At 72.7% G+C, this 55196-nt stretch carries 54 protein-coding genes; 26 read left to right on the top strand and 28 right to left on the bottom strand.

What is annotated here, in order from left to right; all coding sequences use genetic code 11:
- Positions 1–628 precede the first annotated feature (628 nt).
- Positions 629–1630, top strand: a complete 1002-nt coding sequence (gene trpS, locus ACIPK4_RS06725) for a tryptophan--tRNA ligase (protein WP_402309747.1) — start codon at positions 629–631, stop codon at positions 1628–1630.
- A gap of 81 nt (positions 1631–1711) precedes the next feature.
- Here trpS and proC read toward each other — a convergent pair whose 3' ends face one another.
- The 5 genes from proC to ACIPK4_RS06750 form a co-directional block, all read right to left on the bottom strand.
- Positions 1712–2521 (bottom strand): pyrroline-5-carboxylate reductase, encoded by an 810-nt coding sequence (gene proC, locus ACIPK4_RS06730; protein ID WP_054224207.1) that lies wholly within the window; start codon positions 2519–2521, stop codon positions 1712–1714.
- Positions 2522–2623: 102 nt separating this feature from the next.
- On the bottom strand, positions 2624–3379 hold the full coding sequence (locus ACIPK4_RS06735) for an ABC transporter permease (protein WP_054224208.1): 756 nt from the start codon (positions 3377–3379) through the stop codon (positions 2624–2626).
- Positions 3376–4266 carry an ABC transporter ATP-binding protein gene (locus tag ACIPK4_RS06740; protein WP_402309748.1) on the bottom strand — a complete coding sequence of 297 codons (891 nt, stop codon included), beginning with the start codon at positions 4264–4266 and terminating at the stop codon, positions 3376–3378. Before ACIPK4_RS06740 ends, ACIPK4_RS06735 begins: the two co-directional genes overlap by 4 nt.
- 56 nt (positions 4267–4322) lie before the next feature.
- A complete protein-coding gene (locus ACIPK4_RS06745; protein ID WP_402309749.1) occupies positions 4323–4856 on the bottom strand; it encodes a hypothetical protein in 534 nt (177 codons plus the stop codon).
- A 97-nt stretch (positions 4857–4953) separates the two neighbouring features.
- Positions 4954–5256 (bottom strand): peptidase, encoded by a 303-nt coding sequence (locus tag ACIPK4_RS06750; protein ID WP_402309750.1) that lies wholly within the window; start codon positions 5254–5256, stop codon positions 4954–4956.
- A 107-nt stretch (positions 5257–5363) separates the two neighbouring features.
- Here ACIPK4_RS06750 and ACIPK4_RS06755 point away from each other — a divergent pair, with 107 nt between their 5' ends.
- Positions 5364–7583, top strand: coding sequence for a serine/threonine-protein kinase (locus tag ACIPK4_RS06755; RefSeq protein WP_402309751.1), 2220 nt, complete (start codon positions 5364–5366; stop codon positions 7581–7583).
- 193 nt (positions 7584–7776) lie between these two features.
- Here the strand turns inward: ACIPK4_RS06755 and ilvD are convergent, their stop codons facing one another.
- The 4 genes from ilvD to ACIPK4_RS06775 form a co-directional block, all read right to left on the bottom strand.
- The gene (ilvD, locus tag ACIPK4_RS06760) at positions 7777–9624 is read right to left on the bottom strand and encodes a dihydroxy-acid dehydratase (RefSeq protein ID WP_054224213.1); all 1848 of its coding nucleotides are present in this window, start codon (positions 9622–9624) and stop codon (positions 7777–7779) included.
- 133 nt (positions 9625–9757) lie between these two features.
- Positions 9758–10375 carry a TetR family transcriptional regulator gene (locus tag ACIPK4_RS06765; RefSeq protein WP_054224214.1) on the bottom strand — a complete coding sequence of 206 codons (618 nt, stop codon included), beginning with the start codon at positions 10373–10375 and terminating at the stop codon, positions 9758–9760.
- Complete coding sequence (locus tag ACIPK4_RS06770) at positions 10372–11211, bottom strand: sugar phosphate isomerase/epimerase (RefSeq protein ID WP_054224215.1); 840 nt, start codon at positions 11209–11211, stop codon at positions 10372–10374. The genes ACIPK4_RS06765 and ACIPK4_RS06770 overlap by 4 nt, the downstream gene beginning before the upstream one ends.
- Before the next feature lie 149 nt (positions 11212–11360).
- The gene (locus ACIPK4_RS06775; protein ID WP_402309753.1) at positions 11361–12290 is read right to left on the bottom strand and encodes a Ppx/GppA family phosphatase; all 930 of its coding nucleotides are present in this window, start codon (positions 12288–12290) and stop codon (positions 11361–11363) included.
- A gap of 63 nt (positions 12291–12353) precedes the next feature.
- Here ACIPK4_RS06775 and ACIPK4_RS06780 point away from each other — a divergent pair, with 63 nt between their 5' ends.
- A complete protein-coding gene (locus tag ACIPK4_RS06780; protein ID WP_376203538.1) occupies positions 12354–13232 on the top strand; it encodes a hypothetical protein in 879 nt (292 codons plus the stop codon).
- A 22-nt stretch (positions 13233–13254) separates the two neighbouring features.
- On the opposite strand, the gene ACIPK4_RS06785 is transcribed toward ACIPK4_RS06780, so the two are convergent.
- Complete coding sequence (locus tag ACIPK4_RS06785; protein WP_402309754.1) at positions 13255–15090, bottom strand: hypothetical protein; 1836 nt, start codon at positions 15088–15090, stop codon at positions 13255–13257.
- A 474-nt stretch (positions 15091–15564) separates the two neighbouring features.
- Here ACIPK4_RS06785 and radA point away from each other — a divergent pair, with 474 nt between their 5' ends.
- Together radA and disA are read left to right on the top strand one after the other, a co-directional pair.
- On the top strand, positions 15565–16968 hold the full coding sequence (radA, locus tag ACIPK4_RS06790; RefSeq protein ID WP_054224219.1) for a DNA repair protein RadA: 1404 nt from the start codon (positions 15565–15567) through the stop codon (positions 16966–16968).
- A gap of 189 nt (positions 16969–17157) precedes the next feature.
- Positions 17158–18282 (top strand): DNA integrity scanning diadenylate cyclase DisA, encoded by a 1125-nt coding sequence (gene disA, locus ACIPK4_RS06795; RefSeq protein WP_054224220.1) that lies wholly within the window; start codon positions 17158–17160, stop codon positions 18280–18282.
- 47 nt (positions 18283–18329) lie between these two features.
- On the opposite strand, the gene ACIPK4_RS06800 is transcribed toward disA, so the two are convergent.
- The gene (locus ACIPK4_RS06800) at positions 18330–19139 is read right to left on the bottom strand and encodes a hypothetical protein (RefSeq protein ID WP_402310606.1); all 810 of its coding nucleotides are present in this window, start codon (positions 19137–19139) and stop codon (positions 18330–18332) included.
- 169 nt (positions 19140–19308) lie between these two features.
- Here ACIPK4_RS06800 and ACIPK4_RS06805 point away from each other — a divergent pair, with 169 nt between their 5' ends.
- From ACIPK4_RS06805 to ACIPK4_RS06835, 7 genes are all read left to right on the top strand, one after another.
- Entirely contained in the window at positions 19309–19923 is a 615-nt protein-coding gene (locus ACIPK4_RS06805) for a phosphatase PAP2 family protein (RefSeq protein WP_402309757.1), read from the top strand.
- A gap of 23 nt (positions 19924–19946) precedes the next feature.
- Positions 19947–20888: an A/G-specific adenine glycosylase gene (locus tag ACIPK4_RS06810; protein ID WP_402309758.1), complete on the top strand. Its 942-nt coding sequence runs from the start codon at positions 19947–19949 to the stop codon at positions 20886–20888.
- Between the two features lie 173 nt (positions 20889–21061).
- Positions 21062–21634: a SigE family RNA polymerase sigma factor gene (locus tag ACIPK4_RS06815; protein ID WP_376203822.1), complete on the top strand. Its 573-nt coding sequence runs from the start codon at positions 21062–21064 to the stop codon at positions 21632–21634.
- 38 nt (positions 21635–21672) lie between these two features.
- Positions 21673–22311, top strand: coding sequence for a hypothetical protein (locus ACIPK4_RS06820; RefSeq protein WP_402309760.1), 639 nt, complete (start codon positions 21673–21675; stop codon positions 22309–22311).
- Between the two features lie 38 nt (positions 22312–22349).
- Positions 22350–23063: a two-component system response regulator CseB gene (gene cseB, locus ACIPK4_RS06825; protein ID WP_385190944.1), complete on the top strand. Its 714-nt coding sequence runs from the start codon at positions 22350–22352 to the stop codon at positions 23061–23063.
- Entirely contained in the window at positions 23060–24373 is a 1314-nt protein-coding gene (gene cseC / locus ACIPK4_RS06830) for a two-component system sensor histidine kinase CseC (protein ID WP_402309761.1), read from the top strand. Before cseB ends, cseC begins: the two co-directional genes overlap by 4 nt.
- Before the next feature lie 106 nt (positions 24374–24479).
- Positions 24480–25745, top strand: a complete 1266-nt coding sequence (locus tag ACIPK4_RS06835; RefSeq protein WP_402309763.1) for a LamG domain-containing protein — start codon at positions 24480–24482, stop codon at positions 25743–25745.
- Between the two features lie 38 nt (positions 25746–25783).
- Here ACIPK4_RS06835 and ACIPK4_RS06840 read toward each other — a convergent pair whose 3' ends face one another.
- Together ACIPK4_RS06840 and ACIPK4_RS06845 are read right to left on the bottom strand one after the other, a co-directional pair.
- Positions 25784–26404 carry a M23 family metallopeptidase gene (locus ACIPK4_RS06840; RefSeq protein ID WP_402309765.1) on the bottom strand — a complete coding sequence of 207 codons (621 nt, stop codon included), beginning with the start codon at positions 26402–26404 and terminating at the stop codon, positions 25784–25786.
- 345 nt (positions 26405–26749) lie between these two features.
- A complete protein-coding gene (locus ACIPK4_RS06845; protein WP_030158472.1) occupies positions 26750–29275 on the bottom strand; it encodes an ATP-dependent Clp protease ATP-binding subunit in 2526 nt (841 codons plus the stop codon).
- Between the two features lie 450 nt (positions 29276–29725).
- Here ACIPK4_RS06845 and ACIPK4_RS06850 point away from each other — a divergent pair, with 450 nt between their 5' ends.
- The gene (locus ACIPK4_RS06850; protein ID WP_402309767.1) at positions 29726–30337 is read left to right on the top strand and encodes an SCO3374 family protein; all 612 of its coding nucleotides are present in this window, start codon (positions 29726–29728) and stop codon (positions 30335–30337) included.
- Here ACIPK4_RS06850 and ACIPK4_RS06855 read toward each other — a convergent pair.
- The 7 genes from ACIPK4_RS06855 to ACIPK4_RS06885 form a co-directional block, all read right to left on the bottom strand.
- A complete protein-coding gene (locus ACIPK4_RS06855; RefSeq protein ID WP_030867899.1) occupies positions 30316–30654 on the bottom strand; it encodes an Lsr2 family protein in 339 nt (112 codons plus the stop codon). The two genes, ACIPK4_RS06850 and ACIPK4_RS06855, sit on opposite strands and share 22 nt — an antisense overlap.
- Positions 30655–30818: 164 nt before the next feature.
- Complete coding sequence (locus ACIPK4_RS06860) at positions 30819–31349, bottom strand: amino-acid N-acetyltransferase (protein ID WP_054224232.1); 531 nt, start codon at positions 31347–31349, stop codon at positions 30819–30821.
- A gap of 9 nt (positions 31350–31358) precedes the next feature.
- Positions 31359–31862, bottom strand: a complete 504-nt coding sequence (locus tag ACIPK4_RS06865) for a BlaI/MecI/CopY family transcriptional regulator (protein WP_402309770.1) — start codon at positions 31860–31862, stop codon at positions 31359–31361.
- A gap of 161 nt (positions 31863–32023) precedes the next feature.
- Entirely contained in the window at positions 32024–32197 is a 174-nt protein-coding gene (locus tag ACIPK4_RS06870) for a hypothetical protein (protein ID WP_376202813.1), read from the bottom strand.
- A 13-nt stretch (positions 32198–32210) separates the two neighbouring features.
- Entirely contained in the window at positions 32211–32912 is a 702-nt protein-coding gene (locus tag ACIPK4_RS06875; RefSeq protein ID WP_402309771.1) for a hypothetical protein, read from the bottom strand.
- 88 nt (positions 32913–33000) lie between these two features.
- Positions 33001–33186 carry a DUF397 domain-containing protein gene (locus ACIPK4_RS06880; protein ID WP_376202808.1) on the bottom strand — a complete coding sequence of 62 codons (186 nt, stop codon included), beginning with the start codon at positions 33184–33186 and terminating at the stop codon, positions 33001–33003.
- A gap of 244 nt (positions 33187–33430) precedes the next feature.
- Positions 33431–34546 carry a threonine aldolase family protein gene (locus ACIPK4_RS06885; RefSeq protein ID WP_402309773.1) on the bottom strand — a complete coding sequence of 372 codons (1116 nt, stop codon included), beginning with the start codon at positions 34544–34546 and terminating at the stop codon, positions 33431–33433.
- A 98-nt stretch (positions 34547–34644) separates the two neighbouring features.
- Between ACIPK4_RS06885 and ACIPK4_RS06890 the strand changes: the two genes are divergently transcribed.
- The 6 genes from ACIPK4_RS06890 to ACIPK4_RS06915 all read left to right on the top strand — a co-directional run bounded on the left by ACIPK4_RS06890 (position 34645) and on the right by ACIPK4_RS06915 (position 40977).
- Positions 34645–35574, top strand: a complete 930-nt coding sequence (locus ACIPK4_RS06890; RefSeq protein WP_402309775.1) for a Rossmann-like and DUF2520 domain-containing protein — start codon at positions 34645–34647, stop codon at positions 35572–35574.
- Positions 35571–36575, top strand: coding sequence for a pantoate--beta-alanine ligase (gene panC, locus ACIPK4_RS06895; protein ID WP_402309777.1), 1005 nt, complete (start codon positions 35571–35573; stop codon positions 36573–36575). The genes ACIPK4_RS06890 and panC overlap by 4 nt, the downstream gene beginning before the upstream one ends.
- A complete protein-coding gene (locus tag ACIPK4_RS06900) occupies positions 36572–38305 on the top strand; it encodes an L-aspartate oxidase (RefSeq protein WP_054224238.1) in 1734 nt (577 codons plus the stop codon). Before panC ends, ACIPK4_RS06900 begins: the two co-directional genes overlap by 4 nt.
- 41 nt (positions 38306–38346) lie before the next feature.
- On the top strand, positions 38347–39300 hold the full coding sequence (gene nadC, locus ACIPK4_RS06905; protein ID WP_402310608.1) for a carboxylating nicotinate-nucleotide diphosphorylase: 954 nt from the start codon (positions 38347–38349) through the stop codon (positions 39298–39300).
- Positions 39300–40109 carry a type III pantothenate kinase gene (locus tag ACIPK4_RS06910; protein WP_402309779.1) on the top strand — a complete coding sequence of 270 codons (810 nt, stop codon included), beginning with the start codon at positions 39300–39302 and terminating at the stop codon, positions 40107–40109. The genes nadC and ACIPK4_RS06910 overlap by 1 nt, the downstream gene beginning before the upstream one ends.
- Before the next feature lie 130 nt (positions 40110–40239).
- A complete protein-coding gene (locus ACIPK4_RS06915) occupies positions 40240–40977 on the top strand; it encodes a GntR family transcriptional regulator (protein ID WP_402309780.1) in 738 nt (245 codons plus the stop codon).
- Positions 40978–40987: 10 nt separating this feature from the next.
- Here the strand turns inward: ACIPK4_RS06915 and ACIPK4_RS06920 are convergent, their stop codons facing one another.
- A complete protein-coding gene (locus ACIPK4_RS06920; protein WP_402309782.1) occupies positions 40988–41212 on the bottom strand; it encodes a hypothetical protein in 225 nt (74 codons plus the stop codon).
- Between the two features lie 108 nt (positions 41213–41320).
- Here ACIPK4_RS06920 and ACIPK4_RS06925 point away from each other — a divergent pair, with 108 nt between their 5' ends.
- Positions 41321–42442, top strand: coding sequence for a DUF5937 family protein (locus ACIPK4_RS06925; protein ID WP_402309784.1), 1122 nt, complete (start codon positions 41321–41323; stop codon positions 42440–42442).
- Between the two features lie 160 nt (positions 42443–42602).
- Positions 42603–44156, top strand: a complete 1554-nt coding sequence (locus ACIPK4_RS06930; protein ID WP_402309786.1) for a M28 family metallopeptidase — start codon at positions 42603–42605, stop codon at positions 44154–44156.
- A gap of 47 nt (positions 44157–44203) precedes the next feature.
- Here the strand turns inward: ACIPK4_RS06930 and ACIPK4_RS06935 are convergent, their stop codons facing one another.
- Positions 44204–45187, bottom strand: a complete 984-nt coding sequence (locus ACIPK4_RS06935) for an SAM-dependent methyltransferase (RefSeq protein ID WP_402309788.1) — start codon at positions 45185–45187, stop codon at positions 44204–44206.
- Positions 45188–45294: 107 nt separating this feature from the next.
- Between ACIPK4_RS06935 and ACIPK4_RS06940 the strand changes: the two genes are divergently transcribed.
- Both ACIPK4_RS06940 and ACIPK4_RS06945 read left to right on the top strand, forming a co-directional pair.
- On the top strand, positions 45295–46497 hold the full coding sequence (locus ACIPK4_RS06940) for a sensor histidine kinase (RefSeq protein ID WP_402309790.1): 1203 nt from the start codon (positions 45295–45297) through the stop codon (positions 46495–46497).
- Between the two features lie 20 nt (positions 46498–46517).
- Positions 46518–47186: a response regulator gene (locus ACIPK4_RS06945; RefSeq protein WP_376203152.1), complete on the top strand. Its 669-nt coding sequence runs from the start codon at positions 46518–46520 to the stop codon at positions 47184–47186.
- A gap of 33 nt (positions 47187–47219) precedes the next feature.
- Here the strand turns inward: ACIPK4_RS06945 and ACIPK4_RS06950 are convergent, their stop codons facing one another.
- Positions 47220–48608, bottom strand: coding sequence for a PH domain-containing protein (locus ACIPK4_RS06950; RefSeq protein WP_402309791.1), 1389 nt, complete (start codon positions 48606–48608; stop codon positions 47220–47222).
- Positions 48605–49096 (bottom strand): PH domain-containing protein, encoded by a 492-nt coding sequence (locus ACIPK4_RS06955; protein WP_054224248.1) that lies wholly within the window; start codon positions 49094–49096, stop codon positions 48605–48607. The genes ACIPK4_RS06950 and ACIPK4_RS06955 overlap by 4 nt, the downstream gene beginning before the upstream one ends.
- Positions 49097–49127: 31 nt before the next feature.
- On the opposite strand from ACIPK4_RS06955, the gene ACIPK4_RS06960 reads away from it, so the two are divergent.
- The 3 genes from ACIPK4_RS06960 (at position 49128) to ACIPK4_RS06970 (ending at position 51510) form a co-directional block, all read left to right on the top strand.
- Complete coding sequence (locus ACIPK4_RS06960; protein WP_402309792.1) at positions 49128–50270, top strand: NADH-quinone oxidoreductase subunit D; 1143 nt, start codon at positions 49128–49130, stop codon at positions 50268–50270.
- A 54-nt stretch (positions 50271–50324) separates the two neighbouring features.
- Positions 50325–51194 (top strand): arylamine N-acetyltransferase, encoded by an 870-nt coding sequence (locus ACIPK4_RS06965; protein ID WP_402309793.1) that lies wholly within the window; start codon positions 50325–50327, stop codon positions 51192–51194.
- A gap of 100 nt (positions 51195–51294) precedes the next feature.
- Positions 51295–51510, top strand: a complete 216-nt coding sequence (locus ACIPK4_RS06970) for a hypothetical protein (RefSeq protein ID WP_053787275.1) — start codon at positions 51295–51297, stop codon at positions 51508–51510.
- A 40-nt stretch (positions 51511–51550) separates the two neighbouring features.
- On the opposite strand, the gene ACIPK4_RS06975 is transcribed toward ACIPK4_RS06970, so the two are convergent.
- The 4 genes from ACIPK4_RS06975 to ACIPK4_RS06990 form a co-directional block, all read right to left on the bottom strand.
- Positions 51551–52603 carry a hypothetical protein gene (locus ACIPK4_RS06975; RefSeq protein WP_402309794.1) on the bottom strand — a complete coding sequence of 351 codons (1053 nt, stop codon included), beginning with the start codon at positions 52601–52603 and terminating at the stop codon, positions 51551–51553.
- Positions 52604–52716: 113 nt separating this feature from the next.
- On the bottom strand, positions 52717–53709 hold the full coding sequence (locus ACIPK4_RS06980) for an ABC transporter substrate-binding protein (RefSeq protein WP_402309795.1): 993 nt from the start codon (positions 53707–53709) through the stop codon (positions 52717–52719).
- A 70-nt stretch (positions 53710–53779) separates the two neighbouring features.
- Positions 53780–54445: an ABC transporter permease gene (locus ACIPK4_RS06985; RefSeq protein ID WP_402309797.1), complete on the bottom strand. Its 666-nt coding sequence runs from the start codon at positions 54443–54445 to the stop codon at positions 53780–53782.
- A gap of 4 nt (positions 54446–54449) precedes the next feature.
- Positions 54450–55184, bottom strand: a complete 735-nt coding sequence (locus tag ACIPK4_RS06990; protein ID WP_402310610.1) for an ABC transporter permease — start codon at positions 55182–55184, stop codon at positions 54450–54452.
- Positions 55185–55196 lie beyond the last annotated feature (12 nt).

The following is a 55196-nucleotide window of genomic DNA, read 5'->3' on the forward strand; positions in this document are numbered from 1 at the left end:
TTCTTCTTTCTTGCGTTTCCGACTCTATCAGACTCTTTCGTGTCCGATTCCCGGTCGAAGCGGGTTTCGCTTTCCAGGTCCTCGCTTTCGCGTTTCCCTTTCCGGCGATTCCGACTCTATCAGATCCTTTCGGGCCTGACTCCCAGTCAGCGGGTTCCGCCGCTTGGGTTGTTGGCCCTTGCGGCGAGTGAGACAGTAGCGGATTCCTCGCCCCCGAACCTAATCGGCGGCTGCGTCCTCGGACACGGATTCCTCATTCGCAAATACGCATGAAAACGAGCCGACAGAGTAAGTCGTTCGTTCGAATGTGTAGGTGCGGGATGGCTGTCCGGGGACCGACCGGAGTCGGCGCTCACGTCGGACAACTCGAAGAACCTTACGGATCCCGCACTCGTGTGTCAACTCCAGGACAGGGGTCACCGGAAGAGCTAGCCTGTGGCCCATGACTACGCATGCGCTCACGCTCAGCCTTTGCTGGTGGGCCGCCTGACGGCGGCCGACCTTCCACGCGAGCACGCATGCGCTCACGGCCGCCGCTACGGCGGCCGTTTCTGTTTCTCCCTCCCGGGAGTGGCTCGGTCGCCCGCCGCGGCGGTCCCCACACCAGCCACGAACAGAGAGACATGACATGACGACGAGGATCTTCAGCGGCATCAAGCCGACCGGGCACCTGACCCTGGGGAACTACCTGGGGGCCATCCGGCAGTGGGTCGCCGCCGACCAGGAGCCGGACGAGGCGCTGTTCTGCGTCGTCGACCTGCACGCACTGACCGTCGAGCACGATCCGGCCCGAGTGCGCCGGCTGAGCAGGCAAGTCGCCACCCTGTTCCTCGCTTCCGGGCTGGACCCGGAGAAGTGCACCCTGTTCATGCAGAGCCACGTCGACGAGCACACCCGGCTGTCGTACGTACTGGAGTGCACCGCCGCCGACGGGGAACTGCGGCGGATGGTCCAGTACAAGGAGAAGTCGGCCCGGGCACAGAGGACCGGGGAGAGCGTGCGGCTGTCGCTGCTGACGTATCCGGTGCTCATGGCCGCCGACATCCTGGCGTACGGGACGGAGGAGGTCCCCGTGGGTGAGGACCAGCGGCAGCACGTGGAGCTGGCCCGGGATCTGGCGGTGCGGTTCAACCAGCGGTACGGGCACACGTTCACGGTGCCCAAGGTGACGCTGCCGAAGGTGGCGGCGCGGGTCATGGACCTCCAGGACCCGACGTCGAAGATGGGGAAGTCCGGCGGGGCGGGGCCCGGGGTGGTGTTCATGCTGGACGAGCCGGAGGTGATCCGGAAGAAGGTCATGCGTGCCGTGACCGACAGCGGGGACGGCGGGGTCGTCTACGACCGGGAGGCGCGACCGGGGGTGGCGAACCTGCTGGACGTGCTGGCGGCCTGCACCGGCGGGGAGCCGGCCGTACTCGCGGACGGGTACGGCGGGTACGGGGCCCTCAAGCGGGACGTCGCCGACGCGGTGGTGGAGGTGCTGCGGCCGGTGCGGGAGCGGCATGCCGAGCTGGCGGCCGATCCGGCGGCGGTGGAGAAGGTGCTGCGGGAGGGGGCCGGGCGGGCGCGGGCACTGGCGCGGCCGTATGTGGACCGGGCCTATCGGGCGATCGGGCTGCTGGCGCCCTGAAGCGTGACCGGCCCGCGGCCCGGCCCGGCCACGTCCCGCACCTGCGTTCGGGCCGCGGCCGTGGCTATGGCCGTGGCCGGGTCAGCTGTTGCCGGAGGCGAGTTCGCGGCTGCGGTCACGGGCCGCTTCGAGGGCTGCGATCAGGGCGGCCCGTACGCCGTGGCGTTCGAGTTCGACGATCGCGTTGATGGTGGTGCCGGCCGGGGAGGTGACGGCCTCGCGGAGTTTGACCGGGTGTTCACCGCTGTCGCGGAGCATCACCGCGGCGCCGATCGCAGCCTGCACGATCAGGTCGTGGGCCTGGGCGCGGGGCAGGCCGAGGAGGATGCCGGCGTCGGTCATCGCCTCGACGAGGAAGTAGAAGTAGGCGGGTCCGGAGCCCGAGAGGGCGGTGGCCGCGTCCTGCTGGGACTCGGGCACGCGCAGGGTCTTGCCGACGCCGCCGAAGATCTCCTCGGTGTGGGCGAGGTGCCCCGCGGTGGCGTGGCTGCCGGCCGAGATGACGGACATGGCCTCGTCGACGAGGGCGGGGGTGTTCGTCATGACGCGGACGACGGGGGTGCCGTGGGCGAGCCGCTCCTCGAAGAAGGAGGTGGGGATGCCGGCGGCGCCGCTGATGACCAGGCGGTCGGCGGGCACGTGCGGGGCGAGCTCCTCCAGGAGCTTGCCCATGTCCTGCGGCTTGACCGTGAGGATGAGGGTGTCCGCGCGCTTGGCGGCCTCCGCGTTGCTGACGGCCTCGACGCCGTATCGGGAGCGGAGCTCCTCGGCGCGCTCGGGACGGCGGGCGGTGACGAGGAGTTTGGAGGCGGGCCAGCCGCCCCGGATCATCCCGCTGAGCAGCGCCTCGCCGATCTTGCCGGTACCGAGGACTGCGACTGTCTGGGTCATGCCCGATTCACCTCGCCGAACGAACCTTCAGGACGTACGTCCTCATCCTTGCACCCGGGGGCGCCGTGACGAGGGGGTGTCCGCTCCGTGGTCGCTCCGCGGTCAGGGGGTGCGGCGCCGGAGGGTGGCCGCGCCGAGGGCGAGGACGAGCAGGGCGCAGGCGGCGACGATCACCGCGTCGCGGACGAAGTCGGCGGTCATGTCGGTGTGGGTGAGGACCTGGGTCATTCCGTCGACGGCGTAGGACATGGGCAGCGCGTTCGAGATGCCTTCGAGTACGGGCTGCATGGTGTCGCGGGCGGCGAAGAGCCCGCAGAGCAGGAGCTGGGGGAAGATCACGGCCGGCATGAACTGGACGGCCTGGAACTCGCTGGCGGCGAAGGCGGAGACGAACAGGCCGAGGGCGGTGCCGAGCAGCGCGTCGAGGAGCGCGACGAGCAGGAGCAGCCAGGGCGAGCCGACGATGTCGAGGCCGAGGAGCCACAGGGCCAGGCCGGTGGCGAGGAGGGACTGGACGACGGCGACGGCGCCGAAGGCGAGGGCGTAGCCGCCGATCAGGTCGCCCTTGCCCAGGGGCATGGCGAGGAGGCGTTCGAGGGTGCCGGAGGTGCGCTCGCGCAGGGTGGCGATCGAGGTCACCAGGAACATGGTGATGAGGGGGAAGATCCCGAGGAGGGACGCCCCGATGCTGTCGAAGGTGCGCGGGCTCCCGTCGAAGACGAAGCGCAGCAGCGTCAGCATCAGTACGGGGACCAGCAGCATCAGTGCGATGGAGCGCGGGTCGTGGCGCAGCTGGCGCAGGACGCGGGCGGCGGTGGCGGCGGTGCGGGCGCCGCTGAGGGCGGTGGTGGCGGTCATCGGTTCTGCTCCTGGACTGCGGCGGGGGCTGTGGGGGCGTTGATGTGGACGCCGGCGTCGGCGTTGGCGTCGGCGCGGGCGTTGGCGTTGGCCTCGTCGACGAGACGGAGGAAGCCCTCTTCGACGGTGGCGGACCGGGTACGGGTGCGCAGTGCGTCGGGGGTGTCCTGGGCGAGGATGCGGCCCTCGCGCATGAGGAGCAGGTCGTGGCAGCGCTCGGCCTCGTCCATGACGTGTGAGGAGACAAGGATCGTGGTGCCGCGGGTGGCGGCGATGTCGTGGAACAGGTTCCACAGGTCGCGGCGCAGGACGGGGTCGAGGCCGACGGTCGGTTCGTCGAGGACGAGGAGCTCCGGGGTGCCGAGGAGTGCGACGGCGAGGGAGACCCGGTTGCGCTGGCCGCCGGAGAGGTTGCCGGCGAGTGCGCCGGCGTGGGTGGTGAGGTCGACGTCGGCGATGGCGCGGGTGACGGTGTCGCGGCGGCGGTCGGCGGCGGCGCGGCGCAGGGTCTTCCCAGCGAAGCGAGGGGAAGGGTCGAGGACGGCGGCGAAGTAGTCGAGGTTCTGCCGAACGGTGAGGTCGTCGTAGACGGAGGGTGCCTGGGTGACGTAGCCGATGCGGGAGCGGAGCTCGGGGTGGCCGGCCGGGCGGCCGAGGACTTCGAGGGTGCCGGTGACGTGGGCCTGGGTGCCGACGACGGAGCGCATGAGGGTGGACTTGCCGCAGCCGGAGGGGCCGAGGAGGCCGGTGATGCGGCCGCGGGGGACGTCGAAGGCGATGCCGTCGATGACGGTGCGGGGGGTGCGGCCGGTGCCGCGGCGGACGGTGAGGCCGCGGGCGTGCACGGCGGTGGTGGCCGCCGTCTCTCGCTCTCGATTATTCATCATGTGATGAATAATGCTCCTGGCGGTGCCAGGGCGTCAATCACCGGGAGGGACGAGGACTACTTCTTCCGCTTGGGGCGGCGCGCGGCCGGGTTGCCCGTACGGGTGCTGCGGCGGCGGGCGAATTCGGCGGTGGCGCGCTCGTACTCGGCGCGGCGGAGCTGTTCGCCCGGAGCCTCGGCGAAACAGCGCAGGAAGTACGCGATGAGGGAGCCGATGAAACCGATCGTCTTCAGGCCCTTGAGGGCGGCCTCGTCGGACGACGGGGCGGGACGCCGCTTGAAGGAGTCCCAGGTCTTGGCGAAGGCGATGGAGCTGGCGATCGCGAAGAGGACGACGACGGAGATGCTGAGGAACGGGCCGACGTTGCCGATCTCCAGGCCCTCGTAGGAGAGGCGGAGCAGCATGGCCGCGGCCACGGCGGTGACGAGCGATGCGGCGGCCATGCCGACGCGGCGCAGGGCGTACGTGCCGTCGTGGTTCACCCAGGTGGTGCCGAAGAACTTGATCGGCTCGGGCTGGGGCCCGGCGGCCGCAGCGGGCCGTGCGGCGGGCTCGGCGGGGGTCTGGTCTCGCTGGTCGTCGTCGCTCACACCGGCGATTATCCCCCGCCGGGGCCGCCGCGCCCGGGTCGTCTCATGGGTCAGACGGGTCGGTGCGCCCGGCCGGGCACGGCCGCCGCGGGCGGTGTCAGCCGCAGCGAGAGGCGACGTAACCGTCGCTGCCGGTCTTCACGTACGCGTCGGAGACGAACTCGCCGTTGCCGATGCAGTCCCAGATGTCGGTCGTGCCGTACGGGCCCGAGACGTTGGTGCCCTCGCACTGGCAGCGGATGCCGACGGACGCGCCGTACGGCAGGACGCTCACGATCGAGTAGTTGGTGCCGGGGCCGCTGCGGACGTTCACCCGGTAGCCCGGCGCGACCGGAAACGTCGGGAATCCGGAGCCCGAGGCGACGCTCTGGACTTGGCTGGAATCGTTCTCCACCGACATGCGAAATCTCCCCCCGTGGGTGTTGCCGTGCGCAACTCGCGCAGGGTAGCAGGACCCTTGGAGATTCGTACGGCACATCGACTAGGCTCCGGCGGGGGTGGTGAGCGGTGCATTCGCTGCGCGCGGACTACGTGGGCTTTCCGGAGTACGCCGGGCAGTACCGACTCGAATCGGTGCTCGGTTCCGGAGGCATGGGCGTGGTCCATCTGGCCACCTCCGGATCGGGGCTGAAACTCGCCGTCAAGATCGTGCATGCCGAGCATGCGGTCGACCCGGAGTTCCGGGCCCGCTTCCGGCAGGAGGTCACCGCCGCCCGGCGCGTGAGCGGGGCGTTCACCGCGCCCGTCGTGGACGCCGATCCGGATGCCGAACGGCCGTGGATGGCCACCCTGTTCATCGACGCCCCGACGCTGTCCGAGCGCGTACGGGAGCGGGTGCTGGACCCGCCGGAACTGGCCCGGCTCGCCGCCGGACTGGCGGAGGCCCTGCGGGACATCCACCGGGCGGGCGTCGTCCACCGGGACCTCAAGCCCAGCAACGTGCTGATGGCCCCGGACGGGGTGCGGGTCATCGACTTCGGCATCTCGCGGCCGGCGGACAGCGATCTGCGGACCGAGACCGGAAAGCTGATCGGGACGCCGCCGTACATGGCGCCGGAGCAGTTCCAGCGGCCGCGGGAGGTCGGGACGGCCGCGGACGTCTTCGCCCTGGGGGCCGTGCTCGTCCATGCGGCGACGGGGCACGGACCGTTCGACTCCGACAGCCACTACCTCGTGGCGTACCAGGTGGTGCACAGCGAGCCCGACCTGACCGGGCTGCCGGATCAGCTCGTCCCGCTCGTCGCGCGGTGCCTGGCGAAGGAACCGGCGGACCGGCCCACCGCGGAGCAGCTGATCGCGGAGATGCGGGCGGTGGCGTACCCGACCTCCGAGGACACGCAGAGCTTCATCCCGCAGCCGCGGACACCGCTCGGGGCGAGGCCGGCGGTCCGGACCGAGGAGCCCACCCACCGGCGGGACCGGGTCGCGCCCGGCGGCGCGGGCCGGGGCACGGGCCGGGGCGCGGGCCGGGACACGGGGCGGCGCAGGCCGGTGTTCGCGGCGGCGGGGCTCGGACTGCTGCTGGCCGTCGCCGCGACCGGCGGATACCTGGCGTTCGGGTCGGACGGCGGCGGTGACGCGGGACGGCTCGCCGCGGAGCGGTCCGGCCACGTCGCGCCGTCAGCGGAGCCGTTCGTGCCGTGGGCGGTCCCGCTGGGCGGCGGTCACGGGCAAGGCCAGGGGCAGGGGCAGGGGCAGGGGCAGGGGCAGTCGACCGTTGCCTGCTCCTGGCAGGGCGCGGCCCTGTACTGCTCGGGTGCGGGACTGGCCGCGGCCCGGCTCAGCCCGGCCGACGGGTCGGTGATGTGGTCCGTCCCGGCGAACACCCCCGCGGGCACCCGGACCGCGAAGGACGCCCCGCTGTACGCGGGCGGGCTCGTCCTCGCGGTGGCGCAGGGCAGCGAACTGCTCCAGGCCCGGGACCCGGCCACGGGTGGGGAGCGCTGGCGGCGCAGCCTGCCCGGCGGCGCGCACGTCGTCCCCGCCGGGGCGCTGGTGCTGGCCGTCGCGGCGAACGGGGACGTCACCGCGCTGGACGCGGCGACCGGAGCCCCGCGCTGGACGAAGCAGATCGGCGGCGTCGGCTCCGTCTGGTGGAGCGGCCCGGAGGAGACCGGCGGGCAGGTCCCGGCGGTGTACGTGTCGACGCCGGACGGCGACGGCAGGGCGACGCAGCTCACGGCGGTGGACCCGGCGAACGGCGCGGCCCGCTGGCAGCTGCGGACCGCCGGACTGCTCAAGCCGGTCGGCGTGGCGCAGGGCGGGATCTACCTGCTGGACAGCGACGTGCAGATGAAGACGGACGCGGTCGTGCGGGTGGATCTGGGCACGCGTGCCGTGAAGAGGGTGCAGCTGGCGACGCCGCTCTACCAGGCTCAGGCGTCGGTGGGCCCGGACGGGGTGGTGTACGCGTTCGGCGCCTCGGGCGGGCTGGCGGCGATCGGCGCGGCCCGGGAGGAGTGGCGGCTGGAGACGGGCCTGGCGGTCGCGTCCCGGCCGGTGTTCGCCGACGGGCGGGTCTACCTGACGGCCCCGGACGGCCGGCTCCTGGCGGTCGACGCGGGATCCGGCCGCCCGGCCGGCCAGACCAGACCGCGGATGGCCTCCGCCCCGAACACGTTCACGGCGTCCCTCCCGTCACCGGTGGCCGCCGCCGGCCGCATCTACGCCTCGGCCCCGGACGGCTCGGTCTTCGCCGCGGACGCCACGAACCCGTCGGCCTGGTAGTCCGCGGGGCGGCGTACGGGTCCCCGCGGCGCGGTGGCGACCGTACGGCCCGGCAGCGAGCCGGATGCGCCGAAGCTGCGGGCGACGCTGCGGCCGAACGCGGCGAACCCCCGCCCGGAGACCCGGCGGGGGTTCGCGGTGGTGCGCGCCGCCGGCGCCCGGACGGGGTCCGGCGCGCCCGCGGACCGGGGTGTCAGAGACGGCTGACGTCGCGGACCGCGCCCTTGTCGGCGCTCGTGGCCATCGCCGCGTAGGCCCGCAGGGCCGCCGAGACCTTGCGCTCGCGGTTCTTCGGGGCGTAGACGCCGCCCAGCGCCTCGTGGCGGGCGGCCAGCGTGGCCTCGTCCACCAGGAGCTCGATCGAGCGGTTCGGGATGTCGATCCGGATCCGGTCGCCGTCCTCCACGACGGCGATGGTGCCGCCCGAGGCGGCCTCCGGAGAGGCGTGGCCGATGGACAGGCCCGAGGTGCCGCCGGAGAAACGGCCGTCCGTCACCAGGGCGCAGACCTTGCCGAGGCCGCGGCCCTTCAGGAAGGACGTCGGGTAGAGCATCTCCTGCATGCCGGGGCCGCCGCGCGGGCCCTCGTAGCGGATGACGACGACGTCGCCCGGCTGGATCTCCTTGCGGAGGATCTTGTCGACGGCCTCGTCCTGCGATTCGCAGACGACGGCCGGGCCCTCGAAGGTCCAGATCGACTCGTCGACGCCGGCGGTCTTCACGACGCAGCCGTCGGCGGCGATGTTGCCGCGCAGGACGGCGAGGCCGCCGTCCTTGGAGTACGCGTGCTGCACCGAGCGGATGCAGCCGCCCTCGGCGTCGAGGTCGAGGGTCTCCCAGCGTTCGGACTGGGAGAAGGCGGTGGCGGAGCGCTTGCAGCCGGGGGCCGCGTGCCACAGCTCCATGGCCTCCTCCGACGCCGTTCCGGAGCGGGCGTCCCACTTCGCGAGCCAGTCCTCCAGGCCCTTGGAGTGGACGGTGGTGACGTCCTTGTTGAGGAGGCCGCCGCGGTGCAGCTCGCCGAGGATGGCGGGGATGCCGCCGGCCCGGTGGACGTCCTCCATGTAGTACGTGCCGCCCGGCGCCACGTTCGGCGCGACCTTGGCCAGGCACGGCACGCGGCGCGAGACCTCGTCGATGTCGGTGAGGTCGTAGTCCAGGCCCGCCTCCTGCGCGGCGGCCAGCAGGTGCAGGATCGTGTTCGTGGAGCCGCCCATGGCGATGTCGAGGGCCATGGCGTTCTCGAAGGCCTGGCGGGTGGCGATGTTGCGCGGCAGGAGGGACTCGTCCCCGTCCTCGTAGTACCGCTTGGTGATCTCCACGACCGTCCGGCCGGCGTTCTCGTACAGGGCGCGGCGGGCGGTGTGCGTGGCGAGGACCGAGCCGTTGCCGGGGAGGGCCAGGCCGATGGCCTCGGCGAGACAGTTCATCGAGTTGGCGGTGAACATGCCACTACAGGAACCGCAGGTCGGGCAGGCGTTCTCCTCGATGCGCAGGATGTCCGCGTCCGAGACGTTCTCGTTGGAGGCGTCGACCATGGCGTCGATCAGGTCGAGCTTGCGGACGGTGCCGTCGACGAGGGTCGCCTGGCCGGCCTCCATCGGGCCGCCGGACACGAACACGACCGGGATGTTGAGGCGCATGGCGGCCATCAGCATGCCGGGGGTGATCTTGTCGCAGTTGGAGATGCAGATCAGGGCGTCGGCGCAGTGCGCCTCGACCATGTACTCCACGCTGTCCGCGATGAGGTCGCGGGAGGGCAGGGAGTACAGCATGCCGGCATGGCCCATGGCGATGCCGTCGTCGACGGCGATCGTGTTGAACTCGCGCGGGATCGCGCCCGCGGCGCGGATGGCGTCGGAGACGATGCGGCCGACCGGGGCCAGGTGCGTGTGTCCGGGGACGAACTCCGTGAAGGAGTTGGCGACCGCGATGATCGGCTTCCCGATGTCCTCGCTCGCTACGCCCGACGCACGCATAAGGGCGCGTGCGCCCGCCATGTTGCGGCCGTGGGTGACGGTGCGGGACCTCAGCTCGGGCATCGGGTTCACTCCCCATGAGTGCGGTGGCGCGGGGCGCCTGCCGCGACTGTACGACTGTGGATATGGCTCGGTTACGAGGCTACGCCCCCGGCCCGGGATGCGGACACGTTGTCCGCATCCCGGGACACCGGGCTCAGTCCTCGGTCAGGTAGCGCTGCAGGGTGGGGGCCACCAGGGTGACGATGGCCTCCGGGTCCGCGGACGCGAGGGGCTCGACCTGGACCACGTACCGCAGGAGCGCGATGCCGATCATGTGGGAGGCGGCGAGTTCGGCGCGGAAGGTGGGGTCGGGGACGTTGAGGTCGGCCGCGACCCGCTCCAGGACCCGTCGCAGGATCAGCCGGCGCAGGACCGCCGCCGCGGCCTCGTGGGTGAGGGCGGAGCGTATGACGGCGAGGAGGGGTGCCCGGGAGGCCGGGTTCTCCCAGATGCCGAGGAAATACCTGGCCAGCCGCTCGCCGATGCCCTCGGGGCCCTCTCCCACGATGGCGGGGACGACGAGGGCGGGCTCCATGGTGACCTCGATCGCGGCGGCGAAGAGGTCGTCCTTGCTCCCGAAGTAGTGGTGCACCAGCGCCGGGTCCACGCCGGCAACCTTCGCGATGCCGCGGACGGACGTCTTGTCGTACCCGCGCTCCGCGAACACCTCGCGGGCGGCGAGCCGGATCCGCTCCTGCGTGCCGGGGCCGTCGACGGCCTCGTCGTGGCGGGGACGCCCGGGGCCGCGCCGCGGCTTGGCGGGTTCCGTCACCGGCGGGGGGCCTTGACGACCGGGGCGGCGGCGGGGCCGGCCGCGAGGTGGAGCCGGGTGAAGGCCAGGGCCTCGGCGAGGTCGGCCTCGCGCTCCGCGGAGGACATGGCGCGGCGCGTGTTGACCTCGATGACGACGTGCCCGTCGAAAGCCGTGGCGGCGAGCCGCTCCAGCAACTCGGCGCACGGCTGCGTCCCCCGTCCCGGGACCAGGTGCTCGTCCTTGGCCGAACCGTTCCCGTCGGCGAGGTGCACGTGCGCGAGCCGGTCGCCCATCCGGTCGATCATCTCGGTGGCATCGGTCCGGGCCGTCGCGGTGTGGGACAGGTCGACGGTGAAGTGCCGGTAGTCGTCCTTCGTCACGTCCCACTCGGGGGCGTAGGCCAGCATCTCGCGGTCCCGGTACCGCCACGGGTACATGTTCTCGACGGCGAACCGCACGTCGGTCTCGTCGGCCATCCGCCAGATTCCGCTGACGAAGTCCCGCGCGTACTGGCGCTGCCAGCGGAAGGGCGGGTGCACGACGACGGTGGACGCCCCGAGCCGCTCGGCGGCGGCCTGCGCCCGCTGGAGCTTGGTCCACGGATCCGTCGACCACACCCGCTGCGTGATCAGCAGGCACGGCGCGTGCACGGCGAGGATCGGCACCTGGTACCGGTCCGACAGCCGGCGCAGCGCATCGACGTCCTGGCTGACCGGGTCGGTCCACACCATCACCTCGACGCCGTCGTAACCGAGGCGCGCGGCGATCTCGAAGGCGGTCGCCGTCGACTCCGGATAAACGGAGGCAGTGGAGAGGGCGACTTTCGCGGTCGGGATGCGGACTGGTTCTGCCACGGGGACAGAGTACGGGCCCACCCCCGCCCCCCGCCGTGACGATCACCACGCCCGCACCGGCCCGCCCGCACGGACCCGCCGGGGCGCAGGAGCCGGATCACCCTCGGCACCCGCCCCGCCCGGGCGGCAGGGCCCGCCGACCCGACCGCTTACGACGGCAGGTGGTCCAGTCGGCGGAGGATGACGCCCTCGCGCAGGGCCCAGGGGCAGATTTCGAGCGCGTCCACGCCGAAGAGGTCCATCACGCCTTCGGCGACCAGGGCGCCGGCCAGGAGCTGGGCCGCGCGGCCTTCCGAGACGCCCGGGAGGGCGGCCCGCTGCGCGGTGGTCATCGCCGCGAGGCGCGGGACCCACTCCTCCAGGGACTTGCGGGTGAGGTCCCGCTGGACGTACAGGCCGTCGGCCGAGCGGGCCGCGCCCGCGATGCGGGCCAGCTGCCGGAAGGTCTTCGACGTGGCCACCACGTGGTCCGGGGCCCCGAAGCGGCTGAATTCGCGGACCGTGCGGGCGATCTGGGCCCGCACGTGCCGGCGCAGGGCCCGTACGTCCGCCGCGTCCGGCGGGTCGCCCGGGAGCCATCCCGAGGTGAGGCGGCCCGCGCCGAGCGGCAGCGAGACCGCCGCGTCCGGGTCCTCATCGATGCCGTATGCGATCTCCAGCGAGCCGCCGCCGATGTCGAGGACGAGCAGCTTGCCCGCGGACCAGCCGAACCAGCGGCGGGCGGCGAGGAAGGTCAGCCGCGCCTCGTCCTCGCCGCTGAGGATGGGCAGGTCGACGCCGGTTTCGAGTTTGACCCGCGCCAGGACCTCGTCCGCGTTCGGGGCCTCGCGCACGGCGCTGGTCGCGAAGGGCAGCACGTCCTCGCAGCCCTTGTCCTCGGCGGCCTGCGCGGCTTCGCCGATCACCGAGATGAGGCGCTCTATGCCCTCGGGGGTGACCGCTCCGCCCTCGTCGAGCAGCTCCGCCAGCCGCAGTTCCACCTTGTGCGAGTGCGCCGGCTGCGGGCGCGCGCCGGGGTGCGCGTCCACCACCAGCAGGTGGACCGTGTTGGAACCCACATCAAGGACACCGAGTCTCATGGGAGGAAACGCTACTGTGCGGCTGGAGTACGGGTGGAGTAAGGGGCCCTTAGGCTTGGGTTTGTGCCCAATACGAAGAAGGCCAGCAAGTCCAGGACCACCAAGGCGACCGATCCGGCGGAGAAGGCCGGCAGGGCCGAGAAGCCCAAGACGGCCAAGAAGCCCAAGGCCACTCGGGCCGGGGCGCCGGTCGCCGGTGACGAGAAGGGGCTCGACTTCGCGCGGGCCTGGGTGGAGTTCCCGGACCCCGCCGATGCCGAGCAGGTCTTCCGCTGCGACCTGACCTGGCTGACCTCCCGCTGGACGTGCATCTTCGGCAGCGGCTGCCAGGGCATCCAGGCCGGTCGGGCCTCCGACGGCTGCTGCACGCTCGGCGCCCACTTCTCCGACGAGGACGACGAGAAGCGGGTCGCGGAGCACGTGGCGCGGCTGACACCTGAGCTGTGGGAGTTCCACGACGTCGGCAGCGAGTCCGGGTGGACGCAGCACGACGACGACGGGGAGAAGCAGACGCGCCGCTGGGACGGCGCGTGCATCTTCCTGAACCGGCCGGGGTTCCCCGCCGGGGCGGGCTGCTCGCTGCACATCCTGGCGCTGCGCGAGGGGCGCGAGCCGCTGGAGACGAAGCCGGACGTGTGCTGGCAGCTGCCGATCCGGCGGACGTACGAGTGGATCGACCGGCCCGACGACACGCGGGTGCTCCAGGTGTCGATCGGCGAGTACGACCGGCGCGGCTGGGGTCCGGGCGGCCACGACCTGCACTGGTGGTGCACGTCGGCGACGTCCGCGCACGGCGCCGGCGAGCCGGTGTACGTGTCGTACCGCGCCGAGCTGACCGAGCTGATGGGCAAGGAGGGGTACGAGGCCCTCGTGAAGCTGTGCGAGGCGCGGCTCTCCTCGCTGCTGCCGATGGCTCCGCACCCCGCCGATCCGGTCTCGTAGGAGCCCCGGTCGCGGGCCCCGTCTACGGTGACCCGGGCGCCTGCGGGCCCGGCTCCGCCGATGGGGAAATCGTTCCTTCTGATGCGGTCGGCGTCGGGGTGGGCGTCGGCGTGGGGGTTTCCGTCGGCGTGGGGGTCGACGTCGGAGTGGGCGTCGGCGTCGGCGTCGGCGTCGGGTGCGCGGGTTCCGTCGGGGTGGGCACGGGGCGACCGCGGCCCTGGATGGAGACGACCGCTCCGCCGGGATCCACGCCGACCCGCGCGGACCAGGCGCCGACGGGCTGCGCTCCGGTGTCGACGGTGATCCACACGGTGACGGACTCACCCGGGGTCAGCGTGCCCGCGGTGCGGCTCGCACGCAGCCAGGGCGCGTCGGACCAGAGCTGCCAGTCGACCGGGGCGTCGCCGGACGCGGTGAGCGTGAGCATGGTGGTGGCCCCGTGCGAGGAGGCGGCGACGGAGAGCCGGCCGGGGCTCCCGGGCCGGTCGGGGGCGGCGGGCGGCCCGCTGCTGATCACCTCGACGGAGACGTCCGGGGTGTCGGGGCCGGCGCTGCCCCCGGCGAAGCCGGGCTCGCCGGTGGTGTGGGCGGTGTTGCCGGTGTTCTCGTAGCCGCGCAGGGGGCCGCCGTCGCGGTGCGGCAGGGGGACCTCGGACTCGCTCGCGGAGATCCGGGTGCCGTCGGCGCCGACGGGCTCACCGGTCGGCGGTCCGCCCCGGTAGGCCGCCCAGAGGGCGATGACCGGGGCCGCGACGACGGTGGCGACGACGGTGGTGGTCACGGCCCTGGCGCGCAGCCGGTCGCGGCGGGCGGCGCGGTCCCTGGGGTCCATGGGGAAGCCGGTGCGGTCGAAGCGGGGGCCGGGCGGCCGGCGGCGCCGGCCGCCGCCGGAGCGGAGCATGGCCGCGCGGACGGCGGTGCGCGGGGCGGGGACCAGCGGGAGGGCGGCGTCGATGCCGCCGGTGCCGGGCCAGGGGGCCGCGGCGTCGACGCGTTCGGCGACGCGGCGGCAGCGCGGGCAGTCGTCGACGTGCCGGACGAGCTCGGCGCGCAGGGTGGCGGACAGCAGGACCTGTCCGTCCCCGGTGAGACGGGATACGGAGGGGCAGCTGCCGGTCTCGACGACGGCGAGGGCCGCACGGGTCCGCTCCACCTCACAGGCGGCTCCCGCGAGCAGTTCCCGGGCGGTCGCGGGAGGCGTGCCGAGGACGGCGGCGAGCTCGGGGACGCCGAGGCGGTGGCGGACGGCGAGTTCGAGGGCTTCGCGCTGGGCGGGTGTGGTGCCGGCGGCTTCGGGCCAGGCGAGCCGGGCCAGCTCGGTGCGCCGGTAGGCGCTCACGTCCGGGGCGCGGTGCGCCTCGGGCGCGTGCTCGCTGTCCGTGCGCTCCGGCGTGCGCCGGGCGGAATGCGCTCCCTGCCGGGCCCGCCGATGCTCGGCCAGCCGCCGCAGACAGGCCCAGCGGGCGAGGGCGTAGAGCCAGGCCCGGCGGTCCCCCTCGTCGGGGCAGCGGCCGGGATACCGCTCGGCGAGGGCCAGGACCTCGGCGAGGACCTCGGTGGCGGTGTCGTGGTCGCACAGGACCGACAGACAGTAGGTGAACAGGCCGTCCAGGTACGGCTCGTGGCGGAAGGGGGGCGGGCCGGGCTGCGGCTGCTGCTCAGCCTTCCGGCCTCCGGGACCCGAGTCGCCGCCGCGGCCCTCGCCGCCGCCGTGGCGGCCGCCGGCATCGCTGCCGCCGGGACCTCGGCCGCCGGGACCTCCGCCGCCGGGACCTTTGAGATCTCCGGGACCACCCTGACCGGCGGGATCTCCCTGACCGACAGAGCCCCCCTGACCGACGGGCCCCCCGTGTCCCACAGGGCCTCCGTGACCGACCGAACCCGCATGAACCACAAGGCCTCCGTGACCGATCGGACCTCCATGACCCACAGGGCCTCCGTGACCCACGGGGCCCCCGCGTCCCTCGGGGCCTCCGTGACCGACGGGGCCCCCGCGTCCCTCGGGGCCCTTGTGACCTCTGGGGCCCTCGGGGAGCGTGCGCCCGTGCGCCCGGTGTGCGCCGGTGCGCTGGGCGGGGCTCTCCTGGTTGCTGCTGCTCACCCTGGCGAAGGTAGGCCGCACGTCGGTGAGGGCCGTGAAGCCTTCAGCTGTTTTAGCCCTTACGGGTGAACAGATCGAACGTGTGCTGACCGCGGCCCTGACGCCGCGCCCGGCAACGGGTGCACACCGCCGGCGCGAAACGGCGCGGGACGGCCCCGGACCGCCCCCGGACCGCCCCGGGGCCGTCCCGCGCCGCGGGCGCTGTCACAGGCGCCGGATACCGTGGGCGGCATGGCTGCCCGTACATCTCGTTCATCCGCCAAGGACCGGCCGTCCTACCGCTGCTCCGAGTGCGGCTGGACGACCGCGAAATGGCTCGGCCGGTGCCCCGAGTGCCAGGCGTGGGGAACCGTCGAGGAGATGGGCGGCGCGCCCGCCGTACGGACGACCGCCGCCGGCCGGGTCTCGGCGCCCGCGCTCCCGATCGCGCAGGTCGACGGCCGGACCGCGACCGCCCGCAGCACCGGCGTGGACGAGCTGGACCGGGTCCTCGGCGGCGGGCTCGTGCCCGGCGCCGTGGTGCTGCTGGCCGGCGAGCCGGGCGTCGGGAAGTCGACGCTGCTGCTGGACGTCGCGGCGAAGGCGGCCAGTGACGCGCACCGCACGCTGTACGTCACGGGCGAGGAGTCGGCGAGCCAGGTGAGGCTGCGGGCCGACCGGATCAACGCCCTGAACGACCACCTCTTCCTCGCCGCCGAGACCGACCTGTCCGCCGTACTGGGCCACCTCGACGCCGTACAGCCCTCGCTGCTGATCCTGGACTCCGTACAGACCGTGGCCTCGCCCGAGATCGACGGCGCGCCCGGCGGCATGGCCCAGGTCCGGGAGGTGGCCGGGGCGCTGATCCGCGCCTCGAAGGAGCGCGGGATGGCCACGCTGCTGGTCGGGCACGTCACCAAGGACGGGGCGATCGCCGGACCCCGGCTGCTGGAGCACCTGGTGGACGTCGTCCTCAGCTTCGAGGGCGACCGGCACGCGCGGCTGCGCCTGGTGCGCGGCGTGAAGAACCGGTACGGGGCCACCGACGAGGTCGGCTGCTTCGAACTGCACGACGAGGGGATCACGGGGCTCGCCGACCCGAGCGGGCTGTTCCTGACCCGGCGCGCGGAGGCCGTCCCCGGGACCTGCCTGACGGTGACGCTGGAGGGCAAGCGCCCGCTGGTCGCCGAGGTGCAGGCGCTGACCGTGGACTCGCAGATCCCCTCGCCGCGGCGGACCACCTCGGGCCTGGAGACCTCGCGCGTCTCGATGATGCTGGCGGTGCTGGAGCAGCGCGGCCGGATCACCGCGCTCGGCAAGCGCGACATCTACTCCGCCACCGTGGGCGGGGTGAAGCTGACGGAGCCGGCCGCCGACCTGGCGATCGCGCTGGCGCTGGCCTCGGCGGCGAGCGACGTGCCGCTGCCGAAGAACCTGGTGGCGATCGGCGAGGTCGGCCTCGCGGGCGAGGTGCGGCGGGTGACGGGCGTACAGCGGCGGCTCGCCGAGGCGCACCGGCTCGGCTTCACCCACGCCCTGGTGCCGTCCGATCCGGGGAAGGTGCCGGCCGGCATGAAGGTCACCGAGGTGGCGGACATGGGCGACGCCCTGCGGGTCCTGCCGCGCGGCAGGTCGCGGGCGGCGGCCAAGGAGTAGCGAGCGCCAGGCCCGGGGGGCGCGGCTGCCTCCGGTCGCGGGAAGGAGCCGCTGGTGAGGGGCCCCGTAAGGGGGTCCGCGCAGGCGCTCCTGACCAAGCCACGGCGGGCGCACGGCGTGCGCCGGTAGACTTTGTGCTGGTCCGCCCGGCCGTACGCAGGCGGCGCAACCCGCGACCGGAGGAGTGCAGTGGCAGCCAAGGACGGGGCAGCAGCACCCGGGAAGTCCGGCGCGAGCTCCAAACACGAGGCGTTGATGCGCACTTCGCTGAGCGCGGTCGCACCTGGTCAGCCCCTGCGCGACGGTCTGGAACGGATCGTCCGCGGCAACACCGGCGGCCTGATCGTCCTCGGGATGGACAAGGCCGTCGAGGCGATGTGCACGGGCGGTTTCGTCCTGGACGTGGAGTTCACCGCGACCCGGCTGCGCGAGCTGTGCAAGCTCGACGGCGCCCTGATCCTCGACAAGGACATCACCAAGATCCTGCGGGCCGGCGTCCAGCTGGTGCCCGACGCGTCGATCCCGACGGAGGAGACGGGCACCCGTCACCGCACCGCGGACCGCGTCTCGAAGCAGTGCGGGTTCCCCGTGGTGTCGGTGTCGCAGTCGATGCGGCTGATCGCGCTGTACGTGGACGGCGAGCGCCGGGTCCTGGAGGAGTCCGGGGCGATCCTGTCGCGGGCGAACCAGGCGCTGGCCACGCTGGAGAGGTACAAGCTGCGCCTCGACGAGGTCGCCGGGACGCTGTCCGCGCTGGAGATCGAGGACCTGGTCACGGTGCGCGACGTGACGGCGGTCGCGCAGCGGCTGGAAATGGTCCGCCGCATTGCCACGGAAATCGCTGAATACGTGGTCGAGCTGGGCACGGACGGGCGACTGCTGTCGCTCCAGCTGGACGAGCTGACGGTCGGGATCGAGCAGGAGCGGGAGCTGGTCATCCGGGACTACGTTCCGGAACCGACCGCGAAGCGCTCCCGCACGGTGGAGGAGGCGCTGCCGGCGCTGGACGCGCTGACGCATCCGGAACTGCTGGAGCTCGGGATCGTGGCCAGGGCACTGGGGTACACGGGCTCGCCCGAGACGCTGGACTCGGCGGTGTCCCCGCGGGGCTACCGGCTGCTGGCGAAGGTGCCGCGGCTGCCGGGGGCCATCATCGAGCGGCTGGTGGAGCACTTCGGCGGCCTGCAGAAGCTGCTGGCGGCGTCGGTGGACGACCTGCAGACCGTGGACGGCGTGGGCGAGGCGCGGGCGCGGAGCGTCCGCGAGGGCCTGTCCCGCCTGGCGGAGTCCTCGATCCTCGAACGCTACGTCTGACCCGGGCCCAGGGCCCGGCAGTCCCGGCCCCGGCTCCGTCCGCCCGCTCAGTCCTGCTTGAGGACGAACGAGGTCCGGGCCACCGGCATGCCCGGGGCCTTGACCTCCACCACGTACGTGTCCGGAGCGGCGGTCCCCGCGGGGGGCGTCTGGCACTGGTCGGCCGCGCTGAACTTCCGGTCCCACTCCAGCGACTGCTTCGTCTCGCCCTGCGCCGGCACCCGGAAGAACGCGTTGGCCGCGCCCGACGGGCAGTCCGCCGAGGACCAGACGGCCTTGCTGGTGCTCGCCTGAAGGATGGTCAGGACGGCCTGCCGGGGGCCGAGGCCGACCTTGCAGGTGGTGCCGGACACGTTGCGCGCGACGAGTTCGAGGCGGGGCTTCTCGCTCGTCTCGTACTCGTTCTTCACGCTCTTGACCTCCCACTGCAGCCCGCTCGGGGCGCACGTGGGAAGCGGGGAGTCCGCCGGGACCTGGGCCGAGGCGCCGCCCGCACCACTGCCGGCTTCGCTGCCGCCGCCCGCTCCCGCCCCGGCGCCGCCGGAACCGGAACCCGTACCGGGACCCGTACCGGTGCCCGGAGTGCCGCCCGGTTCGCCGTTCTTGCCCGCGCCGCCGCCCGACTCCGCGCGTCCGCCCGGTGCCTGACTGATCGCCGGACCCGTCCCCGAGGGTCCCGGGGTGATCGAGGCGACGGGATCGGGTCCCTTCTCTCCCTTGCCGTTCGTACTCGTCTTCCCGCCACCGGAACTGACGGTCCATACGGCGAGGAGCGCGAGGAGCGCGACGACGGACGCCAGCACGGCCCTCCGTCGCCAGTAGATGGAGGAGGGGAGCGGCCCGACCGGATTGCGCATAGATCCCACGGACGGAACTTTACGAGAGTCCGGAGCCCGATCCGCGCCCCACATGCCGCACAACCGGCTTGTTTTGCCGATGATCATCTCGGGGACGGGCCCCGCGCCGTCGAGTTTCGGACAGGGGCCGGGCGTCAGGCTTGATCGCGTTTGAGTACGGTCGGTGACCATGGACACCTCCGGCCTGTACCGCGACATCACCGACTCCGCCCGTTCCGCCCCCGGCTGGGTGCAATCGGCGTTCGAGGTCTGGACGGAGTACGGGCTGTTGCTCTTCGGGCTGCTCTTCATAGCCGTGTGGTGGCGCGCCCGCGCCATGACCGGCGCGCGGCCCGTCGTCCTCGCCGTCGTCGCGCCGCTCGCCACCGCCGTCGCGTACGTCGGTTCCGAGGTGGTGAAGTCCGCCGTGCACGAGGAGCGGCCGTGCCGGGCCGTTGCCGGGGCCGCGGCCTCGCTGGTCGCCTGCCCGGCCCCCGGTGACTGGTCGTTCCCCAGCAACCACTCCGTCATCGCGGGCGCCGCCGCCGTCGCCCTGGCCTTCGCCGTGCGCCGCCTGGCGCTGCTGACCGTCCCGCTCGCCCTGCTGATGGCCTACTCCCGGGTCTTCGTGGGCGTCCACTACCCGCACGACGTGGTGATGGGCCTGCTGGTCGGCGGTGCGCTCGCCGCGATCACCGTCCTCGCCCTCACCGGTCCGATCAGTACGATCACTGCCGCCATGCGGGCGAGCGGAGGGCGCGGCGCTGTCTGGTTCTGCGGCCCGGGCCCCGCGCGGCGGCCCTGAAACGTGCCAGGATGCCGTTTGCCATGACTGCATCCACCAGCCCTTCCCCCGACGTGTCCCACGCGCTGCACTCCCCCGTCATCGCCTGGTTCGACGAGCACGCCCGTGACCTGCCCTGGCGCCGCCCCGAGGCCGGCCCCTGGGGGGTCATGGTCAGCGAGTTCATGCTCCAGCAGACCCCGGTCAGCCGGGTCCTTCCCGTGTACGAGCAGTGGCTCGCCCGGTGGCCCCGCCCCTCGGACCTGGCCGCCGAGGCCCCGGGCGAGGCCGTACGGGCCTGGGGACGGCTCGGTTACCCCCGGCGGGCCCTGCGCCTGCACGGCGCGGCCGTGGCGATAACGGAGCGGCACGGCGGCGACGTACCGCGGGACCACGCGCAGCTGCTCGCTCTGCCCGGGATCGGCGAGTACACGGCGGCCGCCGTGGCCTCGTTCGCGTACGGGCAGCGGCACGCCGTGCTCGACACCAACGTGCGCCGGGTGTTCGCCCGCACCACGACCGGCGTCGAGTACCCGCCGAACGCCACGACCGCGGCCGAACGGCGCCTCGCCCGGGCCCTGCTGCCCGACGACGAGGGCACCGCGGCGCGCTGGGCGGCGGCCTCGATGGAGCTGGGCGCCCTGGTGTGCACGGCCAAGTCCCCGGACTGCGCGCGCTGCCCGGTGGCCGGCCTGTGCGCGTGGCGGCTGGCCGGGAAGCCGGCCCACGACGGGCCGCCGCGGCGCGGACAGACGTACGCGGGGACGGACCGGCAGGTGCGCGGGAAGCTCCTCGCGGTGCTGCGCGATGCGGTCGGTCCGGTTCCGCAGGCCGTGCTGGACACCGTGTGGGACGAGCCGGTGCAGCGGGCCCGGGCGCTGGACGGGCTGGTCTCCGACGGACTGGTCGAACCGCTCGCCGCGGGGATGTACCGGCTGCCGCAGGGCGCCCCCGCCCGTCCGGCCGCGGACACCGACACAAACTGAGCCGCTGATTCCGCTTGTGCCGGTCAAAGCCCAGCTCACGGCGCTGTTACACAACCTATGGGTGTCCGTGCGCCCACCGAAGTCTCACCCGCACAACCCCGTGACAACCCCTCCGTACCTTCGGATTCGCAGGACACGGGGATGAGCGGTTGGACGGGTGGAGGCGGTCTGAGATGGCGCACGGCGAGGTACTCGGATTCGAGGAGTACGTACGCACTCGGCAGGACGCGCTCCTGCGCAGTGCCCGGCGCCTGGTCCCGGACCCCACCGACGCGCAGGACCTCCTGCAGACCGCGCTGGTGCGCACGTACGGCCGCTGGGACGGCATCGCCGACAAGTCCCTGGCCGACGCGTACATGCGCCGCGTCATGATCAACACCCGGACCGAGTGGTGGCGCGCCCGCAAGCTCGAGGAGGTCCCGACCGAGCAGCTCCCGGACGCCTCCGTCGAGGACGGCACCGACCAGCGCGCCGACCGCGCCCTGCTGATGGACATCCTGAAGGTCCTCGCGCCCAAGCAGCGCAGCGTGGTCGTCCTGCGACACTGGGAGCAGATGAGCACCGAGGAGACCGCCGCCGCGCTCGGAATGTCTGCGGGTACTGTGAAGAGCACCCTGCACCGCGCACTGGCCCGGCTCCGGCAGGAGCTGGAGAGCCGGGATCTGGACATGCGCGCGCTGGAGCGCGGTGACCACCGCGCTGACCACACCATCCGGTACGAGGGGCGTGAGCGGTGCGCGGCCTGAATGGCCAAAGCCTGAGCGGCAGGAGTTCGCTGGTACTGATGTCGGCGGGGACGATCGTCCTCGTCGGCACCGTGCTGTTCGCCGCCGGTTGCTCCACCGGCGGCACCGGGCTGCGCGACGGCGGCCCGGCCCACACCGAGTCCGTGGCCAAGAGCGGCTCGCCGACGACCACCCCGCCCGACCACGTCCCGGCCACCACGGGTGCGTCCGGCAGGCCCGCGAAGAAGGTCGACCCCGTCGCGCTGCTCAAGGCGGACCCCAAGGTCAGCGCCGAGGTCAAACGGGACCTCAAGCCCTGCACGGGCAAGGAGTACCCCGTCGACGTGAGCTACGGGAAGGTCACCGGGGGCCCCGAGGTCGACATCGTCGTCAACGTGCTGTCCTGCGCCGATGCGCTGGGGCGGGGCTCCTACGTGTACAGGGCGGAGGGCGGGACGTACGAGAATGTGTTCTCGGACGAGCAGCCGCCCGTCTACTCGGAGATCGACCGGGGTGATCTGGTGGTCACCAGGCCGGTGTACGCAAAGAGCGACCCGCTCGCCTACCCGTCGGGCGAAGACGTGATCACGTACCGCTGGAACGGCGAGAAGTTCACCGAGCAGGACCGGGTGCACACCGACTACAGCAACATCGACGGCGGGGCCCAGCCCGCGCCCGCGATCACCAAGAAGAACTGACGGACCGAGACAGCGAAGAACCGAGGCGAGGCTTCCGCATGGCCGAGACCCATGTCCTGTTCGTGGAGGACGACGACGTCATCCGCGAGGCCACGACCCTGGCGCTGGAACGCGACGGGTTCGTGGTCACCGCCATGCCCGACGGCCTGTCCGGCCTGGAGTCCTTCCGGGCCGACCGGCCGGACATCGCACTGCTCGACGTGATGGTGCCCGGCATGGACGGCGTGAGCCTGTGCCGCCGCATCCGCGACGAGTCCACCGTCCCCGTCATCATGCTGTCGGCGCGCGCCGACTCCATCGACGTCGTCCTGGGGCTGGAGGCGGGGGCCGACGACTACGTCACCAAGCCCTTCGACGGCTCGGTCCTCGTCGCCCGCATCCGCGCCGTGCTGCGCCGCTTCGGCCACGCCGGCGGTCCGCAGAACGGCCGGTCCGGGGCCAACGGCGAGGACCCCTCCGAAGAGCGCGGGGTGCTGCTCTTCGGCGACCTGGAGGTCGACACCGAGGGCATGGAGGTCCGCAAGGCCGGCGCCCCGGTGGCGCTCACGCCCACCGAGATGCGGCTGCTGCTGGAGTTCTCCTCCGCGCCCGGCACCGTACTGTCGCGCGACCGGCTGCTGGAGCGGGTCTGGGACTACGACTGGGGCGGCGACACCCGCGTCGTGGACGTCCACGTCCAGCGGTTGCGCACGAAGATCGGCCAGGACCGCATCGAAACGGTCCGGGGATTCGGATACAAGCTCAAGGCATGAGGCGCTTCACCCTCCGTACGGGGATCCGCTGGAAGATCACGCTCGCCATCGCCGCCGTCGGCGCGCTCGTCGCCGTGGCACTGAGCCTGGTCGTGCACAGTGCTGCCCGCGTGTCGATGCTGGAGAGCGCGCGCGAGACGCAGCTGGCCAACGTGCAGTTCATCGCCCGGTTCGCGGAGGCCGGGCGCAAGCCGTCCATGGGCGCCAAACTCAACGACCCCGAACTGCCCGCCGCGCTGCGCGAGAAGGCCCGGTCGGGGCGGCGCGGCACGTACGTCCAGGAGTCCCACAAGGGCGTGCCGGAGGTGTGGGCGGCGGTACCGCTGGGGAACGGGCAGGTGCTGTCGCTGCACAACCCGTTCAAGGAGAGCGCCAACCTGGTGCGCGACCTGGACCGGGCCCTGGTCGTCGGTTCGCTGTCGGTCGTGATCGCGGGCGCGGCGCTCGGCGTGCTCATCGGCGGGCAGATCTCCCGCCGGCTGCGCAAGGCCGCGACCGCCGCTCAGCGGGTGGCGCACGGGGATCCGGACGTACGGGTGCGCGACGCGGTCGGGGGCGTCGTACGGGACGAGACCGACGACCTCGCGCGGGCCGTGGACGCCATGGCGGACGCGCTCCAGCAGCGGCTGGAGGCCGAGCGGCGGGTGACCGCGGACATCGCGCACGAGCTGCGGACCCCGGTGACGGGCCTGCTCACGGCGGCGGAACTGCTGCCGCCGGGCCGGCCGACCGAACTGGTGCGGGACCGGGCCCAGGCGATGCGGGCGCTGGTCGAGGACGTGCTGGAGGTGGCCCGGCTGGACAGTGCGTCCGAGCGGGCGGAGCTCCAGGACGTCGCGCTGGGCGAGTTCGTGAGCCGGCGGGTGGCGTCCCTGATGCCGGAGGCGTCGGTACGGGTGGTGGCGGACGAGATCGTCAGCACCGACCCACGGCGGCTGGAGCGGATCCTGGGCAACCTGCTGGCCAATGCCGCGCGGTACGGGCAGCCGCCGGTCCAGGTCGACATCGAGGGCCGGGTCGTACGGGTCCGGGACCACGGGCCGGGCTTCCCGGAGGCGTTGCTGCGCGAGGGGCCGAGCCGGTTCCGCACCGGGTCGACGGACCGCGCCGGGGTGGGGCACGGGCTCGGGCTGACCATTGCCGAGGGCCAGGCACGGGTGCTGGGCGCCCGGCTGACGTTCCGCAACGTGGCGGCTCCGGGCGGCGTGGACCACGAGGGTGCGGCGGCCGGCGCGGTGGCGGTGCTGTGGCTGCCGGAGCACGCGCCGACGGCGACGGGAAGCTTCCCGATCATCAAGTTGTCGGGCTGAGCCGGGGCGCCCGCGGGCCGGGCGCGACCGGTCCGCCGGTCCGGACCGGACGCCGATCCGGACCGGGCCGTACTCCTGTGCGGGCCCGTGATTTAGCATCCCAGGCATGACCGACGGTACGAATCCCCCCAGCAACCCGCAGCCCGAGCCCGCCCCGGGGAACGGGGGCTACGGGTTCCCGCCGGTGCCACCGGCCCCCGCGGCGGGCTACGGCTACCCGCCCGGCGCGCCCGCCCCCGGTGGGGGCGGCTTCGGCCCGCCGCCCGCGGTTCCGCCCGCGGGGGGCTACGGCTACCCGCAGCCGGGCGCGACCCCAGGCGCCCAGCCCGGCCCGTACCAGCAGGCTCCGGCCCCCGGCGCGCCGCAGCAGCAGGAGTGGGCCCAGGGGCTGCCGAACATGGGCGCGCCGACGCCGCCCGGCGGTCCAGCACCCGGGCTGCCCGGGCCGTTCGTACCGCAGTCGGACCAGCCGGACTGGGAGGCCATGGCCGACCGCTCGGCGGCGGAGAAGCGCAAGAAGCGGCTGTGGATGATCGGCGGCGCGGTGACCGTCCTGGCGCTGCTCGCCGGCGGTGGAACGTTCCTGTTGCTGGGCGGCGGCGACAAGGGCAAGGACGACAAGGCGGACGACAACCCGTCGCCGACCGTGTCGGCCTCTCCCTCCCCCAGTGGTTCGAAGAGCAAGACGCCGGTCGACAACACCCCGACCGTGAAGGACGACCCGACGAGCATCCGGGACCGCAGCGGCAAGGCCCCGCTGAAGATGGGGCCCGACGCCGGGGTCTTCCCGATCGACAAGCGCTTCGAGATCCGCACGAAGGGCAACGAGAACTCGTACGCCGAGTCCGAGAAGCGCGTGGTGGACACGGCCAAGAGCTTCACCGTCTCGGCCCGGGTCTGGGCCCGCTCGGCTAAGGGCCGCCAGACGGCCGTCAGCCAGGGCAACGAGAAGACGTCCTCGTTCGAGCTGGGCCTGGACCAGGTGAACGGCAAGCCGGCCTGGGTCTTCCGCGTGCAGACGGGCGACCAGGGGGCGGACGCCACCACCGTGGTCGTGGCCGGCGACAGCCCGAAGATGGAGAAGACCTTCGTGGAGTTGACCGGGACCTACGACGCCGAGCGCAAGCTGGTCGCCCTGTACGTGAACGGGAAGAAGACGGGCGAGAGCCCGGTCCCGGGCGTCTTCCAGGCCCCGGGCCCGCTGGAGCTGGCCCGCGCCCGGCACGAGGACAAGTGGACGTCCCCGTGGAACGGCGCCATGGACAGCATCCAGACGTACGACGCCCTGCTGTCCCCGGCGCAGATCGACACGCTCAAGGCGGGCCGGGTGGACGCGTCGACCAAGCCGACGGGTTCCTGGCTCCTGTACTGACCGGACGGTGACGTGCCGGTCAGGCGGTGACCTACCGGTCAGACGGTGACGCCGGCGTTGCGCAGGAACGTGACCGGGTTGATGGCCGAGCCGTAGTTCGGGGTGGTCCGGATCTCGAAGTGCAGGTGCGGGCCGCTGGAGTTGCCGGTGTTGCCGGACAGGGCGATCTGCGCGCCCTTGGCGACCTTCTGGCCGATCCGGACCTGGATCTTCGAGAGGTGCGCGTACTGCGAGTACGTGTTGTTCGCGTGCTTGATCACGATGGCGTTGCCGTACGCCGGGCCGTCGCCGCCGCCGCCCGGGCCGGCCTTGACGACCGTGCCGGCGGACGCGGCCTTGACCGGGGTGCCGACGGGGCAGGCGAAGTCCTGGCCCGAGTGCTTGTGGGACCACATGGTGCCGCCCTTGCCGAAGGTGGCGGAGAGCGTGTAGCTCGACACCGGCTTCTGCCAGCGGGCGGCGGCCTTGGTGGCGGTGGCCACGGAGGCCTGCGCCTTGGCCTGGGCGGCGACGAGCTCGACGGTGCCGGTCAGGGCGGTCTGCGGAGCCGTGTCGGCGAAGGCGGCGGTCGTCCCGGCCCCGAGAGCCAGGGCCGCACCGAGAGCGGTGGCGGCGAGGACGGTACGGGTACGACGGGTGCTGACGCGCTTCGCGGACATGAACGGACCTCCGGGGCCGGGGACAAGGGCGGGGGCGGGGCATGAAGCCACCCGGCAGGCTCAAGAGCCGGTGCCGGGCTTGCCCACCCTTGGTAACCCGTGTCCCGCGACATCCCCAAACCTCCCGATTACTACCGGGTCTCGTAGGGGCGGAGGTGTGACGCAGCCGTTTGACTGCGTCCTTTCTGGCCGCAGGGACTGCAATTTTGGGGCAAAATGGACACTCGATCTACGAGACGTCCTCGTAGGTCCGTTTTGCCCTGTGCGGCTTGTCACCGGAAAAGGGGCGGCCCCGGAACCGAATGGTTCCGGGGCCGCCCCTTCGTGCAGCTGCGCTGCCGGTGCTTACGCGCCCTTGCTCAGGTCCGGGCCGGAGCCCGTGGCCTCGATCGGGGGCAGGTCCGGCAGAGCCGACTTCTCCTCGCCGCGGAAGGTGAACTTGGCGTCTTCGCCGTCACCCTCCTTGCCCACGACCACGATGTGGCCGGGACGCAGCTCGCCGAAGAGGATCTTCTCCGACAGGATGTCCTCGATCTCGCGCTGGATGGTGCGGCGCAGCGGGCGGGCGCCCAGGATCGGGTCGTAGCCCCGCTTGGCGAGCAGGAGCTTCGCGTCACCGCTCAGCTCGATGCCCATGTCGCGGTCCTTCAGACGCTCGTCGACCTTGGCGATCATCAGGTCGACGATCTGGATGATGTCTTCCTGCGACAGCTGGTGGAAGACGACCGTGTCGTCGACACGGTTCAGGAACTCGGGCCGGAAGTGCTGCTTGAGCTCTTCGTTGACCTTCGCCTTCATCCGGTCGTAACCGGTCTTGACGTCGCCCACGGCCGCGAAGCCGAGGTTGAAGCCCTTCGAGATGTCCCGCGTACCCAGGTTGGTCGTCATGATGATGACCGTGTTCTTGAAGTCCACGACCCGGCCCTGGGAGTCGGTCAGACGACCGTCCTCCAGGATCTGGAGAAGGGAATTGAAGATATCCGGGTGGGCCTTCTCGACCTCGTCGAAGAGGACGACGGAGAACGGCTTGCGGCGCACCTTCTCGGTGAGCTGGCCGCCCTCTTCGTAGCCCACGTAGCCGGGGGGCGAACCGAAGAGGCGGGAAACCGTGTGCTTCTCGCTGAACTCCGACATGTCGAGGGAGATCAGCGCGTCCTCGTCGCCGAAGAGGAATTCGGCGAGCGTCTTGGAGAGCTCGGTCTTACCGACACCGGACGGGCCGGCGAAGATGAACGAGCCACCCGGGCGCTTCGGGTCCTTCAGACCCGCACGGGTACGGCGGATCGCCTGGGAGAGCGCCTTGATGGCGTCCTTCTGCCCGATGACGCGCTTGTGGAGCTCGTCTTCCATGCGGAGCAGTCGCGAGGACTCCTCCTCGGTGAGCTTGAAGACGGGAATGCCGGTCGCGGTCGCGAGGACCTCGGCGATGAGCTCGCCGTCGACCTCGGCGACGACGTCCATGTCGCCGGCCTTCCATTCCTTCTCGCGCTTGGCCTTCGCCGCCAGCAGCTGCTTCTCCTTGTCGCGGAGGGAAGCCGCCTTCTCGAAGTCCTGGGAGTCGATGGCCGACTCCTTGTCGCGGCGCACGCCCGCGATCTTCTCGTCGAACTCGCGGAGGTCCGGCGGCGCGGTCATCCGGCGGATGCGCATCCGGGAACCGGCCTCGTCGATCAGGTCGATCGCCTTGTCCGGCAGGAAGCGGTCCGAGATGTACCGGTCCGCCAGCGTCGCCGCCTGGACGAGGGCCTCGTCCGTGATGGAGACGCGGTGGTGGGCCTCGTAGCGGTCGCGCAGCCCCTTGAGGATCTCGATCGTGTGGGGGAGGGAAGGCTCCGCCACCTGGATCGGCTGGAAGCGGCGCTCGAGGGCCGCGTCCTTCTCGAGGTGCTTGCGGTACTCGTCCAGCGTCGTGGCACCGATGGTCTGGAGCTCACCACGGGCCAGCATGGGCTTGAGGATGCTGGCGGCGTCGATCGCGCCCTCGGCGGCACCCGCACCCACGAGGGTGTGGAGCTCGTCGATGAACAGGATGATGTCGCCGCGGGTGCGGATCTCCTTGAGCACCTTCTTCAGGCGCTCCTCGAAGTCACCGCGGTAGCGCGAGCCCGCGACCAGGGCGCCGAGGTCCAGGGTGTAGAGGTGCTTGTCCTTGAGGGTCTCGGGCACCTCGCCCTTGACGATCGCCTGGGCCAGGCCCTCGACGACGGCGGTCTTGCCGACGCCGGGCTCGCCGATGAGGACCGGGTTGTTCTTGGTACGGCGGGACAGGACCTGCATGACCCGCTCGATCTCCTTCTCGCGCCCGATGACCGGGTCGAGCTTGGATTCGCGGGCGGCCTGCGTGAGATTGCGGCCGAACTGGTCCAGGACGAGGGAGGTCGAGGGGGTGCCCTCGGCCGGGCCGCCGGCCGTGGCCGACTCCTTGCCTCCGCCGGAGTAGCCGGAGAGCAGCTGGATGACCTGCTGCCGGACTCGGTTGAGATCGGCGCCCAGCTTCACCAGGACCTGGGCGGCGACGCCCTCGCCCTCGCGAATGAGGCCGAGCAGGATGTGCTCGGTGCCGATGTAGTTGTGGCCGAGCTGGAGGGCCTCTCGGAGCGAAAGCTCCAGGACCTTCTTCGCCCGCGGGGTGAAGGGGATGTGGCCGGACGGGGCCTGCTGCCCCTGACCGATGATCTCCTCAACCTGCTGGCGAACAGCCTCGAGCGAAATCCCGAGGCTCTCCAGGGCCTTAGCGGCGACACCCTCACCCTCGTGGATCAGACCCAGGAGGATGTGCTCGGTGCCGATGTAGTTGTGGTTGAGCATCCGGGCTTCTTCCTGAGCCAGGACGACAACCCGCCGCGCGCGGTCGGTGAACCTCTCGAACATCGTTTATCGCTCCTCAGAGCGGTCGGGCAGTTCGGGGTCGGTCCCCGCCCTGTCCTTCCGCATGCTAGTCCCGCGGGGCGGGACAGCTCATTCCAACTGCCGACATCCGTCCGCGATCACCCCCACGTCAGTGGGGAAAACCGGCTTCAACAGCCGACAACTGCTCCAACCCGATGGTGCGAGACGATGTTCCCGCAGGCCAGGCAGATACCCGTCACACGTGTACGCCGATGGCGAACGGAACCCGCTCAAATCAGCGTGTCGCCCCGATCCACTAGGAATGTCTTACCCGTAAGGACTGACACTCCATGCCGGTGGCCCCGGTTCCCTCCGCTACGGGCGAACACGATTGCGTCCCGAATGTGGGACTGCACCCCGCCGGATGTTTACGTTCCGCATAGAACCCGGCGCACTGCGTAACTCCGCGGCGTTCGCGGAGTTGCTCCGGTCATGGCCGTCACCGCTGCGTTCCTCCGCGTCGCCCCCGAGGATTCACCCGCGGATCCGCCCCGGGGCGCGTACGCGTCCTGGTACGAGGGGGTGCTCGGCTGGCCCGTCGTGGCCGGGCCGCCCGCCCGGCTGGTCACCGGCGTGCGGTTCGACGTGCTGGAGCTGCCGGCCGGGGCCGGTGCGGAGCTGCTGCGCAGGCCGCTCGCCACGGGTCCGGTGGCGCTCGCGGGGAGCCGGATGCGGTTCCTGGTGGCTCCGGGGAGCGCGGACGAGCTGGAGGGGCTGCTCGACTGGCTGGAGTGGGGCGGAGTCGCCCTGGACCTCGTCGGCCTGGGCGGCGGCCGCCGGATCACGGCGCCGGTTCCGCCGGGACACCCCGGGGGAAGTCCCCGGGGGGCCGCCGTGTGGCTGCGACCCCCCGAGCAGGGGTGCGAGGCACTGCTGCCGTCCCTGCCCGGCCCCGGGCAGGGTGCCGGTCCCCGGCACGGTGGTGCCGGGCCCGATCTCGTACGCCTGGTCGCCGCGGCGGCGACGGAATGCCACCGGGCGCGCCTGTGGCGGCGTACGCCCCTGGCGCGAGAGGCCGCGGATCAGCCCTTGGCGTTCTCGTAGGCCTCGCGGATCTCCTGCGGGACGCGCCCGCGGTCGTTGACGCTCATCCCCTGGGCCTTGGCCCACGCGCGGATCTCGGCGGTGTCCGGGTTGCCGGAGGTCGCGGCCGTCCGCGTCTTGGCGCGGCCGCCGGAGGCGCGGCCACCGGTGCGGCGGGCGCCCTTGACGTAGTCGGCGAGCGCGGAACGCAGCTTCTCCGCGTTGGCGGTGGTGAGGTCGATCTCGTAGGTCTTGCCATCCAGAGCGAACGTCACGGTCTCGTCCGCCTCGCCACCGTCGAGGTCGTCGACAAGAAGGACCTGAACCTTCTGTGCCACCGGGATTTCCTTTCATCGAAAAGCAGTACGCGGAAAGGAAACCGCTTTTCTCTGGAAAACACAAACCCCCCTGGAGAGGTTCGAGACCGCAACGCGGCGGGAAACGTGCGCGATTCGGACATAGGCCACAGGTGCGCGGAGCCCGGGAAAAGCCGCCGTGATCGTCAGAGGTGCAGAAGCATCCGGCTGTTGCCCAAGGTGTTCGGCTTCACTCGTTCGAGACCGAGGAACTCGGCGACACCCTCGTCATAGGAACGCAGGAGCTCCATGTAGACATCGGTCTCGACCGGGGTCTCGCCGATCTCGACGAAGCCGTGCTTCGCGAAGAAGTCCACTTCGAAGGTCAGGCAGAAAACCTTCGCGACACCCACCGCCCGGGCGGTGTCCAACAACTGCCGCAGCAGCTGATGCCCCACTCCGGCGCCCTTCAACTCGCGGTCGACCGCGAGAGTGCGCACTTCGGCCAGGTCTTCCCACATGACGTGGAGAGCGCCGCAGCCCACCACCTGGCCGTCGGAGTCGCGTTCCGCGACCCAGAACTCCTGGATGTCCTCGTAAAGGACGACCGGGGCTTTGTCGAGGAGGATCCGCTGCTGCACGTACTGGTCGAGCAGTCGGCGCAGTGCGGGAACATCGCCGGTGCGGGCACGGCGGATCGTCACTGTTTTTGCGTGTGCAGCGGAAAACTCACCCATGCCCGGACGCTATCGCCCCGGTCCGGCGTCGCGCCCGGCGGAGTCCCCTTCGGCGGGCCGGGGTTCGGAAGGCGCTCCGGGGGGCGCTTCGGAAGGCGCTCCGGGAAGGGCTTCGGGGGCCGGCGCGGCAGGGGGCCCGGCGGCGGACTCGGCGTCGTACCCGACGATGCGGATGGCGTCCCGGAGGGCTTCGCGCTGTTCCGCGGACATCATCCCGAAGAAGGCCACGAGGGCGGCCGCGGGGTTGTCGCTCGTCGACCACGCTTCGTTCATCAGTGCGGCCGAGTACGCGGCACGGGTGGAGACCGCCGTATATCGATAGGCGCGGCCTTCGGCTTCCCGGCGGACCCAGCCCTTCTGATGGAGATTGTCCATAACCGTCATGACCGTGGTGTACGCGATGGACCGTTCCTGCTGGAGGTCCTCCAGTACTTCACGAACAGTGACCGGGCGGTTCCACTGCCACACCCGCGTCATGACCGCGTCTTCGAGTTCTCCCAAGGGGCGAGGCACAACAGCACGATAGTGCGGAATGTGTGGAATTGCCCGGCCATTCGGGAGGCAACGCGCCACAAAATCCCGGGGGCGCCCCGGATGAAGTCGCGGGAACCCCCGGTCCGGTCTGCGCCGGGGGACGGCTGCGCGCCGTCCGGATGCCGGCTCCTTGCTGCCGGCTACTTGCCGGGCTGTGCCTGCCGGGCGGCCTCGGCGCGGGCGATCACGGCGTCGACCGCCGCGTCTTCCTTCGCCTTGTTGGCGCCGCCCTGGCTCTTCACGATCGTCACGACGAGTGCGATGAAGAAGCCGGCCATCACTACGGGGGGCACGAGCGCGGAAACGTAGTCCATGCCCCCAGCGTAGCTACCCGGCGGCGAGCCCGGCCGCCGGGGGCGGGGAGGGCTTGCGGCGCGGCGGGAACACCTCGCCGGGCGTCGGAATGGGCCGCTCGGACGGACGTTCGGCGGGCCGCCCGGGGCCCTTCGGCTCCTTGGGGGCGGGCGCGGGGCGCGCGGGCTCCTCCTTGCCGCCCTTGTCGCCCTTGCCGTCCTTGTCGCCCTTCCCGGCCTCGGTCCCGCCCTCCGCGTCGTTCGGGTGCGCCGCGCCCCCCGCGTCCCTGCCGCCGGTCAGGGCGAGCAGGCGCGTCCGGGGCGCCGGCGCCGCGGAGAACCGCCGCCGTACGGAGCGCTCGGCGATGCCCCGGCAGCGTTCCAGCAGGGCCGCCGCGACCGGGTTGGCCCGCAGGGCCCGCAGCGCGGCGAGGTCGTCGGGCGCGGGCTCGTACCCCGCCGCCAGGGCGTCCTGGAGCAGCTCCAGGTAGCCGGCGAGGCTGCCGGGCAGGGCGCCGCGGTAGCGGGCGAGGTCGGCGAGGAGGAACTCTCTGAGCCGCCCCGCCTCCTGGACCGCGTCGTCCACCGACTGCGCGAGGCGCAGGCAGTCCCGGACCTCGGAGGTCGTGAGGGGGGCCGTGGAGGACTGGAGGGCGTGGGCGAGCGTTCGCCTGAGCACGTGCAGCTCGGCGGCGCTGAACGCCATGCCGCCGCGGGATCCGTAGGGCGTGGGCATGGGCCGAAGATACGCGCTAATCGGACAAAATCCCCTGAGGGGCGTGATTTCGGGCGCGTCAGCCGAGCCGGTAGGGCCGGGGCCGGCCCTACCCCAGTGCCTTGACGGCGTCAAGGAAGTCGGCCCAGGCCGCCTGGGTCGTGGCCAGTACCAGGTGCGCCGGGTCGGCCCGGTCGGCGACGCGGACGAGGTGTCCGGGGGCCGCGGAGACGTAGACGCAGGCGTCTCCTTCGCCGCAGTACGTCGACTTCTGCCAGGCGGGGTGAGCGGTCATGGTGTCTCTCCTCGGGGGACGGCTCCGTTGCTTCCCGTGGAAGGGACGGTAACTCCGCGGGGGCGCCTGACCCATGACTTCGGCGGAATTCGGTGCGTCGTCGTTGCACTGACGGGACCGTTTGTGCATCCGCGACGCCGTTCCGGGGCCCCGCCCCCACCCACCCCGGCCCCGCCCCCGGGAAGGCCGAGGTGGGCCGGGGACGGCCGGGGCGGGGGCCCGGAAGGGCGGGGCGGCCCCGTCGTCAGATGCGGGCCGTGAAGGCCTTCGTGGCCTCGTGAACGTCCTCGGTGGTCCACAGGAGACCGGGCCCGGTGATCTGGACCTCCGTCATCGACACACCCGGAACCGCCGTCGGGGACCACCTCCGGAACAGGACCGTGCCCGTCTCCTCCGCCAGGCGGACCCCCGCCTCCGTCAGCCGGTCGGCCCCGTACGGCAGCCACACCTGGAACTGATGCGTGTGCGGGACCTCCGGGTTGATCCGGAACCAGGGGACGGTGCCGTCGGCCAGCGCCCCGGCCAGCGCCGCCGCCACCTCGCGCGCCCGGTCCACGTACGACGGCAGGCGCGGCAGCTCCCGGTCCAGGCCGGCCAGCGCCGACAGGGCCTGCGGGAACTGGCGGAAGACCTGGCCGCCGTACCGGTGGCGCCAGACCTTCGCCTCCGCGACGAGCGACGAGGAGCCCGCCAGGGCCGCGCCGCTCAGGCCTCCGAGGGACTTGTAGAAGGACACGTACACGGAGTCCGCGAGTCCGGCGATCTCCGGCAGCGACCGTCCGAAGTGCACCGTCGACTCCCACAGCCGGGCCCCGTCGAAGTGGACCACCGCGTCCCGGTCGCGGGCCGCGTCGACCAGGGCCTCCAGCTCCTCCCAGGTGGGCAGGAGGAAGCCCGCGTCGCGCAGCGGGAGCTCCAGCGCCAGCGTGCCGAAGGGCTCGGCCAGGTCCGCGACCTCCTCGGCCGTGGGCTGGCGCGGGTCCGTCGTCGGGTGCACCGTCCGCAGGCCGGAGACCAGCGACAGCGCACCGCCCTCCCACAGCTCGGGATGGCTCATCGGGTGCAGTGCGACGACCGGGTTCCCGGTGCGTCCCGCCCAGCAGCGCAGCGCGATCTGCTGGGCCATCGTCCCCGTCGGGAAGAACGCCGCGTCCTCGGTGCCCAGCAGCTCGGCCACCCGCCGCTCCAGCCGGGTCACCACGCCGTCCCCGTACACGTCGGCCGGCTCGTCGGGATCCGGCACCTCCAGACCGGACAGCAGCTCGCCGACCGTCGCCTCCCGCAGGCTGCCGCCGAGCATCCGCTCGGCGTTCCGCCCCGCCGCCACCAGCCGCTTCGTCAGATCGTCGTCACCAGTCATGCCCCCGATCATCGCCGACCGGCCAACACGCCCAGGGGCTAGCATGGCGGCGTATCGTCCGGTACCCCCCGCGGACTGGAACGGAAGGCCCTCCCCGCGTGAATTCATCCCAGCAACCGCGCCCGGCCCGGCTCACCGTCGGCGTCGTCGGCGCCGGCCGGGTCGGCCCCGCGCTGGCCCGCGCACTCCAGCAGGCCGGACACCGGCCGGTCGCCGTCTCCGGCGTCTCCGACGCCTCCCGCCGGCGCGCGGCGCGGCTGCTGCCCGACGTACCGCTCGTACCGCCCGCGCAGGTGCTGGAGCTGGCCGACCTGGTGCTGCTGACCGTGCCCGACGACGCGCTGCCGTCGCTCGTCGAGGGGCTCGCCGAGACCGGCGCGGTCCGGCCCGGCCAGCTCCTCGTCCACACGTCCGGGCGGTACGGGACCGGCGTGCTGGACCCGGCGCGGCGTGCGGGCGCGCTGCCGCTGGCCCTGCACCCGGCGATGACCTTCACCGGCACCGAGGTCGACGTGCAGCGGCTCACCGGCTGCTCGTTCGGCGTCACGGCCCCCGAGGAGCTGCGGCTCGCGGCCGAGGCGCTGGTGATCGAGATGGGCGGGGAGCCCGAGTGGATCGCGGAGGAGAACCGTCCGCTCTACCACGCGGCCCTCGCCCTCGGCGCGAACCACCTGGTCACCCTGGTCGCCCAGGCCATGGAGCTGCTGCACAAGGCCGGGGTCGGGCACCCCGACCGGATGCTCGGCCCGCTGCTCGGCGCGGCCCTCGACAACGCCCTGCGCTCCGGGGATGCCGCGCTGACCGGCCCGGTGGCCCGCGGTGACGCCGGGACCGTCGCCGCGCACGTGTCGGAGCTGCGCAAGCACGCCCCCGGCACGGTCGCCGGGTACCTGGCGATGGCCCGCACCACCGCCGACCGGGCCCTCGCGCACGGCCTCCTGAAGCCCGAGCTCGCCGAGGACCTGCTCGGGGTGCTCGCCGACGGCGCGGACCACGTCAACGGCACCGAAGGGGACGACGGCCGGTGAACCACGACCTGCTGCTGATCGACACCGCGGAGGAGCTGTACAAGCTCCCGCGGACCGCCGAGGGCCCGCGGGCCGTCGTGATGACCATGGGCGCCCTCCACGAGGGACACGCCACCTTGATCCGCACAGCCCGCGAACAGGCCGGGCCCGCCGGCCAGGTCGTGGTCACCGTCTTCGTGAACCCGCTGCAGTTCGGGGCGAACGAGGACCTGGACCGCTACCCCCGCACCCTCGACGCCGACCTGGAGATCGCCCGGGCGGCCGGCGCCGACGCGGTGTTCGCCCCGGCGGTCGACGAGGTCTACCCCGGCGGCGCCCCGCAGGTGCGGGTCAGCGCCGGCCCGATGGGCGAGCGCCTCGAAGGGGCCACCCGGCCCGGCCACTTCGACGGCATGCTGACCGTCGTCGCCAAGCTGCTCCACCTCACCCGGCCCGACCTGGCCCTCTTCGGCCAGAAGGACGCGCAGCAACTGGCGCTGATCCGGCGGATGGTCACCGACCTGAACTTCCCCGCGAAGGTGGTCGGCGTGCCGACCGTCCGCGAGGAGGACGGGCTCGCGCTGTCGTCCCGCAACCGGTACCTGTCGGCGCAGGAGCGCCGCACGGCCCTGTCCCTGTCCCGCGCCCTGTTCGCCGGGCAGGACCGGCTCGCCGCGCAGGCCGCGCTGCGGGCCCGTGCCGAGGCCGCCCCGGCCAGCGACGAGCGGGCCACCGCCCTGGCGCGGCTCGGCGAGATCCGCTGCGCCGCCGACGCGCACGCCGTGTCCGCCGCGGGCACGGGCCTGCCGGACGCCGTACGGGCCGCCGCCCGGCACGTCCTGGAGGAGGCGGCCCGGCACGACCCGCCGCTGGTGCTGGACTACCTGGCGCTGGTGGACCCGCAGGACTTCACCGACGTCGGCCCCGACTTCACCGGGCAGGCCGTGCTGGCCGTCGCCGCGAAGGTGGGGACGACGCGGCTGATCGACAACATTCCATTGGAGTTCGGAGCACACACGTGAGCACCCCAGGCACAGGCACCGCCGGTACCGGCATACGGCTGCACGCCCCCGCCCCCGGCTGGGCCGTCGACGCCGACGTCGTGGTCGTCGGCTCCGGCGTCGCCGGCCTGACCGCCGCACTGCGCTGCGCCGCCGCGGGCCGCCGTACGGTCGTGGTCACCAAGGCCCGCCTCGACGACGGTTCCACGCGCTGGGCGCAGGGCGGGATCGCCGCGGCCCTCGGTGAGGGCGACACCCCGGGGCAGCACCTCGACGACACGCTGGTCGCGGGCGCCGGGCTGTGCGACGAGGACGCCGTCCGGCTGCTCGTCACCGAGGGGCCGGACGCCGTGCGCCGGCTCATGGCCACCGGCGCCGTGTTCGACACCTCCGCCGAGACCGGCGAGATCGAGCTGACCCGCGAGGGCGGCCACCACCGCCGCCGGATCGCGCACGCGGGCGGCGACGCCACCGGCGCCGAGATCTCCCGCGCGCTGGTCGAGGCCGTGCACGCGGCCGGCATAGAGACCGTCGAGAACGCCCTCGTACTGGACCTGCTCCAGGACGCCGAGGGCCGTACGGCCGGCGTCACCCTGCACGTCATGGGCGAGGGCCAGCACGACGGCGTCGGCGCCGTCCACGCGCCCGCCGTGATCCTGGCGACCGGTGGAATGGGCCAGGTCTTCTCGGCCACCACGAACCCGTCGGTGTCCACCGGCGACGGGGTGGCGCTGGCGCTGCGGGCCGGGGCCGAGGTCTCCGACCTGGAGTTCGTCCAGTTCCACCCGACCGTGCTGTTCCTGGGTCCGGACGCCGAGGGCCAGCAGCCGCTGGTGTCGGAGGCGGTCCGCGGCGAGGGCGCGTACCTGGTCGACGGGGACGGCGTCCGCTTCATGCAGGGGCAGCACGAGCTGGCCGAGCTGGCCCCGCGCGACATCGTCGCCAAGGGCATCACGCGCCGCATGCTGGAGCAGGGCGCGCAGCACATGTACCTGGACGCCCGGCACTTCGGCGCGCAGATGTGGGAGCAGCGCTTCCCGACGATCCTGGCCGCCTGCCGTGCGCACGGCATCGACCCGGTGACCGAGCCGATCCCGGTCGCGCCCGCCGCGCACTACGCCTCGGGCGGTGTGCGGACCGACCTGCACGGCCGGACCACCGTGCCCGGCCTGTACGCGTGCGGTGAGGTCGCCTGCACCGGTGTGCACGGCGCGAACCGGCTCGCCTCCAACTCCCTGCTGGAGGGGCTCGTCTTCGCCGAGCGGATCGCCGCCGACATCGCGGGCGCAGCGCCCGCCGGCAGCGGCCCGGGCATCCCGGTCCCCGCGACCGGTCCGCTCCAGCCCGCCGGGGCGCGGTACGAGATCCAGCGCATCATGACGGAGGGCGCGGGCGTGCTCCGCTCGGCCGAGTCCCTGCGCACGGCGGCCGCCGCCCTGGAGGACCTGTACGCGACCGCCCTCACGGCGCTGGAGACGGACGGCAAGACCGCCGTGCCCGGCACCGAGACCTGGGAGGCCACGAACCTGCTGTGCGTGGCCCGCGTGCTGGTCGCCGCCGCCCTGCGCCGCGAGGAGACCCGCGGCTGCCACTGGCGCGAGGACCACCCCGACCGGGACGACGCCGCCTGGCGCCGCCACCTCGTCGTCCGGCTGTCCGCCACCGAGAAGCGGGCCCTGGTCGTCACCCCCACCGACTCCGCGGGCTTTCCGTCCGTACAGCACCCCCTGAGCCAGGAGCAGTCATCGTGAGCACCCCCGAAACGCACGACCACGAGCACGAGCACGCGGAGCTGCAGCTCCTCGACGAGTCCGCGGGCGGCTGCGGCGACGGCTGCGGCTGCGGCGACGGCGAGGAGTCGGGGCTGGACCCGGCGCTGGCCCAGCTGCTGGCCGACGCGGGTCTGGACCCGATCGAGGTCGAGGACATCGCCCACATGGCGATCTCCGAGGACCTGGACGGCGGGGTCGACGTGACCACCGTGGCGACCGTCCCCGAGGACGCCGTCGCGCACGCCGACTTCACCGCCCGCGAGGCGGGCACGGTCGCCGGGCTGCGCGTCGCCGAGGCCGTCCTGTCCGTCGTCTGCGAGGACGAGTTCGAGGTCGAGCGGCACGTCGAGGACGGCGACCGGGTGCAGCCCGGCCAGGTGCTGCTGACGGTCAGGGCCCGCACCCGGGACCTGCTGACCGGTGAGCGCAGCGCGCTGAACCTGCTCTGCCTGATGTCGGGCATCGCGACGGCGACCCGCAGCTGGGCCGACGAGCTGGAGGGCACCAAGGCGAAGGTCCGCGACACCCGCAAGACCACGCCGGGCCTGCGCTCCCTGGAGAAGTACGCGGTGCGCTGCGGCGGCGGCGTCAACCACCGGATGTCGCTGTCGGACGCGGCGCTGGTGAAGGACAACCACGTGATCGCGGCGGGCGGTGTCGCGGAGGCGTTCAAGGCCGTCCGCGAGCAGTTCCCCGATCTGCCGATCGAGGTCGAGGTCGACACCCTGCACCAGGTCCGCGAGGCCCTGGACGCGGGCGCGGACCTGATCCTGCTGGACAACTTCACGCCGATCGAGACCGAGGAGGCGGTGGCCCTGGTCGCCGGCCGCGCGGTGCTGGAGTCCTCGGGCCGCCTCACGCTGGCCAACGCCCGCGCGTACGCGCAGACGGGCGTGGACTACCTGGCGGTCGGCGGGCTCACGCACTCCTCCCCGATCATGGACATCGGGCTGGACCTGCGCGAGGAGCGGTAATGCTGCTGACCATCGACGTCGGCAACACCCACACCGTGCTCGGCCTGTTCGACGGTGACGAGATCGTCGAGCACTGGCGCATCTCGACCGACCCGCGCCGCACGGCCGACGAGATGGCCGTGCTGATGCAGGGCCTGATGGGCATGCACCCGATGCTCGGCAGCGAGTTGGGCGACGGCATCCACGGCATCGCGATCTGCTCGACCGTCCCGTCGGTGCTGCACGAGCTGCGCGAGGTGACCCGCCGCTACTACGGCGACGTCCCCGCGGTGCTCGTGGAGCCCGGCATCAAGACGGGCGTGCCGATCCTGATGGACAACCCCAAGGAGGTCGGCGCGGACCGCATCATCAACGCGGTCGCCGCCGTCGAGCTCTACGGCGGTCCGGCGATCGTGGTCGACTTCGGTACGGCGACCACGTTCGACGCGGTGTCCGCGAAGGGCGAGTACGTGGGCGGGGTGATCTCCCCTGGCATCGAGATCTCGATGGAGGCCCTCGGCGTACGGGGCGCGCAGCTGCGCAAGATCGAGCTGGCGCGGCCGCGCAACGTGATCGGCAAGTCCACCGTCGAGGCGATGCAGTCGGGCGTGGTCTACGGCTTCGCGGGCCAGGTCGACGGGATCGTGAACCGGATGGCCCGCGAGCTGGCCGGTCCGGGCGGTGCGCCGGAGGACGTACGGGTCATCGCGACGGGCGGGCTCGCCCCGATCGTCCTCGGCGAGGCCTCGGTCATCGACGACCACGAGCCGTGGCTGACGCTGATCGGGCTGCGGCTGGTCTACGAGCGCAACGCGCCGAACTTCGACTGAGCCCGGCCGGGGCCGCAGCCGCGCCGCGGCTGCGGCCCCGCCCCTTTCACTCCGCGCCGTTCTGAAGACTCGGGTTCGACTTGATGAATTAGCTTGAGCCCAACTCGTCGACCGGCACAGGACGGCTCATATGGCCCGTGATACGGCGTACTTGAAGGTGGCGGACTCGCTGCGCGCCCGGATCCGGGCCGAGGAGTGGCCCGTCGGCGCCAAGCTGCCGTCGCGGGCCCGGTTCGCCGGGGAGTACGGCGTCGGGCAGAGCGTCACGCAGCGGGCGCTGGAGCTGTTGATCATCGAGGGGCTCCTGGAGGGCCGGGCCGGCTCGGGCACCTACGTGTGCGAGCCGCGCGAGCGGCTGCGCATGGTCCGCTCCCGGCGGCGCCGCCGGGCCGGACCCGGCGGTTCGGGCCTGACGTGGGAGGCGCACTCCACGGCCCGTACACCGGCACCCGAGCGGATCGCCGAACGGCTCGCCGTCCCGCCGGGCGACCCGTGCGTGCTCACCACGTACGAGTTCCTGGCCGAGGGCCGGCCGGTGGAGATCTGCGAGTCCTGGGAGCCGATGGCGGTCACGGACGGCACTCCGGTCGTCCTGCCGGAGGCGGGCCCGTTCAAGGGGGCCGGGGTCATCGAACGGATGCGCTCGATCGGTGTGCTCGTCGCCTCGGCGCTGGAGGTCCCCCGCCCGGCGCGGGCGAACCAACGGCAGGCCAATCTGCTCGGCATCAGCGTGGGCGACCTGATCACCGAGATCGAGCGGACGTACTACGCCACGGACGGGCGGGCGGTGGAGACCGCCGACATCGTGGTCGCCGACCGCCGCTCCGAGATCGCGTACGAGATCGACTTCCACCCCGAGGACCGCTGACCGGCCGGCATCAGGTTCCTCCGGCCGCGTGCCGGCGGCCTCCCGCGGCCAGCCTGCGCAGGGCCGCCCACCAGGGGTGCCGGGCGCCCTTTCCGTCGAGGACGGCCTGGAACTGCGCGTACGTACGGGCCGCGCGCAGCACGGCGATGTCGTCCCGGCCCGGCGGCGGGGGCATCGGGGTGCCCTGCTGCGAGGCGCGCCAGGTGTCGACGAGGTACTGCTCGATCGCTGTCATCCCTCCACCCTGGACCCGCTCGGGCCACCCCGCACGACGATTGACGCTCCTCGTCAATCGATCCGTGTCAGGCCTGGTCACAGCCCTCCGGCAGGTCAGAATGGGCCGATGAGCGTCACCATCGACATCGCCGGGCTCCCCGCGGAGCGCATCCGTTTCGCACCCTCTGCGCTCTCCGAGCTCTGCATGGCGCTGCACGCCCTGTCCCAGCCCGCTCACCACCCGGGCCTCGCCTCCTGGACCGCGGCCACCTCGGCCGCGCTGGACCCCTGCCTCGCGGACCGGCTGCTGGAGGGCGAGTTCATGTGGCGCAGCTCGTTCTCCGACATCTTCATGGCTTTCGCGGGCGTCCCCGGCGGCACCGGCCTGCCCGCCGCGACGCTGGCCGAGGAGCTCGACGTACTCGACCGGATCGACGACGAGCGGTTCGTGATGGCCGCCCTGGAGCACTGCTGGCTGGCTCTGTACAACGAGGGCGGCGGGCCCTCTCCGCTGACGAACCCGCAGGCCCGGGCCAAGGCGCTGGAGACCGCCGCCGCCCGCGGCCCGCGCCAGCTGGACTTCTCGCTGCGGCTGCTGGACGACACGGCCTCGGTGCGGGTGTGGCTGCGGCGCATGCTGGAGGACTGCGACGAGGCGTTCTTCGCGGAGACCTGGCGGCGGATCGAGCCGCAGCAGAGCGCCGACGCCCGGCACAAGACCGAGCTGCTGCGCCGCAGGGGGCTGGCGACGACGCTGCACGAGGTGTCGACGGCGCTGAGCGTCGACCAGGCCGCCACCACCATCACCGTCGACAAGATGGTCCACGGCTCGGCCACGGCGACCGATCCGGAGATAGGCCCCGGCCTGGTGTTCGTTCCGACGAACTTCGGCTGGCCCCACCTGCTGGTGCTGCACGCGCCCGGCTGGATGCCGGTGGTCCACTATCCGCTGCGCTCCCCCGAACTGCCCGAGCCGGGCTCGGTGGAGCTGCTCCAGCGGCGGATGGTGGCGCTGGCCCATCCGATGCGGATGATGCTGTGCCGGAGCCTGGCCCGGGCCCCGTACACGACGAGTGAGCTGGCGACCGTACACGGCATCACGGCGCCGGAGGTCTCGCGGCACCTGTCGGCGCTGAAGAAGGCCGGCCTGCTGCGCACCTGGCGCCGAGGACGTTACGTCCAGCACCAGTTGGATCTGGGCGTGGTGGCCCGGATCGGCTCGGAGTTCATCGAGGGCATCCTGCGCTGACGGCACCGATATGCGGAAGTCGCCCACCGGAATTCAGTGGAACCTCTGGCCAGACCGGCCTCATGGTCTATACCGTGCGTCCACCGCTCCCCCACGCACCGTGCACCTCTTCCGTCCGTCCGTGTGCCCGTCTGCCCGTACTTGTCGTGGAAGGATCTTCATGCCCTCACGTCGTATAGCCGCAGCAACCGCCGTCCTGGCCGCCGCGGCCCTCGTCTCCCCGCTGGTGCTCGCCGGGCCGGCCGGTGCCACCGGCAGCCCGCAGAGCGATGCCGCCCGGGGCGACGCACTGGCCAGGAAGCTGGTCAAGGACTCGACCGGCAAAGGTGCCTACAACCACCTGAAGGTCTTCCAGGCCATCGCGGACTACAACAAGGGCACGCGCGTGGCCGGTTCCAAGGGCCACGTGCAGTCCGCGCAGTACGTCGAGGCCGTGATGCGGGCGGCCGGCTACGAGGTCTCGAAGAACGAGTTCGACTTCGTGTACGTCGAGACGATCGCGGAGACGCTGAAGGTGGGCGGCGCGGGCGGCCGCGACGTGCCGATCAAGCTGATGACGTACACGGCGAGCGGCCCGGAGGGCGGCGTCACGGCGCCGCTCGCCGTCGCCCCCGTGGACGCGGACGGTACCAACGGCTGCGAGCCGGGCGACTTCGCCGCGGGCGCCTTCACGGGGAAGATCGCGCTGGTCAAGCGCGGCGGCTGCACCTTCGCGGTCAAGCAGGCCAATGCGGCGGCGGCCGGCGCGGTCGGCGCGGTCATCTACAACAACACCGAGGGCGCCCTCAACGGGACCCTGGGCGCGGCGGACGCGGGCAAGGTCCCCACCGGCGGCGTCACCCGGGCCGAGGGCGAACGGCTGGCCGCCGAGGCGGCGGCCGGCCCGGTCGAGGTCACCCTCGACATCCGCGAGTTCAGGGAGAACCGCAAGACGTACAACGTCGTCGCGGAGACCCGGGGCGGGGACGAGGACAACACCGTCTTCCTCGGCGCCCACCTCGACTCGGTGTCGGCGGGCCCCGGCATCAACGACAACGGGTCCGGATCGGCCGGCATCCTCCAGGTCGCGCAGCGTCTGGCGAGCAGCCAGAACAAGATCAAGAACAAGGTCAGGTTCGCGTGGTGGTCGGCCGAGGAGTTCGGCCTGCTGGGCTCCGAGGCGTACGTGAACGGGCTGACGGACGCCCAGAAGAAGCAGATCAAGCTGTACTTGAACTTCGACATGATCGCCTCGCCGAACGCGGCGTACTTCGTCTACGACGGCGACGACTCCGACCACGTCGGCTCGGGCCCCGGCCCGGAGGGCTCGGCGCAGCTGGAGAAGGGCATCACCGACTTCCTCGACGCGCAGAACATCCCGCACGAGGGCTCGGACTTCACGGGCCGCTCGGACTACGGCCCGTTCATCGAGGCGGGCATCCCGTCGGGCGGTACGGACACGGGCGCCGAGGGCATCAAGACGGCGGCGCAGGCGGCGAAGTTCGGCGGTCAGGCCGGTGTCGCGTACGACGTGAACTACCACGGCAAGGGCGACGACATCACCAACATCGACCAGCGGGCGCTCGACATCAACGTCGACGTCATCGCGAACGCGGTCGGCCACTACGCGTTCGACCTGGCCCCGCTGTCACGGCCGGTCGCCTCGAAGCCGACGTCGGGCGCCGGCACGGGGGGCGGACTGCGCCCGGGCCACGACCACGAGCTCGCCCAGTAGTCCGGGCGCCGCTGCGGGGGCCGAGCCGGCACCCGCAGCGGGGCCGGTCAGGCCGGCCAGGAACGCACGCCGACCGGCTGGACCAGCCAGCCGAAGTCGCCGAGGCCGCCGCGCGCGGTGAGTTCCGCCGCCTCGCCGGCCGAGGCCAGTGCCCGGACGTAGGCCGCGGGGTCCGCCGACGCCATGGCCAGCGGGGGGCGGGTCCCCGCGACACCGAGCCGGTCCAGCGCCTCCCGCTGCGACACCAGCACCGCCCCGGGCCCCGCGCACGCGTCCAGCGCCACGTGGGCGGTCACGTCGCAGCTCCCGTCCGGGACGGGTGCCACCTCGCGGCCGCCCCGGAACCCGGTCAGGGTGCCGTACGGGGGCCTGGCGTCCCGGGTGTGGGCGTAGTCCACGGCCACCGCCAGGCCCCTCGACACCGAGCGCACGGCCGCGGCCCAGGCCTCGTCCCGGGCCCGCCCGATCTCGGCGCGGCCGGCCCCGGGCCACCACCGCTCCAGCCAGGCCCGGTCCGGGCCGTCCACCACCGGCCCGGGGCTCTCCGTACCGTCCGGGGCGACCAGCACGTAGCGGCCGTCCTCCGCGATCTCCAGGGGCACGTTGTCCAGCCACTCGTTGGCGAACAGCAGCCCCGTGGTCCCCTCGGGCGGCTCGGCGACCCACCGGATGCGCGGATCGAGCCCGTCCGGCCGCGCCGCCCGCTCCACCGCGTACGGCCGCACCCGCGCCGCGTCCTGCTCCGGGAGCGCGGCCAGCACCCCGGTCAGCAGCTCTCCGCGCCCGGCCCCGACGTCGACCAGGTCCAGCTCCCGCGGCCGGCCGAGCTCCGCGTCGACCCAGCGCAGCAGCCGGGCCACGGCTCCCGCGTACAGCGCCGAGGCGTGCACGGAGGTGCGGAAATGCCCGGCGGGCCCCGGTCCGCCCGGCCGCACGTAGAACCCGCCGGGTCCGTACAGCGCGGCCTCCATCGCCGCTCGCCACCGGACCGGAACCGGAACCGTGTCCGCGACTTCTCCCTGAGTCCTCATCCCCGAAAGGTTAAGCTCGCCCTCCACCTTGGGGAGTACGCCCCCGGCGCACGGATCGCACCTGTGGTTGACTCCAGCACCTATCTCCGTTGCCTACTCTGGGTTACGTGCAGCGCCTCTACGACTTCCTCCGCAGACACCCGACGGGCGTCGACAGCTTCTGGGCTGTCCTCCTGGTCGGACTCGGGCTGCTGCAAGTCGCCGAAGACAGTTTCAACAGCACCACCGCGCGCCTGATCGCCGTCCCCTCGGTGCTCGCCATGGGCGTCGTCGTGGCCCTGCGCCGCACGTGGACGGTGCCGATGTTCTGGCTCGCCGTCGGCACCGGCGTCTACAAGCTGATCACCCACACCGAGGCCATCAACTCCGACCTCGCGATGCTGATCATCCTGTACACGGTCGCGGCGTCGGCCGACGTCTCCCGGCGGATGTCCCGCATCGCGCTGGCCATCGGGCTCACCGCCTCCCCGCTCTACGCGCTGCGCTTCACGGTGGACAAGGGAGACTTCCGCGACAACCTCTTCTTCATGCTCTTCGCGGTCGTCCCGTTCGCCCTCGCCTGGGTGCTCGGCGACTCCCTGCGCACCCGCCGGGCCTACTACGCCCAGCTCGTCGAGCGCAACCAGCGCCTGGAGAAGGAGCGCGTGGCCCAGGCCCAGGTGGCCGTCGCCGCCGAGCGCGCCCGGATCGCCCGCGAGCTGCACGACGTCGTCGCGCACAACGTCTCCGTGATGGTCGTCCAGGCGGACGGCGCCGCGTACGTCATGGACGTGGCTCCGGACCAGGCCAAGGAGGCCCTGCAGACCATCTCCGGAACCGGCCGCCAAGCCCTGGCCGAGATGCGCCGGCTGCTCGGCGTCCTGCGCACCGGCGAGCCCCAGGAGGCCGAGGACTACGTGCCCCAGCCGGACGTCGAGCAGATCGAGGTCCTGGTCGAGCAGGTACGGGCGGCCGGTCTCGCGGTGGACTTCGCGGTCGAGGGGGCACCGCGCCGGCTGCCCAGCGGCGTCGAGCTCACCGCGTACCGGATCGTTCAGGAAGCCCTGACGAACACCCGCAAGCACGGCGGTCCGGACGCCACGGCGAGCGTCCGGCTGGTCTACTTCGACGACGGGCTCGGCCTGCTGGTCGAGGACGACGGCCGGGGCGCGGCCCACGAGCTGTACGAGGACGGCGGCGCCGACGGCGCCGGGCACGGGCTGATCGGCATGCGCGAGCGGATCGGCATGGTCGGCGGAACCCTGGACGCGGGCCCGCGTCCGGGCGGCGGCTTCCGGATCAGCGCACTGCTCCCGCTCAAGAAGAAATGACGACGAGGTCGAGGTAACTGATGTCCATCCGAGTGATGCTGGTCGACGACCAGGTGCTGCTGCGCACGGGTTTCCGGATGGTGCTCGCCGCCCAGCCGGACATGGAGGTCGTCGCCGAGGCCGGCGACGGCCTGGAGGCGCTGGAGGTGCTGCGGTCCACGAAGGTGGACGTGGTGCTGATGGACGTCCGCATGCCGAAGCTCGACGGGGTCGAGGCCACGCGCCGGATCTGCGAGCGGGACGAGCACCCCGACGTGATCATCCTGACCACGTTCGACCTGGACGAGTACGCCTTCTCGGGCCTGAAGGCGGGCGCGAGCGGTTTCATGCTGAAGGACGTGCCGCCGGCGGAGCTGCTGGCCGCGATCCGCTCGGTGCACAGCGGCGACGCGGTGGTGGCCCCGTCCACGACCCGGCGTCTGCTGGACCGCTTCGCGCCGATGCTGCCGACGAACACGCAGGAGCCGCAGAACAAGGAGGTCGAGCGGCTGACGGAGCGCGAGCGCGAGGTCATGCTGCTGGTCGCCCAGGGGCTGTCGAACGGCGAGATCGCCGGCCGCCTGGTCCTGTCAGAGGCCACCGTGAAGACGCACGTCGGCCGCATCCTGACCAAGCTGAACCTGCGCGACCGCGTCCAGGTGGTCGTCCTCGCGTACGAGACGGGCCTGGTGCGCGCCGGCGGCGCGTGACCGGCCCCGCACCCGCCCCGGCCCGGCCGCCCGTCAGGTCATCCAGCGGTCCGGGCGGGCGTCCGCGCGGGAGGTGCGGGAGCGGGCCGCCTGGGCGTCCAGCAGGGCGGCGGCCCCGTCCGCCGACCGCAGGCGGGCCGTGACCGTGCCGTCGGCCCCCGTGTCCACGTGGACGTCGGCGACGCCCCGGGCCCGCTCCCACGGGCCCTGCGTGAGCCGGACGCTCTGCACCTTGGCGTGCGGGACGATCTCCGTACGGCGGCACAGCAGCCCCTTGCGGGCGGCGAACACCTCCGGGGAGACGGCCAGGGCGTAGCCCCTCCACCACAGCGGCACCACCCACCGCGACCCGCTCTTCGGGGACCGGTCGAAGACCAGGGCGGCCAGGTCCACGCCGGGCAGCACCCGTGAGACGAGCGCCTCGGCGGCGGCCCGCGAGGCCACCGGGACCAGCACCCCGTTCTTCGAGCCGGCCACGGCCAGCTCCACCCGCACCCAGCCCCGGCGCCGCCACAGCAGCGGCTCGACGATCCGGACGGTCTGCACCCGGCCCGGCGGCACGGTCTCGTGGGCCCGGTCCAGCAGCCCGTGGTCGAGGCGCAGCCCGTCCGGGGACTCGGCGACCCGCCAGTCGAACTCGGTGAGGAAACGGCCGGCCGTACCCGACCAGACCCCGCCCAGCATGGGCAGCAGGGTCGCGATCGTCGCCCAGGGGTTGCCGCTGAACCACCACACGGCGACGGGGGCGATCAGCCCGGCGGCGAGCGCCGCCCACGCCGAGAGGGTGAGCAGCAGCGACACCACCAGATCGGCGGGCCGCACGCGCAGCAGCTCCCGCTGCGGCGCCTCGCCGAGCATGACGGCCTCGGCGGGGGCGAACCCGGCCGCCCGGGCCAGCAGCTCGGCGCGCAGCGCGACGGCGTCGCGCTCGTCCAGGAAGGCCAGCTCGTCCTTGTCCTCGGTGCCGATCACGTCGATCCGCAGCTTGGCGACCCCGGCCACCCGGGCCAGCAGCGGCCGGGTCACGTCGATCGCCTGGATCCGGTCGAGCCGGATGTGCGCGGTGCGCCGGAAGAACAGCCCGCTGCGGATGCGCAGCTCCGTGTCGGTCACCGCGTAGTGGGTGAACCACCAGCTCAGGAATCCGTACACGCCGAACACCACGACCAGGCCTGCCAGGGCGAGGGTCCGCAGGGTCACGGACAGCGCGCTCACCCACTGCTCGACCTCGTCGCCCTGCTTGACGACGACGCCGACGGTCGCGGCGATCGGCACCCAGGCCCGGCGCAGCGGCGTGAGCAGGTGCAGCCGCCGCTCGGCGCCCGGCAGGGCCGCGGCACCGGTGCCGGTGCCGGCTTCGGATTCGGCTGTCGCCCCGGCTCCGGGCGTCGCCCCGGCTCCGGCTCCGGACTCGGCGGTCACAGGCCCGCCGACCTTGCCTCGCCGAGCTCCGTCAGCCGGTCCCGCAGCCGCTCCGCCTCGGCCGGGACCAGCCCCGGGATCTTGGCGTCCGAGGCCGCGGCCGCCGTGTGCAGCTGTACGGAGGCCAGCCCGAAGCGCCGCTCCAGCGGCCCCGAGGTCACCTCGACCAGCTGCATCCGCCCGTACGGGACCACGGTCTGCTCCCGCCACAGCACCCCGCGACTGATCAGCAGGTCGTCCGCGCGCTCGGCGTAGCGCCAGGACCGCCAGTTGCGGCCGAGCAACACCCAGCCCCAGGCCAGCAGCACGAGCCAGAACGCCCCCGCGGCCGCCCAGGCCGGGCCGGCCGTCAGCCCCAGCAGCAACGCCGTCCCCGCGGCGAGCGGCACCGTCCAGATCACCAGCAGCAGCCGCCGCAGGGTGAGCAGCCCGCCCGGCAGCCCCACCCATTCGGGCCGGCTCGTCCCACCCGTCGTCCCCGTTTCCATGGGTTCAGAGTAGGGCTGCGACAATGCGGCCATGACGGAGACCACGGTCGGCATCGGCGGTGCGGCGGAGAGCACCGACATGGTGCTCAACATCGGACCCCAGCACCCTTCCACCCACGGCGTGCTGCGCCTGCGGCTCGTCCTGGACGGCGAGCGGATCCTCAGCGCCGAACCGGTCGTCGGCTACATGCACCGCGGCGCCGAGAAGCTCTTCGAGGCGCGCGACTACCGGCAGATCGTGATGCTCGCGAACCGCCACGACTGGCTGTCCGCGTTCTCCAACGAGCTCGGCGTGGTCATGGCCGTCGAGCGGATGCTCGGCATGGAGGTCCCCGAGCGGGCCGTGTGGATGCGGACCCTGCTCGCCGAGCTGAACCGGGTGCTGAACCACCTGATGTTCCTCGGGTCCTACCCCCTGGAACTGGGCGGGATCACCCCGATCTTCCATGCGTTCCGCGAGCGCGAGGAGCTCCAGGCCGTCATGGAGGAGATCTCCGGCGGCCGCATGCACTACATGTTCAACCGCGTCGGCGGCCTCAAGGAGGACCTCCCGGCCGGCTGGCTCGGCCGCGCGCGCGCCGCGATCGCCGACGTCCGCACCCGCATGGACGTCTACGACAAGCTGGTCCACGGCAACGAGATCTTCCGCGGCCGCACCCGCGGGGTGGGCGTGCTGTCCGCCGGGGCGGTGCACGCGTACGGGGTCTCCGGGCCCATCGCCCGGGCCTCCGGCGTCGACTTCGACCTGCGCCGCGACGAGCCGTACCTGGCGTACGGGGAGCTCCAGGACGTCCTGAGGGTGGTCACGCGCACCGAGGGCGACTGCCTGGCCCGCTTCGAGTGCCTGCTCGACCAGACCCACAACGCGCTCGACCTGGCCGTGGCCTGCCTGGACCGGATGGCCGAGCTGCCGCCCGGGCCGATCAACCAGCGCCTCCCGAAGGTGCTGAAGGCGCCCGAGGGGGCCACGTACGCCTGGACCGAGAACCCGCTCGGCATCAACGGCTACTACCTCGTCTCCAAGGGCGAGAAGACCCCGTACCGGCTGAAGCTGCGCTCCGCCTCGTACAACAACATCCAGTCGCTGTCGGTGCTGCTGCCCGGGCAGCTGGTCGCGGACATGGTGGCGATCCTGGGCTCGCTGTTCTTCGTCGTGGGCGATATCGACAAGTGACAAGTCGCGGGAACTCCCGCGATTCCGCCGGGGGTTTGTGCCTAGGCTGCGGGGATGACCCCAGGCACGTACGACGGCTACCTCCGGCGGCTCGGCTTCCCGCGGCCGCCGCGGCCCACCGCTGAGGCCCTCTTCGCGCTCCAGCGCGCCCATCTCGAACGCATTCCGTACGAGAACCTCGACATCCAGCTCGGCCGTCCGCCCGGCATCGACCCCGAGCTGTCCGTACGCCGCTTCGCCGCCGGGCGGGGCGGGTACTGCTTCCACCTCAACGGCGCCTTCGCGCAGCTCCTGGAGCACCTCGGTTTCGCGGTGACCCGGCACTCGGGCGGCGTCCTCGGCGCGGCGGACCGAGACCGCCGCGACGTCAGCGGCGACCATCTGGCCCTGACGGTCCGGGTCGACGGCGAGGAGTACTTCGTCGACGCCGGGCTCGGCGACGGCCCGTACGAACCGCTGCCGCTGCGCGCGGGAACGCACCGGCAGGGCGGGTTCACGTACGAGCTGGGCCCGCTGGAGGGGGACGCGCCCGGCTGGAGGTACGTCAACGAGGCGGCTCCCTGCCCGGTGGTGAACATCCTCTCGGCGCCCGCGACGACGGCCGACTTCGAGACCACGCACGTGCGGCTGTCGACCGCGCCGGACTCGGGCTTCGTACGGACCCTCGCGCTGCTGCGGCGCGACGCCGAGGGCGTCGACGTGCTGCGCGGCCGGGTGCTGAGCCGGATCGACCCGGTGAAGGGGACGACCGAGCGGGTCCTGGAGACGCCCGGGGAGTTCTGGGCGGTGGTGGGCGGGCTCTTCGAGCGGGAGCTCGACGATCTGACGCCGCAGGACCGGGCGGGGCTGTGGGACCGGGTCTGCGCGGCCCACGCGGTGTGGCTGGCCGGCCGGGCGGAGCCGGTGGGGACGTCCGGGAGCTGACGCCGGAGGCGGGGCGGCGCGGGCGAGGCGAGGCGGTGCGGGGCGAGGCGGGGCAGGGCGGAGCGGTGCCGATGTCGGTGCGGGAAGGCACACTTGGGGCATGTCCCACTCCCCCCGACGGGCCTGTCCCGCATGCGGGCGCGACTGCGCCGTGACCGCCGGCCGGATCGCCCGGCACGACCCGCCCGCCGGGCGGGGCCGCGGCGACCTGGTGTCCTGCCCGGGATCCCGGGCGCGGGTGGTGCTCGGGGCGTCGGCGCCCACACTGGACGGGTTCGTCCTGTCCGAACTGCCGGGACAGCTACCGCTGTTCTGAGCCCGACCACGACCCGGCCGCGGGTGCCGGGGGACGGCCCTCAGGAGATGGCGGTGCGCAGCCGGACGACGTCGATCGGCTCGGTCTCGTCGTGGGCCGTCAGGTCGATGACCTGGCCCACCGCGCGCTGTTCGGGGGTGACGGGCTTGAAGCCCTGCTCCTTGGCCGGCTGCTCGGCGCCGGCCTGGGCCGACTCCGCCTCGTGCACCGCGAGGGCCTCCGCACCGACCACGTCGGCCAGGTCCTCGTTCTGCACGGACTCGATCGCCGCGCGGGCCTGGGCGGCGTTCTTGGTGCCGAAGAAGTCGAAACCGCCCTCGACGCGGGACGCCGAGCGGCGCGCGGCCGAGTACGGTGCGACCGCCGCGGCGGGCCGGCGCGCCGGGACCGCCGCCGGGGCGTGCGCGCCGGAGCCCGTGCGGGCGTGCGGGTCACCGGCCGGTGCCCCGGACTCCAGCGCCCTGGCCCCGGCGCCCTTGCCCTCCAGCATCTTCGGCCGGGCCGGCTGCGTCTCCGCCTTGCGGACGAGGGCCGCCATGGCCGCATGGGCCCGGGCGTAGCCGACGCTGGTCGGCGCGCCGCTCGACGTGCGCTCCTCGGACACCGGCGGGAGCTCCTTCGCCGCCGCCGGGGCCGCGGAGGCCTCGATGGCGAGCAGCCGGCGGCCCTCCAGTGCGCTGGCCCGTTCGGTCTCGGCGGTCGCGTACCGGCGCAGCAGGGCGGCGTGTTCGCCGCGCAGGCCCGCGAGTTCGACCCGCTTGGCCCGCAGCTTCGCGTCGAGCTTGGCGCGCAGGGCCCGGGCCTCTTCGAGGTCGGACTCCAGCTCGGCTATCCGCTCTTCGGTCTTCCACTCGTCCTTGACGCGTTCGCGGGCGAGCTCGGCGACGCGGCGCCCGGCCGCGCGGTCCCAGGCGCGCATGACGACGGCGCCCGCCACCCCCGCGCCCGCCGCGAGGGCCACGAGCAATCGCAGGGGCACGGGTTCCGCGAGCAGCCAGGCCGCGGCCGCACTGGCGACGGAGACTCCGGCCACGGTCGTCGGCGTGAGCAGCCGGTGCAGGGGTTCGGGATTGCGGTGGCGTCCACGGGGCATGGCCTGAAATTTACAGGGCGTGGGGGTCGAGTGGGGTAACTGCCCGGCAATCTGTGGCCGGGCAGTTACCCGTCATTTCTCCATCAAACCCGCCACTACTCCCGTAACTGCTCCTACTTCGTCAGGCCCTTCGCCTTCAGATAGGCCTTCGCGACGTCCGCCGGCTTCTCCCGCCGGGCGTCCACCTGCTTGTTCAGCTCGACGAGGTCGGTGGTCGTGAGGACCTTGGTCAGCTTGTCGAGGGCGGCCGCGATCTCCGGGGACCCGGCGTCCTTGGCGTTGACCACCGGCAGGACGTTGTCGGCGTTCTGGAGCTTCTTGTCGTCCTCCAGCAGGACCAGGCCGAAGGTGTCGAGGGTGGCGTCCGTGGTGGTGGTGAGCACCAGCTGGTCCACGCCGTCCTTGACCGCCTGCTTGGCCTGCGGGGTGCCGACGCCCTTCGGGTCAATACCGGAAATGTCGATTCCGTACGTCTTCTTCAAGCCCGGTGCGCAGAAGGGCCGTACGGTGCATTCGTCGCCCGCCGCGATCTTCACCTTCAGCCCCGACCTGCCGAGATCGGAAAGGGTCTTCAGGTTGTTCTTCTGCGCGAATTCCTTCGACACCGCGAACGCGTTCTGGTCGACCGCCGGGCCCGCCGGGAGCGCCTTCAGGCCGAGCGGGCCGGCCAGCCGGTCCAGACCGGCCACCGTCGCCGCCACGTCGCTCGACGCGACCGGCTTCTCCTCGGGCGCCTTCGGCCCGTTCACCTTGGCGTTGAGGAACTCCGCGAGGGTGGCCGCGTACTCGGGGACGACGTCGATCTCGCCCTTCTCCAGCGAGGGTTCGTACAGCTCGCGGTTGTTCACCGTGGTGACCGACGTGCCGTAGCCGGCGTCCGCCAGCACCTGCGCGTACAGCTCCGCCAGGACGCTGGACTCGGTGAACCCGGCCGCGCCGATCACGATCTTGCCCTTGCCGGAACCGGAGCCGGGGTCCGAGGGGGCGGAGGCGCCCGCCCCGGAGTCCTTGCTCTTCTCCAGGCTGTCGCCGCCGCACGCTGCGAGCGAGACGGTCAGGGCCGCCGCCCCCAGTACGGCGCCGAGGACACGCGTGGACTTGCTCATCTGTTGCTCCTCCAAGGGAGTGGGAACGACCAACGACAGGGGAGGGCGGGCGCGGCGGTCGCCGCCGGGGTCAGCGCGCCGCAGGACGCGGGAACAGCCGGCCCGCGGCCACCAGGACCCCCTCGACCAGCAGGGCCAACGCCGCCACCAGCAGGGCCCCCGCGAAGACCTGCGGCGTGTTGTACGTGTTGAAGCCGGCGGTGATGATCCGGCCGAGGCCGCCCTGGCCGACCATGGCCGCGATCGTGGCGGTGGCGATGACCTGGACGGCGCCCGAGCGCAGCCCCGTCATCACCAGGTCCCGTGCGAGCGGCAGCTCCACCCGCCAGAACAGCTGCCCTCCGGACATGCCCATGCCCCGGGCGGCCTCCACCACCGCGCGGTCCACCTCGCGCATGCCGACGTACGCGTTGGTCAGCAGCGGCGGCACGGCGAAGAGCACGAGCGCGGCGATGGTGGGCAGATAGCCCGCGTTGCGCAGGGGCGAGACCATGAACAGCGCCAGCACGGCGAAGACCGGGACCGCCCGGCCGATGTTGGAGACGTTGACGGCGAGCGCCCCGCCCCTGCCGATGTGGCCGAGCCACAGGCCGAGCGGGAGGGCCAGCGCGCAGGCGACGGCGAGGGCGATCCCGCTGACGTAGACGTGCTCGCCGAGCCGGTGCCACACCCCGTTCTCGCCGGACCAGTTGGCCCCGGTAGACAGCCAGTCCCAGGCCTGTCCCAAGACGTCCATCCGCTCAGACCCCCTTCGTGGTCGGAGCGGGCGCGGGCGGCGTCGGCCGCAGCCGCGGCGCGCGTGGTGCCCGCGTCGCCCGCGTCCACGGTGTGAGCAGCCGCTGTACGCCGAGCAGCAGCAGGTCCGCCACCAGCGCGAGCAGGACGCACAGCACGGACGCGGTGAGCACCTGTGCCTTGAAGGAGCTGTTGACCGCCGGGGCGATCAGGTTGCCGAGACCGCCCTTGCCGACGATGGAGCCGACGGTGGTCAGCGCCACCGTGGACACGGTGGCGATCCGCACCCCGGCGAGCAGGGCGGGCAGCGCCAGCGGCAGTTCGACCTGCCACAGCAGCCGCGCCGGGCCGTAGCCCATGCCGCGCGCGGCCTCCCGCACCTCCTCGGGGACGGCCTCCAGGCCGGCCATCGCATTGCGGACCAGGATCGTCAGCGAGTACAGCACCAGGCCGGTCACCACGAGGGCGGCCGAGAGCCCGAACAGCGGCAGCAGCAGGGAGAACATGGCGAGCGAGGGAACGGTGTAGAGCAGGGTGGTCAGGCCCAGCACGGGCGCGGCCCAGCGTCGGCCGCGGCGGGCCAGCAGGGCCAGCGGGAGGGAGACGGCGAGGCCGATAAGCACCGAGACGCCGGTGATCCACACGTGCTGGAGCGTGGCGTCGGTGAGCTCCTGGGAGCGGGACGTGACGTAGTCCCAGCAGACCCAGTCGTTCGCCACCAGGCAGTTCTGCCCGGCCATGCGCTCACCCCC

This window comes from Streptomyces sp. NPDC086989 (assembly GCF_044745505.1).
Classification (GTDB): domain Bacteria; phylum Actinomycetota; class Actinomycetes; order Streptomycetales; family Streptomycetaceae; genus Streptomyces.

What these genes read in the sequence shown, in the direction of transcription:
- trpS (WP_402309747.1), top strand. Translation starts at nt 629, where the DNA reads ATGACGACGAGGATCTTCAGCGGCATCAAGCCGACCGGGCACCTGACC.
- proC (WP_054224207.1), bottom strand. Translation starts at nt 2,521, where the DNA reads ATGACCCAGACAGTCGCAGTCCTCGGTACCGGCAAGATCGGCGAGGCG.
- ACIPK4_RS06735 (WP_054224208.1), bottom strand. Translation starts at nt 3,379, where the DNA reads ATGACCGCCACCACCGCCCTCAGCGGCGCCCGCACCGCCGCCACCGCC.
- ACIPK4_RS06740 (WP_402309748.1), bottom strand. Translation starts at nt 4,266, where the DNA reads ATGATGAATAATCGAGAGCGAGAGACGGCGGCCACCACCGCCGTGCAC.
- ACIPK4_RS06750 (WP_402309750.1), bottom strand. Translation starts at nt 5,256, where the DNA reads ATGTCGGTGGAGAACGATTCCAGCCAAGTCCAGAGCGTCGCCTCGGGC.
- ilvD (WP_054224213.1), bottom strand. Translation starts at nt 9,624, where the DNA reads ATGCCCGAGCTGAGGTCCCGCACCGTCACCCACGGCCGCAACATGGCG.
- ACIPK4_RS06775 (WP_402309753.1), bottom strand. Translation starts at nt 12,290, where the DNA reads ATGAGACTCGGTGTCCTTGATGTGGGTTCCAACACGGTCCACCTGCTG.
- radA (WP_054224219.1), top strand. Translation starts at nt 15,565, where the DNA reads ATGGCTGCCCGTACATCTCGTTCATCCGCCAAGGACCGGCCGTCCTAC.
- ACIPK4_RS06800 (WP_402310606.1), bottom strand. Translation starts at nt 19,139, where the DNA reads ATGCGCAATCCGGTCGGGCCGCTCCCCTCCTCCATCTACTGGCGACGG.
- ACIPK4_RS06805 (WP_402309757.1), top strand. Translation starts at nt 19,309, where the DNA reads ATGGACACCTCCGGCCTGTACCGCGACATCACCGACTCCGCCCGTTCC.
- ACIPK4_RS06810 (WP_402309758.1), top strand. Translation starts at nt 19,947, where the DNA reads ATGACTGCATCCACCAGCCCTTCCCCCGACGTGTCCCACGCGCTGCAC.
- ACIPK4_RS06815 (WP_376203822.1), top strand. Translation starts at nt 21,062, where the DNA reads ATGGCGCACGGCGAGGTACTCGGATTCGAGGAGTACGTACGCACTCGG.
- ACIPK4_RS06820 (WP_402309760.1), top strand. Translation starts at nt 21,673, where the DNA reads ATGTCGGCGGGGACGATCGTCCTCGTCGGCACCGTGCTGTTCGCCGCC.
- cseB (WP_385190944.1), top strand. Translation starts at nt 22,350, where the DNA reads ATGGCCGAGACCCATGTCCTGTTCGTGGAGGACGACGACGTCATCCGC.
- cseC (WP_402309761.1), top strand. Translation starts at nt 23,060, where the DNA reads ATGAGGCGCTTCACCCTCCGTACGGGGATCCGCTGGAAGATCACGCTC.
- ACIPK4_RS06835 (WP_402309763.1), top strand. Translation starts at nt 24,480, where the DNA reads ATGACCGACGGTACGAATCCCCCCAGCAACCCGCAGCCCGAGCCCGCC.
- ACIPK4_RS06840 (WP_402309765.1), bottom strand. Translation starts at nt 26,404, where the DNA reads ATGTCCGCGAAGCGCGTCAGCACCCGTCGTACCCGTACCGTCCTCGCC.
- ACIPK4_RS06845 (WP_030158472.1), bottom strand. Translation starts at nt 29,275, where the DNA reads ATGTTCGAGAGGTTCACCGACCGCGCGCGGCGGGTTGTCGTCCTGGCT.
- ACIPK4_RS06850 (WP_402309767.1), top strand. Translation starts at nt 29,726, where the DNA reads ATGGCCGTCACCGCTGCGTTCCTCCGCGTCGCCCCCGAGGATTCACCC.
- ACIPK4_RS06860 (WP_054224232.1), bottom strand. Translation starts at nt 31,349, where the DNA reads ATGGGTGAGTTTTCCGCTGCACACGCAAAAACAGTGACGATCCGCCGT.
- ACIPK4_RS06870 (WP_376202813.1), bottom strand. Translation starts at nt 32,197, where the DNA reads ATGGACTACGTTTCCGCGCTCGTGCCCCCCGTAGTGATGGCCGGCTTC.
- ACIPK4_RS06875 (WP_402309771.1), bottom strand. Translation starts at nt 32,912, where the DNA reads ATGCCCACGCCCTACGGATCCCGCGGCGGCATGGCGTTCAGCGCCGCC.
- ACIPK4_RS06880 (WP_376202808.1), bottom strand. Translation starts at nt 33,186, where the DNA reads ATGACCGCTCACCCCGCCTGGCAGAAGTCGACGTACTGCGGCGAAGGA.
- ACIPK4_RS06885 (WP_402309773.1), bottom strand. Translation starts at nt 34,546, where the DNA reads ATGACTGGTGACGACGATCTGACGAAGCGGCTGGTGGCGGCGGGGCGG.
- ACIPK4_RS06910 (WP_402309779.1), top strand. Translation starts at nt 39,300, where the DNA reads ATGCTGCTGACCATCGACGTCGGCAACACCCACACCGTGCTCGGCCTG.
- ACIPK4_RS06915 (WP_402309780.1), top strand. Translation starts at nt 40,240, where the DNA reads ATGGCCCGTGATACGGCGTACTTGAAGGTGGCGGACTCGCTGCGCGCC.
- ACIPK4_RS06920 (WP_402309782.1), bottom strand. Translation starts at nt 41,212, where the DNA reads ATGACAGCGATCGAGCAGTACCTCGTCGACACCTGGCGCGCCTCGCAG.
- ACIPK4_RS06925 (WP_402309784.1), top strand. Translation starts at nt 41,321, where the DNA reads ATGAGCGTCACCATCGACATCGCCGGGCTCCCCGCGGAGCGCATCCGT.
- ACIPK4_RS06930 (WP_402309786.1), top strand. Translation starts at nt 42,603, where the DNA reads ATGCCCTCACGTCGTATAGCCGCAGCAACCGCCGTCCTGGCCGCCGCG.
- ACIPK4_RS06935 (WP_402309788.1), bottom strand. Translation starts at nt 45,187, where the DNA reads ATGAGGACTCAGGGAGAAGTCGCGGACACGGTTCCGGTTCCGGTCCGG.
- ACIPK4_RS06945 (WP_376203152.1), top strand. Translation starts at nt 46,518, where the DNA reads ATGTCCATCCGAGTGATGCTGGTCGACGACCAGGTGCTGCTGCGCACG.
- ACIPK4_RS06955 (WP_054224248.1), bottom strand. Translation starts at nt 49,096, where the DNA reads ATGGAAACGGGGACGACGGGTGGGACGAGCCGGCCCGAATGGGTGGGG.
- ACIPK4_RS06960 (WP_402309792.1), top strand. Translation starts at nt 49,128, where the DNA reads ATGACGGAGACCACGGTCGGCATCGGCGGTGCGGCGGAGAGCACCGAC.
- ACIPK4_RS06965 (WP_402309793.1), top strand. Translation starts at nt 50,325, where the DNA reads ATGACCCCAGGCACGTACGACGGCTACCTCCGGCGGCTCGGCTTCCCG.
- ACIPK4_RS06970 (WP_053787275.1), top strand. Translation starts at nt 51,295, where the DNA reads ATGTCCCACTCCCCCCGACGGGCCTGTCCCGCATGCGGGCGCGACTGC.
- ACIPK4_RS06975 (WP_402309794.1), bottom strand. Translation starts at nt 52,603, where the DNA reads ATGCCCCGTGGACGCCACCGCAATCCCGAACCCCTGCACCGGCTGCTC.
- ACIPK4_RS06980 (WP_402309795.1), bottom strand. Translation starts at nt 53,709, where the DNA reads ATGAGCAAGTCCACGCGTGTCCTCGGCGCCGTACTGGGGGCGGCGGCC.
- ACIPK4_RS06985 (WP_402309797.1), bottom strand. Translation starts at nt 54,445, where the DNA reads ATGGACGTCTTGGGACAGGCCTGGGACTGGCTGTCTACCGGGGCCAAC.
- ACIPK4_RS06990 (WP_402310610.1), bottom strand. Translation starts at nt 55,184, where the DNA reads ATGGCCGGGCAGAACTGCCTGGTGGCGAACGACTGGGTCTGCTGGGAC.